This window comes from Halolamina rubra, from assembly GCF_000739555.1.
Lineage (GTDB): Archaea > Halobacteriota > Halobacteria > Halobacteriales > Haloferacaceae > Halolamina > Halolamina rubra.
This window is the reverse complement of the sequence record NZ_BBJN01000033.1, coordinates 1-53,522: the sequence shown is the minus strand read 5'-3', so window position 1 is coordinate 53,522 and position 53,522 is coordinate 1. Positions and strand designations below refer to the sequence as shown.

The following is a 53,522-nucleotide window of genomic DNA, read 5'->3' as shown; positions in this document are numbered from 1 at the left end:
AAGCGGTTTGTCGGCGCCTTCCGAGGGGCAGACTGATGTCCGCGTTCGAGACCGTGATGACCTACGTCGGCGGGGCCGTCTCGATCGGCGGCGTGGCGTTCGCCGCCGCCTTCCTCGGCTACCGAACCGCCGACCCGTTCGCTGCGTCGATAGTCGGCTCGCTGTCGCTCGTCAGTCGCGTCGCCGGCGTCGCCGTCGGCATCGTACTGGCGGTCGCAGGGTTCGTCGTGGCGGTCAGGCTCGGCGACGAGGAGCGCATCGCCGCGGCGCTCGCTGACGAGGGGGAGTGAGAAGGGCCTGCTGTCGGGAGGTAGAAGGTGAATCTTGGGAGGGAGATTCGAACCACGAGGGGTTCGCTCGCTGGCGCTCGCTCCCCCTCTGGGTACAAATCTACTCCGTCGCTACATCCCTGCCGGCCGGACTCACAGCTCACGATGTTCGTTGTTCGTCGTCGGCCGGCAGGAGAATATAGCGGGAGGTAGATTTGAACTACCGATCTCCGGGTTATGAGCCCGGCGGAATCTCCTGGCTATCCCATCCCGCTACCTGTACCAAATCGGGTACGACGGTTAAGCGTTCTGTTTCGGTCGCCCTCTGTCGGTTCTTCCCGGGGTCAGTCAGCGGTCACTCGCCACGTGAACAGGCTCTCGAGCACGTAGTTCAGCAGGAGCGAGCAGCCGATCGCGATCGGGAACGTCGCCAGCTCCCAGAGATCCACGCCGAACGCCGTCAGCGCGATCGGGAGCCGTGTCAGTGCCGCCACCACGCCGACTTGGACGGCGACGCCGCCGCTGCGCACCAGGTTCGACTTCAGGAACCGGCGCAGGATCGCCCAGCCGCCGTCGTCGCCGTGGGCCGCGAACGTCCAGCGCTCGTTGACGACGAACATGACGACGATCGCCACCTCGGCGCCGACCAGCTTCGCGATCTCGGGCGGGACGCCGACGCCGGCGCTCAGCACCGAGCTCGTCGTGAGGTCGAACACGGCGCCGACCGCGCCGACGGAGACGAACTGGCCGAACCGATCGACGGCGAGCAGTTCGTCCGGGATCCCGTTCACTGCCCACCCCGCTCGATCAGGAGTGGTCGGTCGAGCCGTGCGGCCAGCAGCTCGTGGAGTCGATCGCCCCGGACCGCCTTCGCGCGGTGGCGGGCGGCCAGCAGCCCGGTGAACAGCGAGAGCGTGTCGCGCACGGGGTCGACCGTCGACTCGGGCTGGTCCTCCCAGACCACCGGTACCTCGGCGATCTTCCCGCCGAGCGCGCCCGCGATCGCGAGCAGTTCGATGTCCCACGCGAACCCCGACTCGGTGAGGTGGCGCCGGAGCCGCGACCAGAAGTTCGCCGACACCGCCTTCGCGCCGCACTGGTAGTCGTACAGGTCCGGGGTGAGCAGCTGGCGGGCCAGCCACGCGAACCCGTCGCCGAGGAAGCGCCGCAGCGTCTTCTGGTGGGACTGGACGGTCGCCTCGGGGTGGCGTCGCGAGCCGGCCGCGAGGTCGAACTCGCCTGAGGCGACGGGGTCGATCACGTTCGCCACCGAGTCGGCGGGCGTCGAGCCGTCGGCGTCGGCGAACGCCAGCACGTCCGTCGAGAGCGCGTCGAACCCCTCGGTGATGGCGGCGCCCTTCCCGCGGCGGCGGTCCGCGACGTGCACCGTCGCCGGGAGGTCGGCGAGGGCGTCGGCGTCGCCGGGGGCGGGGTCGTCGAGTTCGATCCGGAGCTCGGCGGGGGCGAGTCGCTCGTCGAGCGCGCGGACGTAGCGCGAGAGCCGGGCCACGTCCGGCCGGTAGGCGGGGACCACCACGCCGACGGAGCGGGACATGTGGCGGCGTTCCGCGCGGGTGGGGAAAAAGCGTCCGAACTTCTGTGGCTCTCAGGGGGACGCCGGGCTCAGCCCCACTGCCCGAGGCCGGTCTGCTCCTGGCCGGACTTCACCTCGTCCCACGAGAGCCCCAGCGCCTCGATCACGCGCTCGATCGGCCCCTTGAGCGTCTTGTCGAGCATCTTCGGCCAGTCGATCTCGAACTCCTCGGGCACCTCCTCGGCGTACTCGAAGCAGATCACGTCGGGGTCGCGCTTGAACTCCCGATACAGCGGGTCGGTCTGGGGGTCGAACCCGTGCTCGTTCTCCATGCGCTGCCAGAACTCGGGGTGGACCTTCTTCAGGTAGAGCCGTTTCGGCTTGGAGCCGCGCTGGAAGTTTGTGCCCAGCAGCAGGTTCGCGTACTTCGCGCCCCGGACCTGCGCGGTGTCGGTGTCGTAGGCGTCGAGGCGCTTCCCGATGCCGCCGGGGATGCCGACCTCCTCCAGGTCCGCCTCCCCCTCCTCGAAGGTGGTGATCTCGTCGTGGAGGTACTCCTTCACGTCGTCCAGCTCGCCGCCGCGGACGATCATGTCGATCACCTCCTTCTGGACGCGCTTGGTGACGGGGGCGATGTCCGAGCGCTTGTACTCGAACCCGGTGATGTCGATGTCGTCGACGTCCTTCCCCTCCTTCCAGACGATGTGGCCGGCGTAGCGCTTCTTCTTGCCGGCCTGGAAGAACCGCCGGTAGAGCTTCTCGAACTCGATCTCGAACCGGTGGCTCTCGGCGTTGAGCTCGTCGCTCGCGAAGTCGTCGTAGCGCTCGTTGATGTGCTCCTCGATGCCGAAGGACTGCTCGATGGCGTCCTCCTTGGATACCTCTCCGCCAAGTGACAACATGACGCTGTCCGTGTCGCCGTACGCGACTTCGTGGCCGATCTCCTCGGCGGCGGTCTCGGTGAACTCGATGACCTCCCGGCCCGTCGCCGTCACGGCGGCGGCGCCCTCGGTGTCGTAGAGGCGGAAGCGGTCCCAGCCCGAGACGCCGTACAGCGAGTTCATGATCACCTTCACCCCGCCCTGCTGCCGGTCGTAGCGCTCGTACGCCTCCGAATCCGGCTCGTGCTGGTCGCGGAGCTCCTTCTTCTCCTCGCGCTCGGTGAGGAGCTCGTCGATCATCTCGCGCATGATCCCGTCCGGCTCCTTCCGGAAGTGGGTGCCGTCGGGGGCGCGGTACGTCTCGCCGTCGTACTCCTCGGGGTCGACTTTCGTCTCCGGCGAACTGTTGATCGTCGCCATCGACATCGGGTACAGCGACTTCAGGTCGAGCACGGTGACGTTCTCCATCACGCCGGAGATCGGTTCGAAGACGGCGCCGCCCTCGAACTCCTCGGCGGCCTCCTGCTGCCCCTTCGACGGCAGGCCGAACTCGCCGTACGCCTTGTGCAGCACGTACATGTCGACGGCGTCGCCCGCGGTGGGGGCGTCCTCCAGCTTGCAGCCGACGAACGAGCGCACCTCGTCCCAGAACGCGATCACGGACTGCTTGCGGTCGATCTCGACGCAGAGCTCCACGTCCCGGAGGTTGTACTCCAGCAGCTGCTCGGGGTCCTGCTCCCAGAGGTCGCCGATGTCGCCGGAGTAGTGCTCCTTCCCGACGTCGAGCTCGCGCTCGCCGATGGCGTCGAGGCGGAACGACTCGAGCTCCTTGATCACGATCTGCTTGTAGCCGTACAGCAGGTCGAACACGACCCGGCCCTTCACGTCCGGGCCGCCCCAGTCCGAGCGCCACACCTCGTCGACGCGGGAGAGCCGGTCGACGTCGAGGTCGTAGTCGGTCGAGGGGTCGACCAGCTCCAGCCGGTCGAGCACGTACGGCATGTCGAAGTCCTCGAAGTTCCAGCCCGTGAGCACGTCGGGGTTGGTGTCCTCGACGTACTCGACGAAGGCGTCGAGCATCGCCGGCTCCTCGTCGAACACGCGCACGTCGACGCTGCCCGAGTCGGCGATCTGCTCGTACTCGTCGAGCACCGCGGGGGCGTCGACCTCGGCGTCGGGGGCGTCGAACAGCCAGACGACGTACTCGTCGTCGTAGGAGTCGTGGGAGGTGAGACAGACGATGGGCTCCTCGCCGTCCTCGGGGAAGCCGGAGCGGTCGTCGACTTCGATGTCGAACGTGTTGACTCGCAGGTCGGCCTCGGTCGGGGCGTCGACGGCGACCAGCTCCTCGTCGTCGTAGCGCACCTGGATCCGGCCGTCGTCGAGGCGGCGCTCGGGCACCTGCAGGCCGGCGCTCACGTCCTTGTCGATCAGGAAGCGGTTCGGGAACAGGATGTCCGCCTCGTAGTGTTCGTCGAAGTCGTCACGCATCTGCCCCACGTCGCGGGGCGTTCGGCCGATCACCTTCGTCAGCGGCTCGCCACGGATCGACTCGAAGCGCTCACCGTTGGGGTCCTCCTCGCGGGTGTCGAGGATCGCGTCGTACTCCTCGGTCAGCGCGCGATCCGCGACGTTCTCCGTGGGGACGTAGAAGTACGGCTCCACGCCGAGCACGCGGACGTGTTCGTACTCGTTGTCGGCGGTGCGGCCGAACACGTGGACGACGGGGTACTCCTCGGCGCCGGAGCCCTCGACGGTGTAGTCGACCTGCGTGACCTTCATCCGGACGACTCCGTCGCTGTCGGGGAACTTCAGGTCCGCGGCGTCGACCACCTCGCTGACAGTCTGCCCGGCGTCCCCGGCGACGACGGCCGCCTCCTCGTCGGGCCGGCCCCCGTCGGGAGCCTCGAACTCGTCGAGCCCCCACTGCTCGCTCTCACTCATTGGCGGTGGTTTGCCGGGATGCGTTAAAACGACGGTGGTCCGCGGGCCGGGGTTTCGCACACCCCCGAAAGGCATTTACCCGACTGCTTGGTACTGATTACCATGCCCGACGAGAGCGGTCTGCCGAAGGCGGCATCGGAACGCCCGGGACCGACCGACGACGGCTTCGACACCGTCGAGACGTACGAGGTCGACGGCGGCGTCGTGTTCTACGACGCGGAGGCGCCGCTTGCGTGGCTCCGGAGCGACGCGACGGTGTCGCTCGCGGAGCGGCGCTGAGGCGGACTGGGAACCCTTTTCTCGCTCGCCCCGGGAGGTGACCCGTGAGCGACGACGACCCGGTCGAGGCGTTCGTCGAGGGGACCGTCGAGCCGTTCGACGACGCCGACGACGGCTACGACGGCCCGAAAGCCCGGGACATGGAGGCCGAACTCCGTGAGCGCACCGGTAGCGGTGGCGGCGACGACGTGGAGACCGAAGTCGGCTCGGAGACTGCGTCGGCGTTCTGGGCGGCGGTGATCTACGTCAACGCGGCCGTCCTCCTGATCGCGCTCGGCCCCGTCGTCTACGCGCTCCGGGGCCGCGCGGTCGTTTCCGCGGTACTGGTCGCAGCTGGGCTGGTGGCGTTCTGGCGGGCGTACGGCGTCTACCGCGAGTTCGACGCCGAAGACGCCGACGACGGGGACGACGCAACTGAGAGCGACGAACCCGCCGACGCCACCGACACGGACGACGACCGAGACGAGGACTGAGGCCGCCCCGGAACCGTTTTCCACGCCAACCTCCTGGTGACGAGCGATGCGAACGGTCGAGACTCCCGACGGCGAGCGCCACCTGTTGCTGTCGACGACCGACGGGACCGCACGGCTCCGCGACCCCGCGACGGGCGAGGAGTGGCGCGTCGACGCCGACGCGGTCGAGCCGGTCGCCGACGGGTCGATCGCGGTCGCCGCCGCGGGGATCCCTGAACCGGTCCGGCAGGTCGTGACGGCGGCCCACGACGAGCGAACGCTCGGGGTGCTGGTGCTGCTCGTCGACGACGGGCCGACCGCGGTGGTCGACCTGCTCTCGCAGTCCGGGCTGTGCGAGAGCGACTTCAACGGGCTGTTCGCCGAGCTCCGCGCGGCGGGGCTGGTGGCGGAGTGCCGCGTCGCTGGCGAGCGCGGCTACGCGGCGACCGAGCCGGCCGAAGAAGCGGTCGAACTGCTGCGCGCCGACGGGTCGGCGCCCGACGACGCCTAGTCGTCGCCCTCCAGGATCGCCTCCGCCCGGGCGAGCGTCGCGGCGTCCTCCCGGCGCGCTGTCGAGCGGTTCGTCGTCGTGTCCTTCTCGACGGTGACGAGCTCGTCGGCGGCGTCGACCAGCTCCTCGTCGTGGCTCACGATCAGGATCTGGCGCACGCCGAACCCGCGCATCTCCTCGACGAGGTGGACCAGCCGGGAGACGTGCCCCGAATCCAGGAACACCGTCGGCTCGTCGAGGATCAGCGGCGGCGTCGGCGCCGCGCCCTCGATCCCCTCCGACAGCAGGCGGTAGATCGCACACCGCAGCGAGAGGTTGAACAGCGCGCGCTCGCCGCCGGAGAGCTGCTCGGGTGACAGCGGCGTGCCGTCCTTCTGGTAGACGGTCAGGTCGTACTCGCCGTCGAGCTCGATGTGTGAGTAGGCGTCGTTGCCGTAGGCGAGGTCGAACGTCTCGTTCAGCATCCGTTCGAGCGTCTCGACGTTGCGCTGGCGCAGCTCCGCCCGGAGGTCGCCGTAGGTCCGCTCCAACTGCTCGGTCTCCTCGTGGAGCGACTCTAAGTCGGCGACGGTCTCGGCGAGTTCCTCGCGGTCGTCGCGGAGCTCCTCGAGCTCCCGGATCTCGTTCTCGACGCTGCCGATCTCGCCGGTCAACTCGTCGCGGCGCTCGGCGAGCGAGTCGAGCTTCGCCTCGACTTTCTCGAGGTAGTCGACGGCCTCGTCCCGGTTCTCTCGGGCTTTCTCGACGCGGTCGCGGTCGAACTGCTCGCGGAGCTCGTCGCGGCGCTCCCGGAGCGCCTCCAGTCGGTCGCGGCGCTCGTCGGCGAGTTCGGCCTTGCTCTCGCGCTGCTCCCGCAGCCGGTCGATCTCGTCCTCGTCGTCGTCGATAGCGACGAGGGTGTCGTCGACGGCGTCGAGTCGCTCGCGGCGCCCGTCGACGTCCTCGAGTTCGCCGTCGAGTTCGTCGACGCGCTCCCGGGCCTCCTCGGCGTCGGTTTCGGTTTCGTCGGCCGCGTTCTCGACCTCCTCGGCCTCCGCCGCCAGGTCGTCGGCCTCCTCACGGAGCTCCTCGGCCTCCGCGCGGTCGGCCTCGATCTCGTCCGCGAGCTCCTCGACGCGGGCCTCGAGTAGCTCCCGGCGCTCGTCGAGGGTCGCCGCGCGACTCTCGGCGTCGACGAGGGACTCGGCGTCCTCGATGTCGGCTTTGAGGTCGGCTTTCCGGCCGTTGAGCCGGCCGAGCTCGGCCGACAGCTCCTCGACGCGCTCGCGGTCCGCTTCGAGCGTGTCGACGTGAGGGGAGTCCTCGACTGGCTGGCCACACTCGGGACAGTGTCCTTCCTCGAGCAGTTCCTCGGCCTCCTCGACGCGGTCCCGCGCCGAGGCGAGCTGACCGACCGTCTCCTCTATCTCCGCCTGCACGTCGTCGAGTTCCTCGCGGAGCGCCGCTCGGTGGCTCTCGGCCTCGCCGATATCGACGGGCGCCTCGGCGAACCGGGCCTCGATCTCCTCGCGCTCCGCGACGACCTCCTCCAGGTCTGCACGTAGCTCCTCGAGGTCGGCCTCGTCGGTTTCGGCTTCGCTCTCCAGCTCGTCTGCGCGCTCGCGCTTCTCGCTCGCGTCCTCGCGCAGGCGCTCGGCCTCGTCCCGGCGGCTCTCGGCCTCGCTCTCGAGGCTGGTGACGCGGTCGCGCTGCTCCTGGCGCTGCTCGCGGACCGTCTCCTCCCGGTCGTCGAGCGCCTCGCGTGCGTCGGCGACCGCGTCCTCGGTCGCGTCGTCGATGCCGGCGGCGTCGGCGAGCTCGTCGATCTCGGCCTCACGCTCCTCGATCCTTTCGCGGATCTCGGTGATCTCGTCGAGCAGCGCCTCGCGCTCGCTCTCGGTCTCGCGGATCGACGCCTCGAGCTCCTCGATCTCCTCGCTCAGCTCCTCGAGCTCGCTCTCGCGCTCCTCGGCCTGCTCGATGATCGACTCCGCCTCCTCCTTCGTCTCGCGGGCGTCCTCGCGGTTCCCCTCGAAACGCTCGATCTCGTCGTCGAGCTCCCGAAGATCGCTCTCCAGATCGTTTAGCTGGTCGTGGAGATCCTTCGCCTGCTTCGCCTCGATCTGCTCGTCGAGCTTGTTCAGCCCGCCGCGCTTGTCCGAGAGCACGTCCTCGACCCCCAGCCGGGCGTCGCTGGCGCGCTCGCGGTACTCCTCCAGCTTCCCCAGCTGGAGCAGGTCGTCGATCATCTCCCGGCGCTCCCGCGGGGAGGCGTTGATCAGTCGGTTCACCTCGCCCTGCCGGATGTACGCGCAGTTGCGGAACGAGTCGCTGTCCATCCGGAGCAGCTCCTCGCCGACGAACTTCCGCACGTCGCGGGCGCCCTCGACGACGCCGTCGGGGGCGTCGAGCGTGCAGGTGCGCGTCGAGATCGAGTCGCCGGAGCGCCGGAGCTCCCGTGTGATCTTGAACTCCTCGCCCGCGTGGGTGAACCACAGCTCCACGTCGGTCTCGTCGGCGCCGGTCGTGACCGCGTCGTCGAGGGTGCCGTCGAGCGCTCGCGACCCGTACAGCGCAAAGAAGCAGGCCTCGAGCAGCGAGGATTTCCCGGAGCCGTTGAGCCCGTGGATCACGGTGACGCCGTCCTCGAAGCGCAGGTCCGTGTCGGCGTACGGTTTGAAGTTCCGCAGCCGCAGGCGGTCGAACTTCACAGGTACTCCTCCATGGTGCCCTGCGCCGCGTCGTCCTGTGGTGCCGGTTCCTCGTCGGCCTCGTCGCCACCGCTCTCGCTTTCTCCGGTCGCCCCGCCGTCGACGCCGTCGTCGTCCTCGGCGGCGTCATCGCCCGTCGGGCCGTCCTCGCCCCCGGCGCTCTCGAACGCGTCGGGCTCCTCGTCGAGGAGCTCCGAAACGCGGTTCTTCACCGCCTCGCGCACGTTCGAGTCGGCGACTTTGCTCTCCCGAACCGTCTCGTCGACGCCGCGGGCGGCCGTCGACAAACCCATCTCCGCGACGCGCTCGCTCACCGCGTCGTCGGGGTCGGCGAAGCTGACGCCGATCTCGGCCTCCTCCTCGATCTCCCGGCGGTCGGTGACACGCACGAGCAGCGCGCCCGCCTCCTCGCCGGCCTCCTCGATCGCGGCGGGGGTGACGGGCTCGCCCTCGCCGGTGATCTCGACGATGCAGACCGCGTCCTCCAAATCGTGCTGGCGCACCTGCTCGCGCACGCGATCGACCCCCTCACCGTCGGCGAGGTCGACGGAGACGAACGCGAACGGGCGTGTGTCGAGGCTGCGCCGACGGATGTCGACCTCCCCATCGTTGAACGTGACGAGGTTGTAGCCGCGGGCGTCCTCCTCGCTCGCACTCGCGCGCTCGGTCGACCCGCAGTACGTCACCCACGTCCCCGACACCTCGGCGGTGTCGGGTTTGTGGTTGTCGCCGAGCAGCATCGCGTCGAACTCGATCGACGATTCGGAGAGCACCGTTTCGGTGTCCCACTCGCCGAACTCGAAGGGAGTGAACAGGCCGTGGGAGACCAGCGCCGCGTGGTCGGCGTCGTGGTCGGCGAACTCGTACTCGAGGTCGTCTCGGCGCGACTCCGGAACCCAGTCGAGCCCGTAGAACGCGGTGTCGCCGACGATCTCGGGCGTGTCGTCGAGCCGCGTCGCGAGCCCGGTCCCCTCGAACAGGTCCAGCCACTCGCCGGACCGGGTGGCCTCGTGGTTCCCGACGACGGCGAGGAACGGGATGCCGGCGTCGTCCAGTCGCCGGAGCGCCGAGAGCACGGCCATCAGGTCCGGCAGTTCGGGCCGGCGGTCGTGGAACAGGTCGCCGGCGTGCACCACCGCGTCGACGCCCTCCTCGACGGCGTCGTCGACTACGGCGTCGAACGCCCGGCGGAAGTCCGCCCGGCGCTCGGGGGAGTGGTACTGCTGGTAGCCGACGTGGGTGTCGCCCGTGTGTATCACCCGAGTCATCTGCCCACGGCTACGACCCCTCCCGGGAAGAGCGTTGCGCGAGCGGGGTGGAAGTGGTCGGCCCCCCGACGAGGATCACTCACGCTCCTGGCCGGCCGCGTCGCGGAACGCCTCCAGCGTCGACAGCACTGCCCGACCCCGCGTCGCGAGCGCGTCGTCACCGCGACCGTCGGCGTCCTCGACGGCGCGGCGGAGCTCGGCCTCGCGGCCGGCGTCGACGAACGCCGCCGCCGTGCTCACGCGCTCCATCGCCGCCTCGGCGTCGGCGACGACGCTTCGGGAGTCCGTGTCGTCGGTGTCGCGCTCGCGGTGTCGGGCGGCGCCGCTGGCCAGTCGGGCCAGCGCCCGTGCGACTGCGTCCGGGTCGGTCACGGCGGGCTTGGTCGCCCAATCCCACTTGAGGATTCGGGTGGATACGGGGGACAGCGGCGCTGTGCTTGCGGTCCGTCCCGCGGTGGATTCCGACGGGACCCGAAGCCTCATAAGAGTCAGCCGCTTACGGTCCGCCAATGAGCGATACGGTTGACGACGTCGAACTCCCCTACGAGGAGACGGCGTCGCAACAGGAGAAGATCGAGTCCCTGCGCGAGCGTCTCGAGGATCTGGAGGACCAGAACGAGCAGATGCGTGACAGCCTGCTCGACGCGAACGCCGAGAACAACAAGTACCAGCAGAAGCTCGAACGGCTCTCCCACGAGAACGAGAAGCTCAAGCAGTCGCCGCTGTTCGTCGCGACGGTCCAGGAGATCAACGACGACGGCGTCGTCATCAAGCAGCACGGCAACAACCAGGAGGCGCTGACGGAGGTCACCGACGAGATGCGGGAGGAGATCGAGCCCGACGACCGCGTCGCGGTGAACAACTCGCTGTCGGTCGTCCAGAAGCTCACCCGCGAGACGGACGTGCGGGCCCGCGTGATGCAGATCGACCACTCGCCGGACGTGACCTACGGCGACATCGGCGGCCTGCAGGACCAGATGCGCGAGGTGCGCGAGACGGTCGAACTGCCGCTCCAGCAGCCCGAGACGTTCGACACGGTCGGCATCCAGCCCCCGAGCGGGATCCTGCTCCACGGCCCGCCCGGGACGGGGAAGACGATGCTCGCGAAGGCGGTCGCCAACGAGACCGACGCGAGCTTCATCAAGATGGCCGGCTCCGAGCTCGTCCACAAGTTCATCGGCGAGGGCGCCAAGCTCGTCCGCGACCTGTTCGAGGTCGCCCGCGAGAACGAGCCCGCGGTCATCTTCATCGACGAGATCGACGCGATCGCCTCGAAGCGGACCGACTCGAAGACTTCCGGCGACGCCGAGGTCCAGCGCACGATGATGCAGCTCCTCTCCGAGATGGACGGGTTCGACGAGCGCGGCGACATCCGAATCATCGCGGCGACGAACCGCTTCGACATGCTGGACGAGGCGATCCTCCGCCCCGGTCGCTTCGACCGCCTCATCGAGGTGCCCAAGCCCGACCCCGAGGGTCGCGAGCTCATCTTCCAGATCCACACCCGCGACATGAACGTCGCCGACGACGTGGACTTCGCCGAACTCGCGGAACTGACCGAGGACGCCTCCGGCGCCGACGTGAAAGCGATCTGCACCGAGGCCGGGATGTTCGCGATCCGCGACGACCGCACCGAGATCGAGCGCCGGGACTTCGAGGAGGCCTGGGCGAAGCTCCAGGGGACCGACGCCGTCGAGGCCGGCGAGTCGCCCGCGTTCGCCTGATCGGCGCGTCGCCGGCTTTTCCTTCCCGCCTTCCTGTCGGGTAGCTATGCCCGAGGATCTCTCCACGGCCCAGCAGCAGGTGGCCGCGTTCGTCGACGAGAACGGGATGCACGCCCCGCCCGCCTACCGCCTGCTCGACCTCGCCGCCGAAGTCGGTGAGGTGGCGGCCGACGCCGCCGAATCGAGCGAGTACGGCCACTCGCCGGCGTCGCTCTCCGTGCCGGAAGACGAACTCGGCGACGCGCTGTTCGCGCTGCTCGCGCTAGCGGACGAACTCGACGTCGACGCCGGCGACGCGCTCGAGACGTCGCTCTCGAAGTACGAGACGCGGATCGAGAACGGCGGCGACGCCGGCTCCGGCGCCTAGAGCAGGTAGAAGATCGCCGTCGGCACCGCGAACAGCAGCAGCGTCATCGCCACCAGGATCAGTCCGTAGCCACCGAGAGTGCCTGCGAGCGCGCGCCACGACGGGTGGTCGGTGTCCATACCGACACGGGGGCGCGCCCGAACTTAGTTCTCCCGGGTCGGTCGACGCCGCCGGTCAGCCGATGTACCGCAGTTCCTCGTCGCTGGGGCCGGCGCCGCCGCCCTCCTGCATCTGCTGGATCTTGCTCACGACCTCCTCCATCTCCTCGGCGCGCTTCTCGAGCGCAGCGAAGTCGACGCGGAACTCGAGCTGCTGCTCCAGCGTCTCCAGCACCGCCTGCGCGCTCTTGGGGTCGACGAGGTAGCCGCTCGTCTCGCCCATCAGGCAGGCCACGTCGAGATCGCGGCGGCCGCCGAGACCGAGCAGTAGCCCCGAGACGCCGACGATGCCGCCCGCCGGCTCGTCGCCGCGGAACTCGACGCCGGCGTCGGAGAGCGACTCGGTCAGTTCGGGGTCGCTGACGGCGCCGAGGACGTTGTGCTCCTCGATCAGTTCGCCCGTCGGGACGCCGCCGAGCGCGTACGCCTCCTCGACGCCGAACCCTTCGGCCACGTCCAGGAACGCCTCCGTCAGCTGGTAGTGACCCTTGTTGCTCCCGGCCTGGTGGTTGCCGGTGAGCACGAGCAGGTCGCGGTCGGTCGGGACGGTGCCGGGGTCCTCGTCCTCGGCGTCGTCGCCGTCCTCGGTCTCGGCTTCACCCTCGGCGTCGACCTCGCCGCCGTCGGCGAGCGCGTCGCCCTCGGGGTTCTCGTCGTCCGCGTCGGCTTCGCCGTCGTCGGCTTCCTCGTCGTCCTCGTCGTCGACGTCGGTCGGCGTCGGCGAGGAGAGGTCGACGGCGTGGAAGGAGGCGTGGGTCAGCGAGGCGACGCCGTCGTCGTCCACGTCGACCTGCGGGGGGAACTCGTCGGCGTACACCCGGCGGACGAGCGTGCTCTCGAACTCCTCCAGCAGGTGCTCGGCGGCGAGTTTGCCGACGTGGCCGACGCCGGGCAGCCCCTCGACCAGTACGGGCTCCCGGAGGTCGGGGTCCGCGACGGTCTCGATGTCGATGGGTTCCATACACTCGAATGGTCCACCGGCGGGTAAAGGTGCGTCGAAACCCTCAGTTCGTGTCAGGACCGGCGTCGCGGGCCCGGCGGCGGTACTCGCCGTACGGGTCCGCGGGGTCGAACGGCGCGGGCGCGGAGTTGATCGCCTCGGCGCCGCAGTCGGGACACGTCGGAGAAAGCGTGTAGACGGGTCGTTCGTGTTCGGACTCCCACGCCGAACAGACGCGGATGTCCGACTTCGTCATTCGTCGTCTTCCTTGCGCTCGCGGTGGTACTCGGCGGTGCCGCCGAGTTCCTCGATCGCGGTTTCGGCGCGTGCCGCGGCGGCCTCGAGTTCGGCCTCGGCGGTCTTGTAGTCGGGCGCCTGCACCTCGATGCGGTACTCCGGGGCGCCGACGTAGGAGACCTCGAGCTCGACCTCCTCGGGCACGTCGTGGTCGCCCTCGCCGGCGGCGGCTCGGAGCGCCTCCTTCACGTCGTCGACGCCGTCGGGACCGGGCGAGCGGATGTCGACGTAGCCGGTGACGTTGACGTACGGCACCGAGACGTTCTCGCGGGCGGTCTGGACGACCGCCTGGGCGTCCTCGTCCGCGAGGTCGACGCCCTCGAGCGCCTCCATCCCGTGGACGGCGGCCTCCTCGAACGCCTCGTACAGCGAGTCGTACTCGACCAGCAGTGACTCGACCACGTCGTCGCGGTCGTGGTCCTCGCCGAAGGCGAGCTCCATCCACTTGTCCGCTTTCTGCTGGTTCTTCCAGCGCTGGATCGTCTCCTTGCGCTGGTGCTCGTTCACGTCCTTCAGCGACAGGTCGACCTGCTGGGCCGACTCGTCGACTTCGAGCACCTTCGCGACGACCGTGCGACCGACGCTGACGTGGTCGCGGACGTTCTTGATCCAGCCGGAGGCGACCTCCGAGATGTGGACCAGCCCGCGGTGCTCGTAGCCCTCCATGTCGACGAACACGCCGAAGTCGGCGATCTCGTCGACGGTTCCGACTACGAGCTCACCCGGTTCGGGCCACTCGTTCCCCGCCATGTGGTGCTATCGCGCCTCGACGACGTCGGCGACTTCGCCGTTGATGTCGGCCTTCCCGCCGGTCGGCGTCGCCAGCGTGGTGCCACAGACGGCGCAGTTGACCGTCGTGGACGCGTTCTGGAAGACGATCTGCTCGTTCTCGCAGTCCGGACAGACGACGGTGACGAAGCTCCCCGTCATTCCTGGAACTCCAGGCGGCCGGTCCGCCACCCTTCTCGCATGTGGGCCTTGTTGCAGTCCGAGCAGATGTACTTCAGGTGGGTCTTCTTGGTCGGCTTGTTGCCGGCCGGCACCTTCGAGAACTTCCCGGAGTTCCCGATGACTTTCTTGCCGCGCTTCTGCTGGCGGGCGGCCCACTTCATCCCGGTCTGGCGGCCGGATCGAACCTTCTCGACCTCGTGTTCGTGGTGGGCGTCACAGTGCGGACAGTACGTGTTCATGCGGCGTGGCATCTCCATGGATATTCGCCTCTTGGCGGCGACTTCGGGAGGCGCAGTTAAAACCCGTTTGGTCTCGACCGGCGGGGGAGCGAAGCGGTTAAGGAACGTCTCGGCGAACCCAAGCGCATGAAGCAGCTCATCGTCCACGGCGACGCGGGGGTCCGACGCGACGACGTCATCGAGGTCGACGGGGAAGAGCTGATCTGTTTCGGCGTCAACCGACAGGGCGACTGGCACGGCCCCGACGAGCCCCAGCTGTGGTGTACGGTCGGCACCGAGGAGGACCGCGAGACGTACGACAAGCGGCAGTACGTCCCCCACTGGCTCGACACCGAGAGCGTCGACGCCGAGGACGTCGAGATCGTGAGCGAGAAGAACCCGCTGAACGTCTAACGCCGATCGCGGCTCGCGACCCGCCGCGGCCTCCGTGCCGCGGCGTCGGAGCGTGCTGCCGCGATCGTGTAAAACCGAAAACCGCGGCTCGCGATCCGCCGCGGCCTCTGTGCCGCGGCGTCGGAGCGTGCTGCCGCGATCGTGTAAAACCGAAAACGGCGGCTCGCGACCCGTCGCGACCTCCGTGCCGCGGCGCCGGAGCGTATGCCGTCGTCGTGAAAAACCGAAAACCGCGGCTCGAGGCCAGCCGCCAGAGTTCGCGGACGGTTTCAATAGCTCCGGTACACCTTTATTTTTGGCGTGGTTCGGTCAGATTATGGTTCCCGCGAGGCGTGGTTCCGACCCGCCACCGACCGACAGGCTCGTCACGTACTCGATCGATCGTGACGAGACGGCCGTCGAGGCCGTGACCGCGGCGTTCGACGCGCTCGAGACCGACGTTCGGGAGCGGGAGACGACGCTCTACGACCACGTCGCGACCGACGCCATGGACGAACTGTTCGCCGCGGAGATGCCGGTTCGCCTGGAGCTCTCGATCTGGCACCACCCGGTCGTCCTGACGCCCGAGACGGTCAGGGTCTACGAAGTCCCCGACGAGTGACCGAGGTGGCCACTCACTCGGGCAACTCCGACGCCGTCACCTCGTAGACGACGACGTCCCCTTCGACGAACACGGGCTCGTACCCCTCGCGATCGCTGAAGTTCACCAGTTCGTTGCCGTACCGCCCGCGCTCGGCGGCGCCGACCCAGACGTACTCCACCTCGTGCTCGCGGATCACCGACGCCGCCTCGGCGGGCGAGCCGGTGTACAGCGCGTCGACGGCCTCCGCCCGGGCGTAGTAGGCGTCCGGCCCGCGGTAGCCGACCTCGTGGGCCCAGCCGGCGACCGTGGGGACGCCCGTGAGGCTGGCGGCGATGGAGGCCTCCCAGCTGTACATGCCGGGCTCGCCGCCGGTGCCGGGCGCGGAGACGATCACCGTCTCGCCGTCGGCGTTCCGGTCGAGCCAGTCGACCGCCGCGAGCTCGCTCTCGTCGTACCAGCTCGGCATCGAGGTGGCGTCGAGCGTCGGCTCTTCGGCGCCCGCGAAGTGGCCCGAGAGCGCGAACCCGCCGTACAGCGAGGTGGTCACGACGAGCACCGCGACCAACACCGGCGCGGCGACCCCGCGGCCGAGGGCTGGGCGGTCCGCGGCTTGGACTGCCTGCCCCGCACGACCGAGCAGGCCCGCGACGGCGGCGCCGGCGGCGACGCCCCAGAACGCCCAGATCTGCATGTACGTCTTGAACACCGTGTTCATCCGGAGCGGCCCGGCCTGCTCGTTGACGAACACGAACTCGACGATCGTGACCAGCCCCGCGCCGGCGACGATCAGCACCGTCTCGTACCCCGCGTCGCGGAACCGGAGGACGGCCCAGCCCAGCACCAGCAGCGGGAGCGTGAAGGCCAGCACGTCCAGCGGGAGCGTGATCGTCACGGCGGCGACGGCGACGATCGCCAGCGCCAGCGACCAGCGCCGGTCGCGCTCGACTCGCCCGAGCAGGTAGAGCCCGAACACGACGAGGAAGGCGCCGTGGACGGCGAACAGTTCGAGCACCCCGCTTCGCGCCGCGGCGGGGAGGAACTCGATCGTCCGACTGCTCCCGCCGGTCATCGTCGCCGCGAGGAACGGCGCCGCGAGCACGGCCGCGACCGCGCCGAGGGCGCCGACGACGCCCAGCGGAACGAGCAGGCGTTCGAGTTCCTCGAGCGCACGGGCGGCCGGGTCGTCGCCCGATGCGGCCGGCGACTCCGCGCCCGATTCGCCCAGGGAGTCCGCTGCCCGCCGGCGGAGCGTCCGGACGCGCTCGGCGACGCCGGGCGGGAGCAGCGCGGTCGGGCTCGCGGGCGCGAGCGCCAGCGCGAGGTAGGTGATCCCGAACACCGAGGGGAAGCTCCAGGTGCTCGTGACGATCTGGAACAGCCCGAGCAGTGGAACCACGGCCAGCAGCCCCAGCCGGCGCCGGCGCTCGTCGGCGGGAGTCAGGTAGAGCGCGAACCCCAGCGCCGCCGCGAGCAGGAGGAACGGCGTCCCCATCATGTGGGCGTGCATGTCGCCGTTGAGCCACGCGAACAGCGGGAACTCGTTGATCGTCGGGAACGTGTCGCCGTCGACGCTGTCGGTGATCACGCGGCTGGCGTTCCAGTAGCTGAACCCCTCGCCCGACAGCGGGAGCACTTTGATCCCGGGCGCGATCGACTCGCGGAGGCCGGGGGGAAGGAGCCCGAGAAGGAGCCGACCGATCGTGGCGAGGTTGCTCGCGAAGCCGACGAAGAAGGCGGCGAACGCGCCGCCAAGCGTGGCGTCGACGCCGCGCTCGGCCGCGACGTTGCTCGCGAGGTCGTACGCCGCGGTCACGAGCATCGCGTAGAACCCAGCGAGCGCGAGGTTGTACGCCAGTTCCGGCGCCGTGCCGGTCAGGTAGGTGAGGATCGCCGCGACGAGGTGGCCGCCGTAGTAGTACTGCACCGGCTCGCCCGCGAACCAGAAGTCCTCCGGCGGGAGCGCCCCCGAACGCAGCAGCGTCCGGAGCATCCCGAAGTCGAGGTACTTCTCGCCGCCGCTGGCGTGGACCGCCGGGTCGGCGCTCCGGATCGCGACGAGGAACAGGAAGGCGGCGACGAACACGACCGCGGTCTCGGCGACGACGCGGCGATCGACGCCGAGGTCGTCGGCGAGTCGTGGCTCCCCATCCCGCAGCGCCTCGCGGTCCAGCCCCAGCGCGGCGGCGACGCCGACGAGGACGGCGACGCCCGCAGCCACCGTGAGCGGGCCGAAGGAGAGCTTGCCGAGCCAGTACACCGGGAGCCAGATCGTCACCAGCGCCGCCGGGAGCGCGAAGCCGACGCCGCGGCTCCGGAAGCGGGCGAACAGCCGGGCCGCGAGCGGGTAGCCGAGCACCGCCAGCCCCGCGAAAACCGACAGCCAGACGAGCACGGCGAGATACTGCATTGCCGGAACCCGTGGCCCGAACCGGGAAACCCCTTTCGGGTGTCGGCGCAAGCGGCCGTACTCACCGCCGGAACGGACCCGGAAAATCCGCGCTGTTGCGGCGAGCCTCCTGAAACGGCACGACCCGGACACCGTCGCAGATCTTCCCGATTCAGAAAATCATTTTTCCAGACTCGAAATTACTCGGGGGGTGATGCGTAACGTTCATGGGTGCGACACCCCCATGTAGACCCACGAGGCTACGAATGGCTACACTCGAAATCAACAACCTACACGCGGAAGTCGCCGAGAACGGAGAGCGAATCCTTCGCGGGGTCGATCTGGAGGTCAACTCCGGGGAGATCCACGCCCTGATGGGCCCGAACGGGTCGGGGAAGTCCACGACCGCCAAAGTCATCGCGGGCCACCCGGCCTACGAGGTGACCGATGGCGAGATCACGCTCCACCTCGACGACGAGGACCTCGCGGACGTCGACGAGGAGCTCGAGGAGGAGCACTACCACTGGGACCTGCTCGACCTCGAACCCAACGAGCGGGCCGCGCTGGGCATCTTCCTCGCCTTCCAGTACCCCGCCGAGATCGAGGGGGTCACCATGACCAACTTCCTCCGCCAGGCGCTCAACGCCAAGCTCGAGGAGCGCGAGGAGCTCTTCGAGGACGAGGACGAAGCCGAGGCCGAGAAGGAGGAGGACGAGGGGTACGAGACCTCCCCGATGGAGGGCCCCGCCGACGACGGCGAGATCGGCGTCGCCGAGTTCCAGCAGATCCTGAGCGAGAAGATGGAGCTGCTGGACATGGACGAGTCGTTCGCCCAGCGCTACCTCAACGCCGGCTTCTCCGGCGGCGAGAAGAAGCAGAACGAGGTGCTGCAGGCCGCGATCCTCGAGCCGTCGATCGCCGTGCTGGACGAGATCGACTCCGGGCTCGACATCGACCGCCTGAACGACGTTGCACAGGGTATCGAACGACTGCGCGACGAGCAGGGCACCGGCGTCCTGCAGATCACCCACTACCAGCGGATCCTCGACTACGTGGAGCCCGACCGGGTCCACGTGATGCTCGACGGCGAGGTCGTCATGGACGGCGACGCCGAACTCGCCGAGAAGCTCGAGGAGAAAGGGTACGACTGGGTGCGCGAGCAGGTGTACGAGACGGCCTAACATCATGAGCTCAGACCAGGACCACCTACAACAGACCGACACCGAGGAGCGCTTCGACTTCAAGAAGGACTCCGAGGCCGCCTACGCGGCGGAGAAAGGGCTGACCGAGGAGACGATCCACGCGATCTCCGACGACAAGGACGAGCCCGACTGGATGCGCGAGCGACGCCTCCGTGCGCTCAAGCAGTTCCAGGCGATGCCGATGCCGACCGACTGGCCGGGCCAGCCCGACCTGTCGGAGATGGACATCAACGAGATCGTCCCGTACATCCGCCCGGACATCGAGACCCGTGGCGGCGTCGACGACTGGACCGACCTCCCGGACGACATCAAGGACACGTTCGACAAGCTGGGCATCCCCGAGGCCGAGAAGAACGCGCTCTCGGGCGTCGGCGCCCAGTACGAGTCCGAAGTCGTCTACCAGAACATGCTGGAGCGATGGGAGGACAAGGGCGTCGTGTTCATGAACATGGACCAGGCCGTCGACGAGCACCCCGAGCTCGTCAAGGAGCACTTCATGACGGACTGTGTCCCCCCGAGCGACAACAAGTTCGCCGCGCTCCACGGCGCCATCTGGTCGGGCGGCTCGTTCGTCTACGTCCCCGAGGGCGTGACGGTCGACATGCCCGTCCAGGCGTACTTCCGGATGAACTCGGAAGGGATGGGCCAGTTCGAGCACACGCTGATCATCGCCGAGGAGGGCTCGGAGGTCCACTACATCGAGGGCTGTTCCGCCCCGAAGTACTCCGCGTTCAACCTCCACTCCGGCGGCGTCGAGGTGTACGTCGGCGAGGACGCCCACGTCCAGTACTCGACCGTGCAGAACTGGTCGAAGAACACGTACAACCTCAACACGAAGCGCGCCCTCGTCGAGCAGAACGGGCGCATGGAGTGGATCTCGGGCTCGATGGGCTCGAAAGCGACGATGCTCTACCCGTCGACGGTCCTCAAGGGTCGCGGCGCGAGCGACAACCACATCACCATCGCCTTCGCGGGCGAGGGCCAGGACATCGACACCGGCGCGAAGGTGTACCACAACGCGCCGAACACGAAGTCCACCATCGAGTCGAAGTCCATCAGCAAGGACGGTGGCCGCACGAACTACCGCGGCCTCGTCCACATCGCCGACGGCGCCGAGAACTCCTCGACGGCCGTCGAGTGTGACGCGCTGATGTTCGACAACGAGTCGACCTCCGACACGATGCCGTACATGGAGATCAACGAGTCGAAGGTCGACGTGGCCCACGAGGCGACGGTGGGGAAGATCGGCGACGAGGACATCTTCTACCTCCAGACCCGCGGGCTCGACGACGACGACGCCAAGCAGATGATCGTCTCGGGGTTCATCGAGCCGATCACGGAGGAGCTGCCGATCGAGTACGCCGTCGAGCTGAATCGACTGGTGGAGCTCGAGATGGAGGGGAGCCTCGGATAATGAGTGCGACGCTCAAACAGGGGCTCACCGAGGAGGTCGTCCGCGACCTCTCGGCGGCCCGCGACGAACCCGACTGGCTGCTCGAACGCCGTCTCGACGCGCTCGACGCGCTCGACGACCTGGACCTGCCGGACGTGATCCAGACGCCCGGCCGTCGGTGGACGAACCTCACCGACCTGCAGTTCGAGCAGCTCGTCGACCCGCTGAACCAGTCCGACGAGACCGAGCGTGTCACCGCCGAGGGCGTCGAAGTGCTCGACTTCGAGACCGCCCTCGACGAGACGAGGAGCTCGTCCGCGAGGAGCTCGGCGCGACGCTCGACCCGGAGACGAACTACCTCACCGCGCTGTCGGCGGCGCTGTTCACCACCGGCACGCTGATCTACGTCCCCGAGGGCGTCGACGCCGAGGACGTGAAGATCCGGACCGAGATGCGCTCGGACTCCCTGTTCAGCCACACGCTGGTGGTGACCGAGGAGAGCGCCTCCGTCACGATCCTCGAAGCGATCGACGACGAGGGGCCGACCGCCGACGACGAGGGTCGCTACTTCAGCAACCTCGTCGAGGTCGCCGCCGGCGCGAACTCGAACGTCCAGTTCGGCTCGCTGCAGGACCTCTCGGAGGACGCCTACTGCTACACGCTCAAGCACGGGATCGCGGGCGACGACGCCACGATCAACTGGATCGAGGGCAACTTCGGCACCCAGATCACGCGCTCCGACGTGGAGACGGAACTCGACGGCGAGGGGAGCGAGTCCCAGATCGTGGGCTCGTTCTTCGGCCACGAGGACCAGCACTTCGACGTGAACGCGCGTGTCTGGCACAACGCCGAGCACACCACCGCGGACCTCGTGACCCGCGGCGTGCTCGACGACACCGCGCGCTCGGTGTACGAGGGCGTCCAGGACGTCGGCCGTGACGCCTGGGACACCTCCTCCTACCAGCGTGAGAACACCCTGATGCTCAGCGACGACAGCGAGGCCGACGCCTCGCCGAAGCTGATCATCAAGAACCACGACACCGAGGCCAGCCACTCCGCGACGGTCGGGCAGGTCGACCAGCAGGACCTGTTCTACATGACCTCACGTGGCATCTCCCCGGAGCAGGCACGCAACATGCTCGTCGAGGGGTTCTTCGTGCCCGTGCTCGAGGAGATCGCCGTCGAGGAGTTCCGCGACGACGTCGAGGAGCTCGTCCGCGAACGCCTCGCCTGAGGCGACCGCCGCTTTCCGTTCTTTCCGACTAGCTGAACAGCTTCTCGCGACTGATCTGCAGCCGCAGGAACGCCGGGATCGCGACCAGCGCCAGCAGGATCTCGGCGCCGCCGGCGAAGCCGAACGCGGCGGGGTAGCCCAGGTCGTCGGCGATCAGCCCGCCGCCGACGACGCCCGCGAGGAAGCCGAGGCTGCCGGCGATGTTGAACCCGCCCAGCGCGACGCCGCGCTCGCCCGCCGGCGCCAGATCGACCACTAGCGCCATCGTCGCCGGTGCCATCAGCGCGCCGAGCACGCCGACGGCGACCATCCCGAACTGCACGGCCAGCAGTGCGTCACCCTGTGCGGCGAACGTCGACTCCGCGGCGCCGATCCCGAGCACGACGATCCCGTAGAACGCCGAGCCGGCGACGATCGGCGCCGTGCGACCGAACCGGTCGGAGAGCCGGCCGAAGGGGTACTGGAGCAGCCCGAACGGGGCGAAGAACAGCGCGAGCGTGATCCCGGTCTCCGCTGGCGAGAGAGAGAACGCGGTCCGGAAGTAGACGGTCCCGACGAGCGCGAAGAAGCCAGCCGTCATGCGGTCGGCGAAGCCGAACGCGAACGGCACCGCCAGCGTCGGCGTCCGGCGGAGCGCGCCGAGCGCCTCGCGCACGCCCTCGTGGTCGCCCTCGGGGGCGCGGTCGGCGACGAGCAGCGTCGCGGCGCCGACGATCGTCAGCAGCACCGCCCCGGTCCACAGCGGCACGAACGGGCCGATCGCGTAGAGCTGGCCGCCGAGCGGCGCGCCGAGGGCGGTACCGAACCCGATCGCGATGCCGGCGGCGCCCATGTTCCGGCCGGCCCCCTCGCCGAGGTCGGCGAGCATCGACATCGCCAGTGAGAACGCGCCGACCGTGGCAGCGCCTTGCAGGAACCGGACGACCAGCACGAGCGAGAACGCCGGGTCGGTGGGCCCGAGCAGTCCGAGGACGCCGTAGCCGACGGCGCCCAGCACGGCCCCGGCGGCGACGAACGGGATGCGGCGGCCGACCGTGTCGCTGGCGGCGCCCCAGACCCCGGCGGCGAGCGCGAACGCGGCGAACTCGGCGGCGAGGAACCACGTGCTGGCGTCGAGGTAGTTGCCGCTGCCGAACCCCATCGCCGCCACGAGCCGGTCCACGCCCGGGTACAGCAGCGTCTGGGAGAGCATCACCGCCCAGACGACGAGCGCGAGCGCGGTCCGGTCGCGGGAAGACACGCGGGGGCGTTCACGTTCGGGATGCTTCGGACTTCCGGGTTCAGTCGGCGCCGCCGGACCCGCTGAAGGGCCGGGCTTAAGTCCCTGCCTCCCGGAGTCGGCACTGATGAGGACGGTATCGGACGCCGACTGGCGGTGGTCACGGTGAGCGTCGACCAGCAGGTCGACTCCGACCACCAGCTCGCCCGCCTGCTCCAGATCGGGGTGGTGCTCGAGGAGGTCGTCGAGGCTCGCGCCTACCGGCACTACCAGAGCCTCGCCGAGGAGGACCGCGACCTCGAGGCCGACGTGGAGGCGCTGCTGGAGGAGGCCGCCGCCGAGTCGGCCAACCACCGCGAACGGCTGGAGGAGCTGGTCGACGAGCTCGACGCCGAGTCGATCCCGTTCGAGAGCGTCGAGTCGCTCGTCGAGGCCCGCTACGGCCGCACGAAGCCCGAGGACTTCGACGGCGTGCTGTACGACCAGCTCTGCAACGAGGAGACGGCCTACAAGTTCTACGACGACCTGATCGACGCGATCGAGGCCAGCGACGCGACGTTCTCGCTCGAACGGGATCGCGTGCTCGGCGTGCTGACCGAGATCCGCGACGAGGAGGCGGCGGGGGTCGAGGAGGTCACCCGGATCATGGAGGCTCGCGAATGAACACGGCCAATCAGTACCTGAAAGCGATCTATCTGGTCCAGCGCATGGACGACGGCCCGGCGGCGACGGGGCGTGTCGCCGACTCGCTCGACGTGAGTCCCGCGAGCGCGAACGAGATGATCGGGAAGCTCGAGGAGCGGGGGCTCGCCGAGCACGAGAAGTACAAGGGCGTGTCGCTCACCGACGAGGGGATCAGCCGCGCGGAGAACGCGCTTCAGACGTACTGCATCCTCGAGCGCTTCCTCGCGAACGTGCTCGGCGTCGAGGAGTTCCGCGACGAGGCCCAGCAGCTCGAGCCGGTGATCGACGAGACCGTCGCGGAGCGACTCGACACGATCATCGACCGCGCCGAGGAGTGCCCCGACTGCTTCGACGCCGACGCCGACGCCTGCTGCTACCTCGCGGGAACGTGCGAGGGGGCGGACTGAGACGGTAATACTCTTGTACGGCGCGCCGCTTGCTTCGAGTACAGTCCCGTGGTGTAGTGGCCAATCATGAGGGCCTTTGGACCCGTTCGGAGACTCCGGACGGGGGGGACAGCCTTCGACGGCGGTTCGAATCCGCCCGGGACTATTCTGTCCGAACGTAGTGAGGACGAGTAGCTCGTTGCGGATTCGACGCCAGAGGACGAGCGAAGCGAAGTCCTCGTGGTTCGAATCCGCCCGGGACTACTTCTCTTCCGCCGGGCGTCGACGCCCCCAGGTGACACGCACGTCAGCGCGGACTCAAGTCCATCCGGCGACTACGACGGGTATGGCTGACCCAACGCCCACGCCGGGCATCCACCACGTCACCTGCGTCGCCGGCGATCCGCAGCGGAACCTCGACTTCTGGGCCGAGACGCTCGGGCTCCGGTTCGTGAAGCGCTCGATCAACCAGGACGACCCGAGCACCTACCACTTCTTCTTCGCCGACGCGGAGGGGACGCCCGGCACGAGCATGACGTTCTTCCCGTGGGAGGAGATGCCCCAGGGGACGGTCGGCTCCGGGCAGGTCTCCCGGGTCGCGTTCCGGGTCCCCGAGGGGAGCCTCGACTACTGGGAGGAGCGCTTCGACGAGTACGGCGTCGACTACGACGAGCGCGTCGACCGCTTCGGTGAGACCGTCCTCCCGTTCCGGGACCCCGACGGCCTCCCGGTCGAACTGGTCGCGACCGAGATCGGCGACGACGACCCCACGGTGCCGTGGACGGCGTTCGTCCCCGAGTCGGCGGCGATCCGCGGGTTCCACTCGGTGACGCTCTGGCTCGCCGACCCCGACCCGACCGAGGAGCTGCTGGAGACGATGGGGCTCGACCGCGTCGGCACCGAACAGGCCCAGGGCGACACGCCGGGCGACGAGCGCACGCGCTTCGCCGCCGACGGGCCCGTCGGGTCGTACGTCGACGTGCTGCCGACGATCCAGGGCGGCCGCAACGGCCACGGCACCGTCCACCACGTCGCGTTCCAGACGCCGACCGACGCGGACCAGGAGTCGATGCGGACGGCCGTCCGCTCGCGCGGGCTCGACCCCACCCAGCAGATCGACCGCCACTGGTTCCGCTCGGTGTACTTCCGTGAACACGCCGGCGTGCTGTTCGAACTCGCGACGAACGGGCCGGGCTACGACAGCGACGAACCGCTCGACGACCTCGGCGGGCGACTCGTGCTCCCCGGCCCGTTCGGGGAGCGACGCGAGGAGATCGAGGCGAACCTCCCGGACGTGACGATCCCCCGCGCCGATCGCGCCGAAGCGGACGACTGAGGCGCCGCGCCCGTTCTCGCACGCTTTCGAACCGACAGCGGCAGCGACGCGCAGTACCAGCGACGGCGACGCCCGTGAGCGGTGACGACGCCGACCGCGACGCCCGAGCGCGCCGACGACGCCGAACGCGACGCCCGCGGACCGCGACACCCGCAGACCGACGACGCCGACTGCGACGCCCGCGGACCGCGATCCCATCGACCGCGACGCGCACCGACAGCCGTCCCGCGTTTTTGGTGGCTCTCTTCCACTGGCGCCGTTCGTTGAAGGAGAATTTTCTTCAAGACCGGTTGGTGTTCGCTATTCCGGTACTATTTTCACAACTAGATGAGAATTCCGCTCCACAATGCCGACTCGTACTGCGTCGCTGGCGTGGGGCGCCGCGTTCCTCCTGCTGGCGGCCCTGGCGATCCCGTGGTTCCTCTGGAACGACTCGACCGTCGTCGCCGGCCTCCCGGTGTGGCTCTGGTGGCACGTCGGCTGGATGGTGCTGGCGTCGATCACCTTCGCCGTGTTCACCCAGCACGGCTGGGGCGTCTGGATGGGGGGGTGGTCGGCGTGACCCTCGCGGCCGCTGGCCCGCTCCAGTCCGCGGTGACGATCCAGCTCGGCATCATCGTCGCCTACCTCCTGCTCGCGCTGGGCGTGGGGCTGGTCGCCTACCGCCTGACCGACCGCACGGCCGAGGACTACTACCTCGCCTCGCGGACGCTGGGGACGGTCGTCCTGCTGTTCACGACGTTCGCGACGCTGCTGTCGGCGTTCACGTTCTTCGCCGGCCCGAACATCGCCTACGGGCTCGGGCCCGAATGGATCCTCGTGATGGGGCTGATGGACGGGATCATCTTCGGCGTGCTCTGGTACGTCGTCGGCTACAAGCAGTGGCTCGTCGGCCGCGAGTACGGCTACGTGACGCTGGGCGAGATGCTGGGCGACCGGTTCGGCTCGCCGACGCTCCGGGCGACGGTCGCGCTCGTCTCGCTGTTCTGGCTGTTCCCGTACGTGATGCTCCAGCAGGTCGGCGCCGGCGGCGCGCTCTCGGCGCTGACCAACGGCGCCGTCCCCTACTGGGCCGGCGCGGGGCTGATCACGGTGTTCATGATCGTCTACGTCGTGCTCTCGGGGATGCGCGGCGTCGCCTGGACCGACACGCTGCAGGGCCTGTTCATGCTCACGATGGTCTGGGCGGCGTTCGTCTGGGTGCTCTCGGCGGTCGGCGGCATCGGCGCCGCGACCGACGCGGTGGCGTCGACGAACCCCGAGTTCCTCGCGCTGGGCGACGGCTCGTCGTCGCCGTCGCTGCTGGGCGGCGGCGCCTACTCGCTGCCGTGGATGCTCTCGCAGGCCATCGGCATCGCCTTCGGCGTCGCGATGTTCCCGCAGGTGAACCAGCGCTTCTTCGTCGCGAACTCCGAGAAAGTGCTGAAGCGGACGATGGCGCTGTGGCCCGTCGTCGTCCTCCTGCTGTTCGTCCCGGCGTTCATGCTCGGCGCGTGGGCGGCCGGCCTCGGCGTGCCGATGCCCGAGAGCGGCAACATCCTCCCGGGCCTGCTCGCCGAGTACACGCCGACGTGGTTCGCGGCGCTCGTCGTCGCGGGCGCGATGGCGGCGATGATGTCCTCCTCGGACTCGATGCTGCTGTCGGGCTCGTCGTACTTCACCCGCGACCTCTACCGCCCGTTCGTCAACGCCGACGCCAGCGAGCGCCGCGAGGATCTGATCGCCCGCGTCGGCGTCGCCGTCTTCGCGACGCTCGCGTTCGTCGCGAGCCTGTTCAACCCGCCGTCGCTGTTCGTGATCGGCGACACCGCCTTCGGCGGGTTCGCCCAGTTGGCTCCGCCCGTGATCGTCGCGCTCTACTGGTCCAGAACGACGCTGTCGGGGATGCTCGCGGCGATCCTGGGCAGCCAGCTGTTCTACATGGTGACGACGTTCACGCCGCCGGCCGGCGAGACGACGACCGTCTTGGGCGTCGTCGTCCCCGGCGTGATCGAGAGCTTCGCGGGCTGGTCGTCGTCGGTCGTCGGGATGCTCGTCGGCCTCGCGCTGGTCGTCGGCGTCTCGGCGGTCACCTCCGCGTCGGTCGCCGAGCGACCGTCGGTGCTGCAGGGGCCGGCGGACGACTGACGCCGGCAGAGAACTTTCGCGATCGACCCGTTTCTCAGTCCCGACGCCACGCCTCCCGCAGGAACACGAGCACGCCGCCGAGCATCGCGAGGTTGCCGAAGAAGGCGAGCCGGTCGCCGCTGCCGCCGTCCTCGGCGTTCCAGAAGTCGTGCATCGTCGGCGTCACCACCGCGAGGAAGCCCGCGGCGGCGCCGGTCGCGAGCCGGGGGAGCCGCCAGAGCGCGATCCCCAGCCCCGCGGCGACCATCGACCCCGACGCCAGCGGCGCGAGCGTCTCGGGCATCGGCACGCCCGCGGACTCGGCGTACTCGACGGTGTCCTCCATGTCCCGGAAGTCCTCGGTCGCCTGCAGCGCGAGCCCGAGGCCGAGCGCGATCCGTCCGAGCGACGAGAGCGAGCGGTCGTCATCTGTCATGCGTCGTGGGTTTCGGCGGGACGGGCAAAAGCGTGACTGCCGCGGCGCCGTTCGCGCTCGTCGCCGTGGTCTCAGGGGGACCAGAACGCGTCGCCGTGGTCGTCCTGCCACGCGAACGCGAACAGCCACTGCGCCGGGAGCCGCTCGAGCGGGTCGCGTCCCGAGCCGTCGAGGGGCTCGCCGGTGGCGGCGTCCCACAGCGTGCCGTCGCCGCGGAGTCCGTCCTCGGCGGCGCGCCAGTCGAACCCCGGGTCGCGGTAGGCCGCCATCTCCCCGCCGTCTGCGACGACCACCACGTCCTCGCCGCCGACGGTGGCGGTGGCGACACTTCCGGCCGCCTCGACTCGGCCGCTCGGGAACGCCAGCGCGTCGCCGCCGATCTCCAAGCCCAGCACGCGCTCCTTCGCGGCGAGGTCCTCGCGGTCCCACTCCCGGCCGCCGCCGTCGCCGCGGTGGGCGTCGAGCCCGAACCCCTCGGCCTCGAAGTAGTCGCGGTACGGGTCGTCGTCGTAGTCGACCGGCTCCGGCTCGGCGCCGTCGCCCGCGGCCTCGCTCTCGCCGCCCGGTTCGGCCATGACGACGGCGTCGGGGTGGCCATCGCGGAACCGCGCCCACGTAGTCGTCGTCGCGGGGCGGATCCGGAGGCGCGCCCCCGCGAGCGGGCCGGCGATCGCCTCGCCCAGCGACTGCTTCCACTCCGACCCCGTCTCGCGGTCGTACATCACCAGGTCGTCGTCGGCCAGTTTCCCGCTCACGCCGAACTCGAGCGTTCCGGGGTCGTCGATTTCGGCGGGGAGCTCCCCCGCGGTCGGTCGCCGGTCGTAGACGACGACGCTGCCACAGAGCGGACACCAGGTCGCCGCGATCGGGACCCCGCCGACGCGGTCGTTGACGATCTCGTGGTAGTTCAGGTAGCGGATGGGGTACGCCCTGGCCTCGCCGTCGATCTCGACGCCGACGACCTCGTCGCCCGGCTCGGGGTGGGTGTCGCGAAACTCGGGGTCGTCGACGCTCGGGATCGCGTCCTTCGGGACGACCTGGCGGACGTTCATGCGAGTTCGAACGTGATCCGCTCCTCCTCGCTCCCCTTCGTCTCCCGACCCGTCACGGTCACCGCACCGATCTCCTCGGTGTTGGAGACGTGCGTGCCGGCGCAGGCGGTTCGGTCGAACGGCTCGTCGTCGCCCCCGGGGTCGGCGCCTTCCTCTTCGGCGCCGCGCGCGGAGCGCCCGCCGATCTCGACGATCCGGATCTCCGTGATCGAGTCCGGCAGCAGCGAGAGCCGCGTGCGCTCGGGGTCGAGCTCCGCCTCGGCCGTCTCGCGGTCGAGCACGTACCACTCCACGGGGCGGGCCTGCTCGACCAGCTCGTTCATCCGCTGCTCGATCCGCCGGAGCTCGTCATCGTCGAAGCGCTCGTAGGCGCAGTCCAGCGTCGCCTTGTGGGCGCGGACCTGGTTCCCGGTCGTCTCGGCGTCGAACTCGTTCAGCAGCAGCGCCGACAGCAGGTGCTGGGCGGTGTGGTAGCGCATGTGGCTGTACCGGCGCTCCCAGTCGAGTTCGCCCGTCACGGTCGAGCCGGCCTCGGGGAGCTCGTCGCCGTCGACGCCCGGGCCGGGTTCGAGGTAGTGGTGGATCCCGTCGTGTTTCTGCACGTCGACGACGTTCCAGACGCGGCCGTCGGCGTCGGTGATCGTGCCGTGGTCGGCGGGCTGGCCGCCGCCCTCGGGGTAGAAGTGGGTGCGATCGAGCACGACGCGGTCGTCGCTCACCGTGCGTTCGACGGTCGCCTCGAACTCCCGCACCGTCGCGTCCTCGAGGTAGCGCTGGTCGGTCATACGGCTCGGCAGCACCCGAACGCACCTAACGGTTCTGTCCCCAGCAAGGCCGCGGGGCGACCCCGGATCCCGATTCGACCGACGGCCACGTGACGGGCCGAGATCGCCCGTCTCCCGGTCCCGCAACGACTAAGAGCGAAACGGCCCTCCTCTCCAGTAATGAACTACGCACGCTGTCAGAACGCACGCGGAGGGGGACCATGGGCGTCGAGATAAGGGACGCACCGGTCTCCGCCGAGGAGTTTGCCGAGATGGAGGAGTTCGTCCACGACTACCTCGCCGCCAGCGTCGAGAGCGAGGACGACGGCGGGCGGATGCGCTGGTACCCGTGGCACTCCGCGGACTACCGGTTCAACCACATCCGGAACGTCGTCGAGATCGCGACCCACATCGCCGAGAAGGAGGGCGCCAACGTCCACGTCGTCCGCGTCGCCGCCGTGTTCCACGACGTGGCGAAACTCGAGGCCGAGCAGGACCGCCACGCCGACGCCGGCGCGCGCGTCGCCCGGGAGTACCTCCAGAGCCGGGGCGAGTTCCCGGACTCGTTCGTCGACGAGGTGTGCAGCGTCGTCGCCGACCACTCCTACCAGGGGCCGCTCTCGGACGTGTCCCTCGAGACCCAGTGCATGATCGAGGGCGACGTGCTGGACAAGGTCGGCGCCAACGGGACGGTGCTGATGCTGCTCCGGATGGGGTACGAGGCCCGCACCCACATGGACGCCGCGGAGATGGTCGACCGCGTGCTCGAGCGCGGGAAGGAGCACTGCGAGCGCGTCGAGAGCGACACCGCCGAGTCGATCGGTCACCAGCGGCTGAAGCGCGTGAAGTGGTTCCGCGAGTGGCTGGAGGAGGAGGTCGCCGGCATCAGCGAGGAGAGCCGGGAGACGGAGTTCTGAGCGGTCGCGCGTCCGTTTTCAGAGCGTATCGAGCACCGACAGCACCGCCTCCTCGTTCTCGCGGCCGGGGTCGTACTCCGCGCCGTCGCGGTCCGACTCACGGTGCTCTTCGACGGTCCGGGCCATCGCCGCCTCGAGCGGCGTCGACGACCAGCCGAGGTCGGCGAGCTTGTTCGTGTCGAGCAGGTGCGGGTACTCCCGGTAGAGGACGAAGTCGTCCGGTTCGAGTCCGGCCGCGTCGAGCTCGCGCTCGCCCGCGTGGACGACCTCGATCTCGGTGTCCATCGCGTCGGCCATCAGGTCGAGCATCTCGTCGAGCGTGACCGCCGTCCGGTCGCCGACGTTGTAGAACTCGCCCGGCTCCCCCTCCTCGGCGACGACCCGGAGCGCGCTGGCCACGTCCTCGACGTACGCGCGGTGCCAGAGGTTCTGTCCGTCGCCGGGGACGACCACGCGGTCGTAGCTGTCGACGCGGTCGAGCCAGTAGTCCATCCGCTCGGTGTAGTCGTACGGGCCGTAGACGATACAGGGGCGGACCGACATCGCGTTGACGCCCTCCTCGGCCGCGGCGACGACCTCCCGGTCGCCCTCGGCCTTCCGGTTGCCGTACGTCTCGCCGGACTCGTCGACGGCCTGTTCCTCTGTGCAGTCCCGCATCGGCGTCTCGTCCTCGCGCTTGGGGATCTCCTCGGCGCCGTAGGCGTCGCCGGAGGAGATGTACACGTACCCGTCCACGTCGCTGAAGATGTCGGTCGCGATCGCCACGTCCGCGGGGTAGTAGGCGACGCAGTCGATGACGACGTCGGGCTCGACCGACAGTTTGGCGGCCTTCAGGTCGGTCTCGTCACGGCGGTCGCCCTCGACGTGGTCGACGCCCTCGCGGTCGGCGAAGGGGTTGTCGTGGTTCCCGCGGTTGAAGATCGTGACGTGGTAGCCGTGATCGAGCAGTTCCTCGACGGTGTGGCGGCCGACGAACCGGGTGCCGCCGACGACGAGCGCGCTGTCGGACATGGTCGACCGTTCGTGGGCAACGGGGAAAGCGTCCCGGAAGCCGGCCATCCGCTCGGGCGGGGAGGACCAGCGAAACGACGCGTCCCGCCGTTGATTTCTTGGTTCGTGCCATCTATGCACACAGTTATGACCACGTACACGCTCGTCGTCCGGGAGACGAGCAGCCACGACGGCGTCGACGCGACGTGCTCGACGAGGACGGGTTCATCGAGACGACCACACAGTTCAGCTATCGCGACTACGGCGTCACCCCCGACCGCGAGGACGACCGGCCGGACCGGATCGAGGAAGAGTTCACGGTCGAGGCGGGGAGCATCGACGTTCGACTCGAGCGGCACGGCCACACGTTCGCGTTCCGCGCGCTCGCCGACGACGAGGAGGCCGCCCGCGTCGAGGTGTCCGACGCCGACTGGGACCTCGACGCCTGAGACGGCTCCCGTTCAGACGCCCTGGCCCATCAGGTGGCTCCGGAGCACGTCCGGCGCCTTCGTCGCCGCCTCGGTGTTCACGACCACCGCCTCGTCGTCGCTCCCGAGCGTGCCGTCAGCCGCGAGCGCCCAGAGCCCGGCCGCCGCGACGCCGCCGGCCAGCCCCACCTCCACCGTCTCCGTCGACGCCACCGCGACCGCGCTCTCCAGCGCGTCGGCGTCCTCGACGGTCAGCGCCTCGCCGCCGGTCTCCGCGATCGCCGACAGCGCCAGCGCGCCGCCCGGCGGGTCCGCGACCTCGAGTTCGCCGACGATCGTGTCCGGGGTCTCCCACTGCTCGGTGTCGTCCCGGCCCGCCTGCCAGGCGGCCGCGATGGGCGCACAGCCCTCGGCCTGCACGGCGTACACCGGCGGGAGCTCGTCGATCAGCCCAAGTTCCACGCACTCCCGGAGGCCGTCGACGACGCCGACGACGAGTTCGCCCGTGCCCGCGGGGAGCACGACGGCGTCGGGGGCGTCCCAGTCCCGGTCCGCGAGGAGCTCGTAGGCGACGGTTTTCAGCCCGTCGTGGCGGAACGGCGAGGCGAACGCGCCGAGGTCGACGTACTCCGACTGGAGCTCCTCGGCGAGCGCGTCGACGGCGTCGCCCAGCCGCCCCGGGACGACCTTCATCTCGCCGCCGTGGACGTTCACCATCGCCTTGTTCGAGAACGGCGAGCGCGTCGGCACGAACGCGTAGGAGCGCAGGTCGACCTGGCCGGCGTAGGCCGCCATCGACTGGCCGGCGTTGCCCGGCGACGCGCAGGCGATCAGCTCCGCGCCGGCGGCGTCGGCCGCGGTCACCGCGACCGAGAGCCCGCGATCCAGCACCGAGCCGGTGGGGTTGCGCGCCTCGTCCTTGATCTCGACGCCCGCCAGGTCGAGTTCCTCGGCGACCCGGGGGGCGTCGACGCTCGGGGTGCCGCCCTCGGCGGCCGAGAGCGCGGCGTCGGCGTCGAACGGGAGGACGGCGTCGCGATCCCACGCGCGGGGTCCCGCCCGGACCGCGTCGGCGTCGACGGCGTCGAGGTCGTACTCCGGAACTCGGGGCGCCCCGCAGTCGGGGCACCGGCCGGCGCCGGCGATGGCTTCTGGGTCGGCGTCGTCGACGGTGAGGCTGGCGCCGCAGTCGGTGCAGGTGAGTCCGACGAACGCGTCGCTGAACATGCGTGGACCCTGGAACCGGTGCGGGAAGGGCCTGCCGGAACGCAGCCGGGGGGCCGCGCTCGACGACTCCGGCAGGCCTTTAGCCGAACGCCGTCAATTCCGATGCATGACTGGCGTGCGCGTGGCCGGCGTGGGGCTCACCCACTTCGGCTCGCACCCCGAACGGACCGGCCGCGACCTGTTCGCCGAGGCGGCGCTGAACGCGCGGGAGGACGCCGGCGTCCCGCTCGAGGACGTCGAGCAGTTGAACGTCGGCAACTTCGCGGGCTCGCTGCTGGAGGGCCAGGGCCACACGGCGCCGCTATTGGCCGAGGCCGCGGGGCTCGACTGCCCGGCGACGCGCTACGAGGAGGCCTGCGCGTCGGCCGGCGTCGCCGTCCGCGAGGCGGTCCGGACGGTCCGCTCGGGCGAGGCCGACGTGGTGCTCGCCGGCGGGATGGAGCGGATGACCAACAACGACACCCCGGAGACGACCGAGGCCCTCGCCATCGCCGCCGACGAGCTGTACGAGATCCGGGCCGGGGTCACGTTCCCCGGGGCGTACGCCCTGATGGCGACGGCGTACGCCGAGGCGTTCGGCGTCGACGAGGACACCCTCAAAACCGACCTCGCGAACGTCGCGTCGAAGAACCACGACAACGCGCTCCCCAACGAGTACGCGCAGTACCAGCGCGAGATCTCCGTCGAGCAGGCGCTCGACGCGCCACCCGTCGCCGAGCCGCTGGGGCTGTTCGACTGCTGTCCGGTCACCGACGGCGCCTCGGCGGTCGTGCTCGTGAGCGAGGAGTACGCGGCGGCGAACGAGCTCTCGGCCGACGTGGCGGTCGTCGGCACCGGCCAGGGCACCGACCGGATGGCGCTGCAGGATCGAGAGTACCTCGCCCGCACGCCCGCGGCCGACGACGCCGCGGCGATGGCGTACGACGACGCGGGTATCGACGCCGCCGACGTGGATCTCGCGGAGGTCCACGACTGCTTCACGATCGCGGAGGTGCTCGCGATCGAGTCCCTCGGCTTCTACGAGCCCGGCGAGGGGCTCGGCGCCGCCCGGCGCGGCGAGACCCGCGCGGACGGCGACTTGCCGATCAACCTCTCGGGCGGCCTGAAGGCGAAAGGTCACCCCGTCGGCGCGACCGGCGGCTCGCAGATCGCGGAGATGACGCGACTGCTCCGGGGTGACCACCCCAACAGCGACGCGGTCGCCGACGCCGAGGTCGGCGTCACGCACAACGCGGGTGGGACCGTCGCCTCCGCGGTGGTTCACGTGCTGGAGGTGGCGGAATGAGCGACGCCGGCTTCGACGAGTGGCTGCACGCGTTCGCCGCCGACGAGGGGTACTACGTCGAGTGCGAGAACGGCCACGGTCACCTGCCGCCGCGGCGGGTCTGCCCGGACTGTGGCTCGACCGAGTTCGCCGAGGAGCCCCTCCCGGAGACGGGCACCGTCGCGGCGGTCACGACCGTCCACGTTCCGGCGCCGTCGTTCCAGGCCGACGCGCCGTACGACACCGTCGTCGCCGAGTTCGGCGCCGTCCGGCTGACGGGCGTCGTCGACGCCGAGCCCGGAGCGGTCGAGATCGGCGACGCGGTCGAGCCCGACGTGGGCGCGAGCGAGACCACCGGCGACGACGTGCTGGTGCTGCGCCCGCTGTAGGCGGGGATCCAGGCGGTGGGTAGCCACCGGCGTCTCCCTGGATCGCTCCCGTCACCGACGAACGTCGACAGCTCGACGAGCTGCTCTCCGGCGCCACACGCCTTCCTCTTGGCTCGCCGACAGCTACCCGATTTAAGTACCGAGAGCGCGTAGATGTAGGTATGCAAAAGAACGTCGGTGGCGCGGACCGCATCGCCCGGCTCGTCCTCGGCCCCCTCCTGATACTGGCAGGCGTGGCCGGCTACGCCGGCCTACTCGTGCTCGCGGTCGGGCCCTTCCCACAGGCACTCACCTCCGTGGTCGTGTTCCTCGTCGGCGCGATACTGCTGGTCACTGGGCTCGTGCAGAAGTGCCCGATGAACCGGCTCCTCGGGTTCGACACGCGCGGGGAACGGGAGTCGGCCGGACCGACGAAGGGACGACCCTGAAGCGGAGATAATCGCCTCCGTCCCTCGTACCGCTGCGCTGGCCAGCCGCGGCGTGCGTACGAACGTCGCTCGAAAGCTGTACCGCCCTCAGTCCGCGTTCGCGTCCTGCGTCTCGGATCCGGCAGCCTCGGCCTCGACGTCCGACGAGTCGGGGTCGCTCGGGTCGTACTCACGGATCACCGAGTGATCCGCCGGCAGTTCGCCCTCCAGCACGTAGTCGAGGAAGGCGTCGGCGCGCTCGACGTGGGGCAGGAGCTTCGCGCGGTCGAACACGAGCAGTTCCGCGCCCGCGGCGCGGGCGAGCTCCTCGCCGTCGGCGACCGGGCTCATCTCCGTCTCGCGCCCCCAGACGATCGTCGTCGGGGCGTCGAGGTCGGCGAGCGTCGCGCCGAGGTCGAGCTCGCTGTCGAGATCGCCGGCCAGGAACCCCGCCGGCGCGAACCGGGCGTTCTCCTGGTGGGCGGTGCGCCACTCGTACTCCGCCCACTCCTCGTCGGGCCCCTCCGGGTCGGCGTAGCGTGGTCGGCGTTGAAGTAGTCGATCGCGGGTCTGGAGGTGACCGCGTTGAACAGCGCTTCGCCGACAAGCGGCGACCGGACGAGTTCGCGCACCCACGTCCCGCCGCCCGGGCCGGTTGTGGTGGTCGGACAGACGAGCACGAACCGCGAGACGGGGACGGTTCGCGCCGCCGCGGCCGCGTACGACGCCGAGAGCGAGGAGGCGATCACGGCGGGCCCGTCGTCGTCGCCGAACTCGCCGAGGAACGACTCGACGAACGCCTCGTACAGCGGCGCGGAGTAGCGAACCGGCGGGCGGTCCGAGCGCCCGTACCCCGGAAGGTCCGGCGCGATCACGTGGTACTCCTCGGCGAGGGCGTCGAACACCGCGCGCCACTCGCCCGACGAGCCGGCGGCGTTGACGCCGTGCAGGAGGACGAGGTCCGGATCCGTCGGCTCCCCGGCCTCGGTGTAGGCGACGTTCATGCCGCGCCAGCGGTACGTTCGCTGCATCCCGTCGAGCGCGGGCGGCAGGTCGCCGGCGTCGCGCCGGAGGAGGGCGTTCGTGGCCGCGGCGGCGCCGATCCCGAGGGTCGCGTAGCTGAGGGCGCGTCGGAGTTTCATTCGATTGGAGATACGTGTTCCGGGGGCTTAACTTCACAGTTCCCGGCCGCGGCCCGGCGGTTCGACCGTGGTTCTTTTGACGCGGTGAAACGTAGCGTTCGACATGCTGAGTGACGCGATGGAGGACTATCTGAAGGCGATCTACGTGCTCCAGCGCCAGGACGGCGCGCCCGTCTCCACCTCCGCCGTCGCGGAGTATCTCGACAAGACCCCGCCCACGGTGACGAGCATGATGGAGAAGCTCGACGACCGGGGGCTGATCGACCGCGAGAAGTACAGCGGCGTCGAACTCACCGAGGAGGGCCAGACGGTGGCGCTCGAGGTGGTGCGCCACCACCGCCTGCTCGAGGCGTACCTCGCCGAGCATCTCGACTTCGACTGGACGGAGGTCCACGACGAGGCGGACACGCTCGAACACCACATCAGCGAAGACCTCGAGCGACGGATGGCGGAGGCGCTCGACGATCCGGCGGTCGACCCCCACGGCGACCCGATCCCGACGGAGACGCTCGAACCCGTCGACGAGATGGCGGGCGAACGGCTGAGCAGCTTCGCCGTCGGCGACAGCGTCGTCGTCTCCCGGGTCCACCACCGGGAGCAGGACGAGCTCGACTACCTCGCCGACGCGGGGCTCACGCCGGAGACGACGGTCGAGATCGTCGACGTGGCGCCGTTCGGGATGGTGACGGTCCGCCTCGACGGCGGCGAGGAGCAGAGCCTCCCCGAGGAGATCGCCGACGCGATCCGCGTCAGGGCGGCGACGGAGGCGGACGCCTGAGCGTGCCCGGAGTGATCGCGCTGCCCCTGCAGTCGGGGCTCGACGCCGTCGTCGGTCGCTACGCCGAACACGGCCCGCTGGCGGCCGCGTTCCTGGCGAACCTGCTCGCGACGTTCGGCGACAAGGGCCAGCTGGTCGTCATCACCCTCGCCACCCGGTACGACGCCAAGGCCGTCTTCCTCGGCGCCATGGGCGCGTTCACGCTCTGGTCGGCGCTCGAGGTCGCGTTCGGCCAGTACGTCGTCTCGGTGCTCCCCGCCGGCGTGGTGACGCTGCTCACCGGCGGGCTGTTCGTCCTCTTCGGCCTCTGGACCGCGCGGTCGTCGGTCCGGGGGTTCCGCGACGGCGAGGAGTCGCTGTCGCTGACCTCGGGCACCGGGCTCGACGTTGGGCTCACGGGGATGCTCGTGCCCGACGTGCTGCTCGCGCGGGTCGGGAGCTACGGCGGCCTGCTGACGGGCTTTCTGTTCGTGCTGTTCGCGGAGTTCGGCGACAAGACCCAGCTGCTGACGATCAACCTCGCGGCGACGTTCCCCGACGCCCCCGTGTCGGTGTTCGTCGGCGTGATCGCCGCGCTGGCGCTCCGAACCGGCGTCGACGCCGTCATCGGCGAGAAGGTCGAGGCGGTGCTGCCGACCCACTACATCGAGGCGGGCGCCGCCCTCGTGTTCCTCGCGTTCGGCGTCGTGGTGCTCGGCGCGCCGACGGTGGTGCTCTACGCCGCGATCGGGGCCCTGATCGTCGCGGCGACGGTCGGCGTCCTGCGGCGCCGGTGAACCGGGCGGTTTTTTCGCAGTTCCGGCCCCTGCTCTGACCGTGTTCGAGGTCGTTCCGTCGCTCGTCGCCGGTGCCGCGTTCGGGCTCGCCCTCGCGGCGCCGCCGGGGCCGATGAACGCGGTGATCGCCGAGGAGAGCGTGCTCCGCGGCTGGGTAGCGGGCGTGAAAGCCGGGCTCGGCGCGGGGCTGGCGGACTTCGTGTTCTTCCTGCTCGCGCTGGCCGGGGTCGTCAGTGTCGTCCAGCAGTACCCGACGCTTCAGGGCGTGCTGTTCGGCGTCGGGGGGCTGCTGATGCTGTACTTCGCCTACGGCGCCGCCAACAGCGTCCGGGCGACGTTCGCGCCGTCGTCGATGGAGGGCGGGGGCGGTGCGAGCGACGCCGACCAGTCCGAGATCGACGCGGCGGCCGAGGCGAGCACCGACACGGGCGGGGCGCCCGAACTCGACCTGGAGGAGTCGACGGGGTTCCGTCGCGCGTTCGTGCTCGCGCTCACGAACCCCTACCAGATCCTGTTCTGGCTGACCGTCGGTGTCGGCCTGCTCGATCCCGGGCGGCTCGACGTGCTGGCGGTGCTCCCGTACGTCGGCGAGGCGCTGACGGGCGTGTTCGTCGTCGAGACGGGCAGCCCCGCGCTGATCGTCGGGCTGTTCGGCGGGATCGCGCTCTGGCTGGCGTGTTTCCCGGCGGCGCTGGTGCAAGCCGGCCGCCGCGTCGACTCGTTCGCGCCAGCGGTCGCCGCGCTAAGCGCGCTGGTGCTCGGCGGGTTCGGCGTCAGCTTCCTGCTCGAGGCGTGGCGCGTGCTGGGCTGAGGGCGTCGACTGACGAACCGCTTTTCACGACCGCACCCGACCACCGGTGCATGTTCGACAAATCGACGTGGATCCGGCTCCCCCGGAACGTCGTCGTCGGCCACGGGGTGCTCGACGAGCTCGGCGACGCCGTGGGCGAGCTCTACCTCTCCGGTACGCCGCTGATCGTCACCAGCCCCTCGCCGAACCGGATCGTCGGCGACCGCGTGCGCGACCAGCTCCCGGCGTCGGAGACCGTCGTCGTCGAGGAGGCGAGCTTCGACCAGGTGCGGAAAGTCATCGACGCCGCCGAGCGCGCGGAGGCCGGCTACCTCGTCGGCCTCGGCGGCGGGAAACCCATCGACACCGCGAAGATGGCCAGCGACGAGCTCGACGTGGGGTTCGTCTCCGTCCCGACCGCGGCGAGCCACGACGGGATCGTCTCCGGCCGCGGCTCGATCCCGGAGGGGGACACCCGCCACTCCGTCGCCGCCGAGCCGCCGCTGGCGGTCGTCGCCGACACCGAGGTGATCGCCGACGCGCCGTGGGAGCTCACGACCGCGGGCTGTGCGGACATCATCTCGAACTACACCGCCGTCGCGGACTGGACGCTGGCCCAGCGCCTGAAAGGGGTGGAGTACTCGGAGTACGGCGGCGCGCTCTCCCGGATGACCGCGGAGATGCTCGTCGACAACGCCGACCTGATCCGGCCGGGGCTGGAGGAGTCCGCCTGGATCGTCGTGAAGGCGCTCGTCTCTTCGGGCGTGGCGATGTCCATCGCCGGCTCCTCGCGCCCCGCCTCGGGCGCCGAGCACCTGATCTCCCACCAACTGGACCGCATCGCGCCGGGGCGCGCGCTCCACGGCCACCAGGTCGGCGTCGCGTCGATCATGACCGCCTACCTCCACGACGGGCCGGACGGGCTCTGGCGGGACATCCGCGACGCGCTCGCGAGCCTCGACGCGCCGACGACGGCGGCGGATCTGGACGTGAGCGAGGACGAACTGCTGGAGGCGATGACCAGCGCCCACGAGATCCGCGACCGCTACACGGTGCTGGGCGACGGGATCACCGAGAAGGCGGCGCGGGACGTGGCCGAGACGACCGGCGTCATCTAGACCGACCGTTCGCTGCGCTCGGTCGTCGGAAACCAGCGACGTCACTAATCGCCGTGAGAACGCCCCCGAGCGGGGAGCGGTCGCTCGGGAGCTGAGAACCGCCGCGTGACCTGTCCTTGGGGCACGCGGCGAGAGTGGTCGGTCGAGCCGGTGGCGCCAGTCCGCCGCGCCGTGGGGGCCACCCCGTCGCGGCGGGAGTCGGCCCGTCCGACCGGAGACGGGTGCGTCGCCATCACCCGTGGGAGTGGATTGCTCGTTATCGGTGATAAACCCCCGGACTTCGCCCCGGGCCGGAACCCGAACCGCCTTGTCGCTCCGGACCCTGCGCCCGACCATGCTTGACTCCCTCCGGTCGCGGGCCCGTGACCGGCCGCTGGCGACCGTCGCCGTGCTCTCGGTGGTCGGGTACGCGCTGGTGATCGGGACGTTCGCCGGCGCGATCCCCGAGTCGGTGTTCCCCGACCTGACGAACGCGCAGGTGAACCTGTTCTCCCACGCCATCGCCGCGATCAACACGACGGCGACGCTGCTGCTGCTCCTCGGCTGGAAGTGGATCCGCGAGGACGAGGTGGAGAAACACCGGAAGGCGATGGGGAGCGCGTTCGGGCTGATCATGGTCTTTCTCGTGCTCTACCTCTGGAAGATCGGCGGCGGCGGGACGAAGGAGCTCGTCGGCGCGCCCGACCCGATCTACTACGCCTACCTGCTGATGCTCGCGGTCCACATCATCCTCTCCGTCGTCGCCGTCCCCGTCGTGCTGTACGCGCTGGTGCTCGGGCTGACCCACAGCCCGCGGGAGCTCCGACTGGAGACGCCGCACAGGAAGGTCGGCCGCATCGCCGCCGGCTCGTGGATCCTCTCGCTCTCGATGGGCGTGCTGACGTACCTGATCCTCAACTGGATCTACAGCTACGAGTTCACGACCGGCACCGGGATGTAGCCGCGGCGTCGTCCGCCGCGCGCGGCGTCGACGCCAGCGGGCCGCGACCGAACCGTTCAACCCCCGGGGAGCGGAACGCGGGGTATGGGCGAGCCACTCGAGCCACGCGGCGAGCAGGCGGCCGAGGTGATCGACCGCCTCGAAGCCGAGTACCCCGACTCAACTATCTCGCTGAACTTCGAGACGCGACTCGAACTCCTGGTCGCGGTCGTGCTCTCGGCGCAGTGTACCGACGAGCGCGTCAACGAGGTGACCGAGGAGCTGTTCGAGAAGTACGAGTCCGCCGCCGACTACGCCGCGGCCGACGAGGAGCAGCTGGCCGACGACATCTACGGTATCACGTTCCACAACTCCAAGGCGGGCTACCTCAAGAGCATCGGCGAGACGCTCGTCGAGGAGCACGACGGCGAGGTGCCGGACACGATGGACGAGCTCACCGAGCTCTCCGGCGTCGGCCGGAAGACCGCCAACGTCGTGCTCCAGCACGCCCACGACGTGGTCGAGGGGATCGTCGTCGACACGCACGTCCAGCGGATCAGCCGCCGACTCGGGCTGACCGAGGCGGAGCGGCCCGAGGCGATCGAGCGGGACCTGCTCGACGTGGTGCCGGAGACCCACTGGCAGCAGTTCACCCACCTGCTGATCGACCACGGGCGCGCGGTCTGTACCGCTCGCAACCCCGACTGCGGCGACTGCGTGCTCGCGGAACTCTGTCCCTCGGAGCAGGGCGACGGGGGGGTCGACCTCGCCAGCGGCGAGGCGTGGTGATCGGCCGTCAGAGGACGTGCAGCAGCAGGTAGCGGTAGATCCCGAGGAGGTACGCCAGGATCCAGAGGATCAGGTAGCCGAACACGCCGACCCGGAGCCGGCGGCGCCAGGCGCCCATGTTCTCGTGGAGGTCGCCGATGTCGGCGTCCGGGTCGGGGTTCCGGTACAGCTCCGCCTCGCGTTTGGCCTGGAAGATCCGCACGATCCCCGTGAGCGCCACCAGCAGCAGGGCGTACGCCTGCAGCCCGAGGAAGGCGTGCAGCGCCGCGAGCCCGCTGAACTGGTCGACGAACCGCGGGATCATCCACAGCAGCATCGGCGCCGTCGTCAGCACGAGCCCGGTGACGACGAACTTCAGGTGGTGGAGCAGGCGGTCCCACGTCATCACCTCCGTCTCGATCGCGTACCACGCGCCGTAGAGGAAGAAGGGGAGGCTGAGCGTGACAGACGCCGCCGCGAGCGTCGCGGCCGTCGACTCCGAGACCATTCACCGACGGTTGGCGCCCGGCCCGCCTAAAGGGTGCGACTCCGGCGCGCCGCCCGCGGGCCGCTCGCGAAGCGCTTAACGGCGCGCCAGTCCAACCCCCGCTATGGCCGACCCCTCCGACGACGACGCCGCTCCGGGGCGGACCCCCGCGGACGCCGACGGGGCATCGGACGACCCCGACGACGCCGAGCGCGAGTCCACCGACCTCGACGCGCTGCGCGAGGCGGTCGAGGCGGAGTACGACTTCGACGACTTCGGCCCGGCGGACATGGCGGAGATGGAGCGCGAGGAGTGGGAGGCGGTGTTCGACCCGGACACGTGGATCACGGGCTCGGAGCTGATCGACCGGGTCGAGCAGGACCTGCAGACCCGGATCGCGACTCGGGAGGTGTTCGCGCGGCTCGAGCGCCACCCCGGGCCCGAGGGCGACCGACTGCTCGCCTACTCCGACGAGGGGTACGCCATCGTCAACCCCGACGGGAGCGTCGAGGGCGAGGGCACCGTGCTCAGGGACGTGGAGCCGACGGTGGCGCTGTGCTCGATGGAGCAGTACGAGGTCCAGACCCCCCCGGAGGACCCGAGCCTCCCGGACCCCGACGAGGTGGAGTCCGGCTCCGGTGAGCTCGGCAACACGATGCTCCAGCTCGTCGCCGCCGCCCAGATCGTCGCCGGGGTCGGACTGGTGATCGGCTCGCTGATCTGGGACCTCCAGCCCGACGTCCCGCAGGGCGGCGTGATCGGTCCCGTGCTCGGACTGCTGTTCGTCGCCGTCGGCGTGTTCCTGTTCGCGGTCGTCGCGAACGCGCGGCTCTCGGACCGGTTCCGCGCCGCTGAGTACCGCGACCGGCTGCGCGCCGTCGAGGAGGCGGGCGAGCGCCCGGAGTTCGTGCCGCAGCTGGGCGACGACGGCGACGAAGACGGTACCGACTGATCGAACGGGCTCCCCGCCGCCGTCTGCCGGTGTGGCCGGCCGCGCCGGGTGGCGTGAAACGGTGGGTTTAAGCGCCGGCCGTCCCACCTTTTGGCCGTATGAAGAGGCGGGATTTTCTCCGAGCGACAGGCGGCTCCGGCGGGGCCGTCGCCCTCGGCTCGGGGGTCGCAGCCGGGCAGGAAGGCACCGGCACGGCCACTGGCACCGAGGGCGGCGGTGGTGGCGGGACGACACACACTGTCGACATGACCGACGGCCTCGTTTTCGACCCCGAGGACATCACGGTCGCGGTCGGCGACACCGTGGTCTGGGAGAACGTCGGCTCGGTCGGGCACAGTGTGACGGCCTACGAGGAGGACATCCCGGACGGCGCCGACTACTGGGCGTCGGGCGGGTTCGACAACGAACAGGCCGCGCGGGACAACTACCCCGACCAGGGCGACGTCCCCGGCGGGGAGAGCTACGAGCACACGTTCGAGACGCTCGGCACCCACGAGTACTTCTGTATTCCCCACGAGGGCGTCGGGATGGTGGGCACCGTCGAGGTCGTCGAGGAGCTCGAACAGACCGCAGCCGGCGGCGGCGAACGGGAGCTCCACGAGATCGGCGCGCCGATCCACCCTCACTGGGTGGGCGCGGCGACGATCCTGATGATGTTCGTCAGCCTCGTGTTCACGTTCTACGTCCTCAAGTACGGCGAATCGCCCAACACCGGCAACACCGGTGGAGGTGGTGACTGATGTCCACGTCGGGCTCCACCTACGGCGACATCCACCGCTACGAGCCGGCGCGTGAGAGCACGGCCGCGGCGATCGCGATCGTGCTCCTGACGCTGCTGGAGATCGTCTTCGTGTTCATGTTCACCTGGGGGCTGGTCTCCGGCTGGGGGCTGACCGCCGACGGGAACATGTTCCTCGGCGGCCTGCTCGCGATCGTGTTCATCGATCTGGCGTTCATCCTCGCGATCTACCGCAAGGAGTTCCTGCCGGACGTGATGGTGGTCAAGAAGCGCCGACGCAAGTGGGAGGACCTCTACGTGCGCGGCGACCAGGTCGACGGCGAACAGTTCGAGGGCGCCGGCGTCTGGGACCAGCTCAAGCGTGCCGTCTACCCGTACTACAAACGATAACCAATGAGCCTCAAAGAGAAAGACGAACACGACCATCTCGGCTGGATGGAGGAGAAGCAGCTCTCCCCCATCGAGAAGGGGTACCTGTTCACCCTCATCTGGCTCGACAAGCGGTTCCGGGTCGTCGACTACCTGGAGCTCCTGGAGACGATGTACTACCGCGTCAACCTCCAGATGCCGAAGAGCCACACCGAGCAGTACAACCTCGACAACAAGTTCTGGTACTGGTACCCGCTGTACGCGCTGGGGTCGTTCTCCACGCTCGCGTACGTCGTCGCCGCGCTCTCGGGCGCCTTACTGGGGTTCTACTACACCCCGTCGGCGGCCGCCGCGGAGACCGGCACCGTCGCCTACTCCCAGATCGCGATGATCATGCAGGACCTCCAGTTCGGCTTCATGCTGCGCTCGATCCACCGCTGGTCGGCGCAGGTGATGACCGCGGCGGTGTTCCTGCACATGCTCCGCGTCTACTTCACCGGCGCGTACAAGGAGCCCCGCGAGCTCAACTGGCTGCTCGGGATCGTCCTGATCAGCCTCACGATGGGCTTCGGGTACACGGGCTACCTGCTGCCGTGGGACCAGCTCGCCTACTGGGCGGGACAGATCGGCGTCGAGATGGCGCTGTCGATCCCAGTGATCGGCGAGTGGGTCGCCCAGCTGGTGTTCGGCGGCTTCTCGCTCGGCGCACCGACGCTCCAGCGAATGTACATCCTCCACGTGTTCCTGCTCCCGTTCGTGGTGACATCGCTGATCGCGATCCACATCGCGATCGTCTGGATGCAGGGCATCGCGGAACCCCACTGATACAATGAGCGACGACAACCAACCCGACGCACGAACCGACGGCGGAACCGGCATCGTCCCCCCGGACGACGAGACGCCGACGTGGAGCGAGCGCAAGAAGCGCCGGGCGGGGCTCCCCCGTCTCACGTACGAGTACTTCGAGCGGGCCCGCCGCGAGGACCAGGACCTGCGCGAGCAGTCCACCTACGTTGAGCGCGACGTGCTGGGGTTCCCGACGTGGCCCCACGAGCTGATCCGCAACCTCGCGCTGACCAGCTTCTTCGTCGGCATGCTGCTGCTGCTGTCGGCGACGCTGCCGCCCCACATCGGCAACCCGGCGAACCCGAGCTCGACGCCGGCGATCATCCTGCCGGACTGGTACCTCTACTGGTCGTTCGGCCTGCTGAAGCTGGGTGACCTCAACCCCGCGATCTCGCTGCTGAACGGGCAGAAGCTGATGGCCGACCGGACGTACGGCGTGCTCGCCAACGTCGTCATCGTCGGCGCCATCGCGATCGTCCCGTTCCTCAACAAGGGGAGCGCGCGACGCCCGGTCGAGCAGCCGTTCTGGGCCGCGATCGGGATGGGCGGCGTGACGTTCGCGTTCACCATGTCGATGCTGTCGATCCAGAACATCATGCCGATGAACGTCAGCCTGCTGTTCGACCTGACGTTCCTGGCCCCGATCGTCGTGGGCGCCATCACCTACGCGGTGCTGAAGACGATGCGGGAGGGGTACATGTACGACCTCAACCGACGCTACTACCGGCTGCGGCCGCCGAAGTAGGCCGTGGCCGACGACGACCGCCGCACCGACGGCCGCGAGGGGCGCGACGTGGAGGTCCCCCTGCGGCTGTACAAGACGGTGACCGTGTTCTCGACGCTGATCGCGGTGTTCGCGGTCGTGTTCGGCTTCCTGTTGCTCGACGCCGCCGCGCTCGGGACGGGGCTGCTCCGCCAACTCGCCCGATCGATACTCGGCGCGCTGTCGCTCTCGCCCTCGGACTCGCTTCTCTCGGCGCTGTTCGCCGTCGCCGGGCTGCTGTCGATCGCGCTCGGCGCCGCCGTGTACGTGCTTGGCACGCGGTTCAAGGCGGCGGAGATGAGTGCCGGTGACGACTAACCCGCCTCGACGGAGATGAGCGCCGGTGACGACTAACCGGCCTCGGCGGAGATGAGTGCCGGTGACGACTAACCGGCCCCGACGGAGATGAGTGCCGACGGGGAGTGGCAGCACACTCCAGCGATGATTCTCGCTGCGGACGACACCGATCACGAACCGATCCCCCGGCGGCCGGGATGGGAAACGCTGAAGAGGGCTGGCGGCCCAAATTCAGGTAATGGCTGACGAGTTCATGAAGGGGTTCGGGCTGTTCAGCGTGGCCGCCCTCGTCTGGATGATCTCCGCGAGCTGGTACCGCACGCCCAGTTTCGAGAGCACCCGACAGCTGGTTGCGGCGCCGCCGGAGGAGCCCGGGACGGTGTTCGACACGCTGGGGATCTTCCTCGGCGACCTGATGTTCTGGACCGCGCTGCTGGGCGCGTTCACGTTCTGGGTGATCATCCCCGCCACCCGACAGGCCCGCGAGGCGCTGGTCGTCGACGAGTAGCTCCACGGACGGCTTCTCCGGTTCTTCCTACCCGCTGCGCCCGCAGCGACGGGTTCGCCGCGCCCGCGCCGCCGACGTGCGGGATCGGTCTCCATTAACTCCCCGTCGCCGGGCGAGTCGAACGACGCCTCTGCGGTGTCGGCGCGCCGCCGTCGTCGTCGACGCCACGCGTGCGCTCCCCCCCGCGGGCAACCAGTAAGGGCTCGAGAGCAGTTCGACCAACGAGCGCCGCCGGCACGGCGGCTACCACTGATTGCGTGGCGGAGAACGCAGCTGCTAAATGGCGTCTGAAACCGTCGAAGGAGGTCGGCGCCGATCAGATGACCGCTTCCCAGGGCCCCTGGATGACCCAGAACAGCGCCAGGTACATCGCGTACAGGAGGGCGACGACGGAGGCGGTGATAGCGCCCTTGGGCTTCTCGATCTCCAGGTTGTTCCGGGCCTCCACCTGCCGGGCCTCGAACTCGAAGATGTCCGCGACGAACGTCCCGACGACCAGCGTGGAGATCACCATGCCGGAGTGCGGTTCGATCACGAGATACAGCAGCGAGGCGAGGATCGCCAGCGCGGAGATGGTCATGTGCGGCGTGTAGCGATCCAGCGCGTCGGCGCCGTTCTCGGCGGCTCGCTTGTAGCTCCGGTAGGCGAGATGCCGAGTGAGGAGGTTGGCGACGACGAGTGCTAGAATCACGTAGGGGAACGCCCCGGAGAACGATTCGAGCGCCCCGATCGGGACGGCGAACTGCAGTGGGGTCATACCCGCATATCGGCACAGGACGGTTTAGTGCTTTTCCAATTCCGGCGACCCCGCGACCGGCGGTCGGAGGCAGGTGAACTCGTCCACGACGCCGATCTCGACGGGGTCGTCCGGGTGGACCTGTCCGCGCTCCTCGCCGTCGAGGAACAGCGAGACTGCGCCCTCGTCGCGTTCGACCCGGAGCTCGAACGGCCCGGGGACGACCCACGGGCTCGCCCGCGTCGAGAACGGCGACACCGGGACCACCGAGAGCCCGCCGCCGGGGGCGACCACCGGCCCGCCGGCCGCGCGGCCGTACCCCCCCGACCCCAGCGGCGTCGACGCGACGACGCCGTCGGCGCGCACGTCGAACAGGCGCTCGCCGTCGGCGACCAGCGCGTACTCCGAGATCCGCGCGGGCTCGCTGGTCATCAGCGTCACGTCGAGGACCGCCCGGCCGACCTGCTCGCCGTCGGCGTCGACGCCGAGCACGGGGTGGGTGACGCGGCGATACTGGCCCTCCGCCAGCGCGGCCGCGGCGGCATCCAGGTTGTCCCGCGTGGTGCCCTGCCGGCCGTCGCCCAAGCCGACTGCGAGAACCGGTGTGCCGTCCGACGAGCGCCCGGCGTCGGCGACCGCCTCGGCGCCGACCGCGACGACGGCCTCGGCGTCGTCGTCGACGACCGAGAGCGGGGAGAGGTCGGCGTCGGCGGCCGCGCCGTGCAGGCTGACCCGACTGATCGGCGACGACTGCGTCATGGTCCCCCGCTCGGCGGGCGTGGGTAAAACGACGGTGGTCTGGGTGCGGAACCCCCCGCAGGGAGCCTACTCGAACTCGTAGGGCCAGCCGTTCGTCTTCTTCATCCCGATCGCCTGGTCCTCGTCTTTGAGGTAGCCGGCCATCGTCTCGGGCTCCTCGTGGGGGATCTCGACCGACGCGTCGGCGACTTCGACGACCAGTTCGGTCAGCAGGATCGCCTGCTCGCGGAGGGTCCGGCCCTCCAGCTTGTCGAGCGTGTCGGCCGAGGTGTGGCCCCAGCCACGCCCCGCGGACTCGGACTTGCTCGAGACCATGTAGCCCGGGACGCCCCAGCGCACGAACGGCCAGTGGTCGGAGTGGGGGACCATCCGCGGCACCGTCGCGATCGGGTGGTCGAACCGCTCGCTCACCCGGCTCGCGGCGGCGTCGAGCTCGTCGAATCGGTGGGTCGTGAGCTCGAGCGTCCGCTCGCCCATGTTCGAGTCGACGTTGACGATCCCCTTGATCGCGTCGAGGTCGGCGTTCTCGGCTTCCAGTTCGGAGCCGACGAGCCCGACTTCCTCGGCGCCGTAGGCGATGCACTTCACGCGCGTATCGAGGTCGTCCTCGCGGGCCGCGAGCGCCTTCGCGACCTCGACGATCGTCGCCGTCCCGGCGCCGTTGTCCCGCGCGCCCTCCGCGATGTCGTGGGCGTCGACGTGGCTCGAGAGGAGCACCACCTCCTCGGTGTCGGGGCCGAGTTCGGCGACCGCGTTGCCCGACTGGGTCTCGGGGGTCTCACAGTCGACGGAGACGGTGACTTCCTCGCCGTCGAACCGTCGGGCGAGCCGTGCGCCGGTCTCCGAGGAGACGCCGACGGCCGGGATGTCGCCGTACGGGCCGCCGTCGCTGCCGTTGACACTCCCCGTCGGCGGGAGTTGGCCGGGCACGTGGTTGGCGTAGACGAACGCGGCGGCGCCGCCCTCGACGGCGTACTGGTACTTCTCGGTCCGGTGGATGTAGCGGTCGAAGTAGTCCGGCACGTCCGAGGTGGCGAGCACGATCTTCCCCTCGACGTCCGTCGACTCGAAGTCCGCCGGGAGGCCGGCGCCGAGGTCGACCAGCTCCGCGGTCACCTCACCCGCGGGGCCCCGCGGGAGCGCGATGCACTCCTCGACGGTCTCGGGGGTGGCGATCGAGCTACTCCCGCGCTCCCACCCCGCGAGATCGAACGTCTCGACGCGGGCGTCGCGGGCGCCGACGGCGTCGAACGCGTCGCGGGTCGCCTCCAGCCCCGCCATCTCGCCGGGCTGGCCAGCCATGCGGTTGCCGATGTCGACCAGCGTCTCGAGGTGGTCCCAGCCGGCGTCGCTCCTGAACGTCTCCGCGATCCAGTCTGCCATACGGGTCGCTGGCGTGGCAGCGGCTATCACCTGTCGACTCCGGCCGGCTTCGCCGCTTCTCCGGCGGCACCGGAGCTTTGGGGCCGCCGCTCGAACGACCGGTATGCACACCATCGCCGTCGCCGGCGGCGGACTCTCGGGGCTGGTCGCGGCCCGCCGGCTCGCCGAGTCGGGCAACGACGTGACGCTGTTCGAAGAGCGCGCGGCGCTCGGGGGCCGGGTCCGCAGCCGGCAGGTCGACGGGTTCACCTGCGACCGCGGGTTCCAGGTGCTGTTCGACGCCTACCCCGCGGTCCGCCGGGAGCTCGATCTCGAGGCGCTCTCGCTCCGGTCGTTCGCGCCGGGGGGCGTGATCTGTCGCCCCGGGAAGCGCTCGACCCTCTCGGACCCGCTGCGCGATCCGGGGGCGCTCCTCCCGTCGGCGCTCTCCCGCGAGGTCAGCCTCGCCGACAAGCTCCGGACGCTCCGGCTCCGGCGTCGACTGACGAGCGGCGACTGGCCCGAGTTCGACGCGCCGGACCGCTCGATCCGCGAGTACCTGCGCGAGGCCGGCTTCTCAGAACGGTTCGTCGAGAACTTCGCCGCGCCGCTGTACGGCGGGATCACGCTCGACCGCTCGCTCTCGACCTCCGCGAACGTGTTCGAGTACACGTTCCGCGCGATGTCGCTCGGGAACATCGTCGTCCCCGCCGCGGGGATGGGCGCCATCCCCGCACAGTTGGCCGATCGCGCCCGGGAGGCGGGCGTCGACGAGCGGACCGGCGCCGCCGTCGACGACGTGGACGCGGCCGGCGACGGTGTGCGCCTCGCCGTCGAGGGCGCGGACCGCGAGTTCGACGCCGCCGTCGTCGCCACGGACCCGCCGACGGCCCACGAGCTCACCGGCGTCGAGTCGATCCCGACCGAGGGCGCCGGCGTCGTCACCCAACAGTACCGCCTGCCGGGCCCGGAACTCGACGCCGGCACGCGCATCATGCTCAACGCCGGGAGCGAGGCGCCCAACACCGTCGCCCAGCTCTCGGCGGTCGCGCCGGAGTACGGCGACGGCAGCGACGACGCGCTGCTCGCGGCGTCGTTCGTCGACGACGGCGTACAGGACCGCGCCGCCGACGAACTCGCGGCTCAGACGCGCGAGGCGCTCTCGTCGTGGTACCCCGAGCGCGACGTGTCGGGGCTGGAGCCGATCGCGACCGACCGGATCCCGTTCGCGCAGTTCGCCCAGCCGCCGGGGACTCACGCGCGGCTGCCGGCCGTCGACGATCCGCCGGGCTCGGTGTATCTCGCGGGCGACTACACGCGCTGGTCGTCGATCCAGGGCGCCCTGGAGAGCGGACGGCGCGCGGCGGCAGCGGTCACCGCCGATCTCGACGGCTGAGCCTGCGGGTCGGGCGGTTTATGTGCGGGCCAGCCCACACCCCGGCCATGAGCGACGCGCTGGCGGACAAACGCACCGCGAGCCGGTTCCGGATCCTCGCGGAGATCGCCGACCGCCAGCCGGCGGTGAGTCAGGGGGAGATCGCCGACGCCGTCGGCGTCACGAGCCAGGCGGTCAGCGAGTACATCCGGGAGCTGGTCGACGACGGGCTCGTCGAGAAGGAGGGGCGCTCGCGCTACCGCGTCACCAAGGAGGGCGTCGACTGGCTGTTCCGCGAGGCCAAGTCGCTGCGCCGGTACGTCGACCACGTCACCGACGACGTGCTCGAGAGCCTCCAGGAGGACGCCGCGATCGCCGTCGACGACGTGGCGGCCGGTGACACCGTCTCCCTGTCGATCCGGAACGGGCTGCTCCACGCGACTCCCGGCGACGAGGGCGCGGCGACCGGCGTCGCGACCACCGACGCCGAGGCCGGCACCGACGTGGGCGTCACGGGGTTCGAGGGCGTCATCGACATGGCGCCGGGCACCGTGACGGTGTACCAGATCCCACCCGTCAGGGCCGGCGGGAGCCGCGGCATCGACGACGCGGCGCTCGCCGCGGCCTGCGAGGCGGCGGACCTGGTGCTCGCGAGCGGCGTCGAGGCCGTCGTCGCGCTCCGCGAGATCGACCACGCGCCCGCGGTCAGCGCCGCGGCTGGCGAGGTCGCGGCGGCTGCGGCAGGACGGGGCCAGGAGGTCGTCGTCGCCGTCACGCGCGACGAGGTCGGCCGGGTGACCGACGCGCTCCGGGACGGCGACACCGAGTACGTCGTCGAGGGGAGCTAGTCGATCCGGAGCTCGCCGTTCCCCTCGCCGCCGGACTCGCCCTCCGTCCACTCGATCTCGAACTCGACGCTCTTCTCGGGGCTGTCGGCCGGCCCCTCGCGCTCGACTTTCACCTCGAACGTCGACCGCTCCGAGGGGTCGACCGTCACCGACTCCGCGCCGGCCTCGAGGGTGATCTCGCCGCCCTGTTCGAGGGAGTCGGCCACGCGGCGGAGGTAGTCGGCGATCTCGCTTCGGCTCAGACCGTTCTCGGACTTGAAGAGCACTTCTTCGGGCATACGTCTCCTACGAGTGAGACGGGGATAAACGTACGTGTGGTCGGCGGCTCAGCCGGCGTACTCCTTCGCGGTGTTGTACGCCTCCTGCAGCCGCTTGAACTCCGCCTCGCTGCCGCCCTGATCCGGGTGGAGCTCCTTCACTCGTTCGCGGTACGCCGACTGCACCGCGTCGGCGTCGGCGTCGCGGCTCAGCCCGAGGAACTCGAACGCGTCGCCGACCGGGTCACGGCGGCCGCGCCCGTCTCCCTGCCCGCCCCGGGCGCCGGTGAACCTGCCGCCCGGACCGGCGCGGCGACCGCGGGCGCCGGCGCGCCCCCCACGCGGCCCCGTACGGGCGTCTCGCGGGCCGGCGCCCGTGGCCCGCCGGCCGGCGCCGACGCCGAGGTCGAACGGGAGCCGGCGGGCGATCGTGGCGGCCGGCACCCCGTGTTCACAGAGCACCACGTGGGTCGGGCCGTCCGTGAGCCGGAGGTAGGCTCGCGGGTCGAACGTGATCGCCACGTCCCGGTCCGGGAGGTAGAACGCGACCGTGGTGGTGCCGAGCTGGTAGTTCTCGAGGAACGGCTCGTCGGCCGCGTCGAAGATCTCCCGGAGCCCGGCCCGCTGCTGGCCCGGGCCGCCGACGCGCCGGCCGCTCCGGTCGGGCGCGGGGATGTAGCGCTCGCCGAGGACGAACACGACGGCGACGACGACGGAGGCGGCGACGCCGAGCAGCAGGCCGGAGACCAGCCACGAGGGGAGCCCAGTCTGAACGGCGGGAAGCACGCTGTCCCGTACGGTCGGCAGCCTCTTCAACGACTCGCCGCCGGCGCCCCGAACCGAGCCGCCGCGGGGGTTCACCGGGACCCGAACTACCTTTGTGTCCCACCGCGAACAGGTGAGCCGTGACAACGTACGACATTGAGCGGTACCTCAACGTCCGGAGCGCGTACGGCGGCTCGTTCGCCCCCGACAGCGAGCGGCTGGCGTTCCTGATGGACACCACCGGCACTGCACAGGTCTGGACCGTCGACGGCCCCGGCGAGTGGCCCGTCCAGCGCACGTTCTACGACGACCGCGTGACGTTCGTCGACTACTCGCCCGAGCGCGCGGAGCTCGCCTTCGGGAAGGACCAAGGCGGCGACGAGCGCGCTCAGCTGTTCACGCTCGACACCGACACCGGCGAGATCACCAACCGGACCCGCCACCCCGACGCGAAGCACCGCTGGGGCGGCTGGGACGGCGACGGCGAGCGCTTCGCGTTCGCCTCGAACCGCCGGGACCACACGGTGTTCGACATCTACGTCCAGGACCGCGACGCCGTCGGCAACGACGCCGAGCTCGTGTACGAGGGCGACGGCTGGCTCAGCCTCGCGGGCTGGTCGCCCGCGGACGACCGCCTGCTCGTCCACGAGGCCCACTCGAGCTTCGACCACGACGTGCACGTGCTCGACGTGAGCGACGGCGGCATCAGCCACGTCACGCCCCACGAGGGCCGCGCCCGCTACAGCAGCGTCGAGTGGGGCCCCGAGGGCGACTCGCTGTACATGGTCACCGACCACGACTCGGACACCCTCCGACTCGAACGGCTCGACCTCTCGGAAGGCGAGTTCTCGGTCGTCGAGGACGGCGG

60 protein-coding genes, 2 tRNA genes and 3 pseudogenes are annotated in these 53,522 nt (G+C 70.1%); 38 read left to right on the top strand and 27 right to left on the bottom strand.

The features are described 5' to 3' along the window. The first annotated feature begins 35 nt into the window (after window positions 1-35). Complete coding sequence (locus tag ACP95_RS09485) at window positions 36-290, top strand: hypothetical protein (RefSeq protein WP_049980972.1); 255 nt, start codon at window positions 36-38, stop codon at window positions 288-290. 179 nt (window positions 291-469) lie between these two features. On the opposite strand, the gene ACP95_RS09480 is transcribed toward ACP95_RS09485, so the two are convergent. The 4 genes from ACP95_RS09480 to ACP95_RS09465 all read right to left on the bottom strand — a co-directional run bounded on the left by ACP95_RS09480 (window position 470) and on the right by ACP95_RS09465 (window position 4,628). After that, a tRNA-Met gene (locus tag ACP95_RS09480) sits at window positions 470-544 on the bottom strand. A gap of 69 nt (window positions 545-613) precedes the next feature. After that, the gene (locus ACP95_RS09475; protein ID WP_049980971.1) at window positions 614-1,060 is read right to left on the bottom strand and encodes a GtrA family protein; all 447 of its coding nucleotides are present in this window, start codon (window positions 1,058-1,060) and stop codon (window positions 614-616) included. Beyond that, on the bottom strand, window positions 1,057-1,824 hold the full coding sequence (locus ACP95_RS09470; RefSeq protein WP_049980970.1) for a glycosyltransferase: 768 nt from the start codon (window positions 1,822-1,824) through the stop codon (window positions 1,057-1,059). Before ACP95_RS09470 ends, ACP95_RS09475 begins: the two co-directional genes overlap by 4 nt. 68 nt (window positions 1,825-1,892) lie before the next feature. Beyond that, complete coding sequence (locus ACP95_RS09465) at window positions 1,893-4,628, bottom strand: DNA-directed DNA polymerase (protein WP_049980969.1); 2,736 nt, start codon at window positions 4,626-4,628, stop codon at window positions 1,893-1,895. 102 nt (window positions 4,629-4,730) lie between these two features. Between ACP95_RS09465 and ACP95_RS16115 the strand changes: the two genes are divergently transcribed. The 3 genes from ACP95_RS16115 to ACP95_RS09455 are packed head-to-tail and all read left to right on the top strand — an operon-like array spanning window position 4,731 to window position 5,870. Then, complete coding sequence (locus tag ACP95_RS16115) at window positions 4,731-4,907, top strand: DUF7331 family protein (RefSeq protein WP_202593814.1); 177 nt, start codon at window positions 4,731-4,733, stop codon at window positions 4,905-4,907. A 44-nt stretch (window positions 4,908-4,951) separates the two neighbouring features. Next, on the top strand, window positions 4,952-5,380 hold the full coding sequence (locus ACP95_RS09460; protein ID WP_049980968.1) for a DUF7322 domain-containing protein: 429 nt from the start codon (window positions 4,952-4,954) through the stop codon (window positions 5,378-5,380). Window positions 5,381-5,426: 46 nt separating this feature from the next. Next, window positions 5,427-5,870 (top strand): DUF7346 family protein, encoded by a 444-nt coding sequence (locus ACP95_RS09455; protein WP_049980967.1) that lies wholly within the window; start codon window positions 5,427-5,429, stop codon window positions 5,868-5,870. Here ACP95_RS09455 and rad50 read toward each other — a convergent pair. The 3 genes from rad50 to ACP95_RS09440 all read right to left on the bottom strand — a co-directional run bounded on the left by rad50 (window position 5,867) and on the right by ACP95_RS09440 (window position 10,200). Then, the gene (rad50, locus tag ACP95_RS09450) at window positions 5,867-8,560 is read right to left on the bottom strand and encodes a DNA double-strand break repair ATPase Rad50 (RefSeq protein WP_049980966.1); all 2,694 of its coding nucleotides are present in this window, start codon (window positions 8,558-8,560) and stop codon (window positions 5,867-5,869) included. The two genes, ACP95_RS09455 and rad50, sit on opposite strands and share 4 nt — an antisense overlap. Continuing rightward, window positions 8,557-9,828, bottom strand: a complete 1,272-nt coding sequence (gene mre11 / locus ACP95_RS09445) for a DNA double-strand break repair protein Mre11 (protein ID WP_049980965.1) — start codon at window positions 9,826-9,828, stop codon at window positions 8,557-8,559. The genes rad50 and mre11 overlap by 4 nt, the downstream gene beginning before the upstream one ends. Window positions 9,829-9,903: 75 nt before the next feature. Beyond that, window positions 9,904-10,200: a hypothetical protein gene (locus tag ACP95_RS09440; protein ID WP_049980964.1), complete on the bottom strand. Its 297-nt coding sequence runs from the start codon at window positions 10,198-10,200 to the stop codon at window positions 9,904-9,906. 137 nt (window positions 10,201-10,337) lie between these two features. On the opposite strand from ACP95_RS09440, the gene pan1 reads away from it, so the two are divergent. Further along, entirely contained in the window at window positions 10,338-11,552 is a 1,215-nt protein-coding gene (gene pan1, locus ACP95_RS09435; protein WP_049980963.1) for a proteasome-activating nucleotidase Pan1, read from the top strand. Between the two features lie 46 nt (window positions 11,553-11,598). Next, window positions 11,599-11,919: a MazG nucleotide pyrophosphohydrolase domain-containing protein gene (locus ACP95_RS09430; protein ID WP_049980962.1), complete on the top strand. Its 321-nt coding sequence runs from the start codon at window positions 11,599-11,601 to the stop codon at window positions 11,917-11,919. On the opposite strand, the gene ACP95_RS16470 is transcribed toward ACP95_RS09430, so the two are convergent. From ACP95_RS16470 to ACP95_RS09405, 6 genes are read right to left on the bottom strand one after another with little or no spacing between them, the layout of a single operon-like run. Then, entirely contained in the window at window positions 11,916-12,038 is a 123-nt protein-coding gene (locus ACP95_RS16470) for a hypothetical protein (RefSeq protein WP_272913170.1), read from the bottom strand. The genes ACP95_RS09430 and ACP95_RS16470 overlap by 4 nt on opposite strands. A 55-nt stretch (window positions 12,039-12,093) precedes the next feature. Beyond that, window positions 12,094-13,038: a PAC2 family protein gene (locus tag ACP95_RS09425; RefSeq protein ID WP_049980961.1), complete on the bottom strand. Its 945-nt coding sequence runs from the start codon at window positions 13,036-13,038 to the stop codon at window positions 12,094-12,096. Between the two features lie 43 nt (window positions 13,039-13,081). Beyond that, window positions 13,082-13,273 (bottom strand): RNA-protein complex protein Nop10, encoded by a 192-nt coding sequence (locus tag ACP95_RS09420; RefSeq protein WP_049980960.1) that lies wholly within the window; start codon window positions 13,271-13,273, stop codon window positions 13,082-13,084. After that, the gene (locus ACP95_RS09415; RefSeq protein WP_049980959.1) at window positions 13,270-14,064 is read right to left on the bottom strand and encodes a translation initiation factor IF-2 subunit alpha; all 795 of its coding nucleotides are present in this window, start codon (window positions 14,062-14,064) and stop codon (window positions 13,270-13,272) included. Before ACP95_RS09415 ends, ACP95_RS09420 begins: the two co-directional genes overlap by 4 nt. A 6-nt stretch (window positions 14,065-14,070) precedes the next feature. Continuing rightward, the gene (locus ACP95_RS09410) at window positions 14,071-14,244 is read right to left on the bottom strand and encodes a 30S ribosomal protein S27e (protein WP_049980958.1); all 174 of its coding nucleotides are present in this window, start codon (window positions 14,242-14,244) and stop codon (window positions 14,071-14,073) included. Then, window positions 14,241-14,522: a 50S ribosomal protein L44e gene (locus ACP95_RS09405; RefSeq protein ID WP_049980957.1), complete on the bottom strand. Its 282-nt coding sequence runs from the start codon at window positions 14,520-14,522 to the stop codon at window positions 14,241-14,243. Before ACP95_RS09405 ends, ACP95_RS09410 begins: the two co-directional genes overlap by 4 nt. A gap of 108 nt (window positions 14,523-14,630) precedes the next feature. Here ACP95_RS09405 and ACP95_RS09400 point away from each other — a divergent pair, with 108 nt between their 5' ends. Then, complete coding sequence (locus ACP95_RS09400; protein WP_049980956.1) at window positions 14,631-14,897, top strand: HAH_0734 family protein; 267 nt, start codon at window positions 14,631-14,633, stop codon at window positions 14,895-14,897. Window positions 14,898-15,213: 316 nt separating this feature from the next. After that, a complete protein-coding gene (locus ACP95_RS09395; RefSeq protein ID WP_049980955.1) occupies window positions 15,214-15,498 on the top strand; it encodes a hypothetical protein in 285 nt (94 codons plus the stop codon). Window positions 15,499-15,511: 13 nt separating this feature from the next. On the opposite strand, the gene ACP95_RS09390 is transcribed toward ACP95_RS09395, so the two are convergent. Next, the gene (locus ACP95_RS09390) at window positions 15,512-17,887 is read right to left on the bottom strand and encodes a DUF2298 domain-containing protein (RefSeq protein ID WP_049980954.1); all 2,376 of its coding nucleotides are present in this window, start codon (window positions 17,885-17,887) and stop codon (window positions 15,512-15,514) included. 245 nt (window positions 17,888-18,132) lie between these two features. Here ACP95_RS09390 and ACP95_RS09385 point away from each other — a divergent pair, with 245 nt between their 5' ends. The 3 genes and pseudogenes from ACP95_RS09385 to sufD all read left to right on the top strand — a co-directional run bounded on the left by ACP95_RS09385 (window position 18,133) and on the right by sufD (window position 21,695). Beyond that, on the top strand, window positions 18,133-19,047 hold the full coding sequence (locus ACP95_RS09385) for an ABC transporter ATP-binding protein (RefSeq protein WP_049980953.1): 915 nt from the start codon (window positions 18,133-18,135) through the stop codon (window positions 19,045-19,047). A 4-nt stretch (window positions 19,048-19,051) separates the two neighbouring features. Then, entirely contained in the window at window positions 19,052-20,482 is a 1,431-nt protein-coding gene (sufB, locus tag ACP95_RS09380) for a Fe-S cluster assembly protein SufB (protein WP_049980952.1), read from the top strand. Beyond that, window positions 20,482-21,695, top strand: a pseudogene (gene sufD, locus ACP95_RS09375) (Fe-S cluster assembly protein SufD). The gene sufB and the pseudogene sufD overlap by 1 nt, the downstream one beginning before the upstream one ends. Before the next feature lie 28 nt (window positions 21,696-21,723). On the opposite strand, the gene ACP95_RS09370 reads toward sufD, so the two are convergent. Then, a complete protein-coding gene (locus ACP95_RS09370) occupies window positions 21,724-22,935 on the bottom strand; it encodes an MFS transporter (protein ID WP_343122595.1) in 1,212 nt (403 codons plus the stop codon). A gap of 144 nt (window positions 22,936-23,079) precedes the next feature. On the opposite strand from ACP95_RS09370, the gene ACP95_RS09365 reads away from it, so the two are divergent. From ACP95_RS09365 to ACP95_RS09340, 6 genes are all read left to right on the top strand, one after another. Next, complete coding sequence (locus ACP95_RS09365) at window positions 23,080-23,577, top strand: ferritin family protein (RefSeq protein ID WP_049980999.1); 498 nt, start codon at window positions 23,080-23,082, stop codon at window positions 23,575-23,577. Further along, complete coding sequence (locus ACP95_RS09360; RefSeq protein WP_049980951.1) at window positions 23,574-24,005, top strand: metal-dependent transcriptional regulator; 432 nt, start codon at window positions 23,574-23,576, stop codon at window positions 24,003-24,005. Before ACP95_RS09365 ends, ACP95_RS09360 begins: the two co-directional genes overlap by 4 nt. Window positions 24,006-24,047: 42 nt before the next feature. Further along, window positions 24,048-24,150 (top strand) — tRNA-Gln (locus tag ACP95_RS09355). Window positions 24,151-24,330: 180 nt separating this feature from the next. Further along, window positions 24,331-25,320: a VOC family protein gene (locus tag ACP95_RS09350; RefSeq protein WP_049980950.1), complete on the top strand. Its 990-nt coding sequence runs from the start codon at window positions 24,331-24,333 to the stop codon at window positions 25,318-25,320. Window positions 25,321-25,666: 346 nt separating this feature from the next. Continuing rightward, window positions 25,667-25,882 (top strand): DUF3311 domain-containing protein, encoded by a 216-nt coding sequence (locus tag ACP95_RS09345; protein ID WP_049980949.1) that lies wholly within the window; start codon window positions 25,667-25,669, stop codon window positions 25,880-25,882. Beyond that, window positions 25,879-27,447, top strand: coding sequence for a sodium:solute symporter family protein (locus ACP95_RS09340; protein WP_049980998.1), 1,569 nt, complete (start codon window positions 25,879-25,881; stop codon window positions 27,445-27,447). The genes ACP95_RS09345 and ACP95_RS09340 overlap by 4 nt, the downstream gene beginning before the upstream one ends. A gap of 34 nt (window positions 27,448-27,481) precedes the next feature. Here the strand turns inward: ACP95_RS09340 and ACP95_RS09335 are convergent, their stop codons facing one another. The 3 genes from ACP95_RS09335 to ACP95_RS09325 form a co-directional block, all read right to left on the bottom strand. Beyond that, window positions 27,482-27,862, bottom strand: coding sequence for a DoxX family protein (locus ACP95_RS09335; protein WP_049980948.1), 381 nt, complete (start codon window positions 27,860-27,862; stop codon window positions 27,482-27,484). 71 nt (window positions 27,863-27,933) lie between these two features. Beyond that, a complete protein-coding gene (locus tag ACP95_RS09330; protein WP_049980947.1) occupies window positions 27,934-28,914 on the bottom strand; it encodes a DUF3179 domain-containing protein in 981 nt (326 codons plus the stop codon). Continuing rightward, entirely contained in the window at window positions 28,911-29,699 is a 789-nt protein-coding gene (locus ACP95_RS09325) for an alanyl-tRNA editing protein (protein WP_049980946.1), read from the bottom strand. The genes ACP95_RS09330 and ACP95_RS09325 overlap by 4 nt, the downstream gene beginning before the upstream one ends. Before the next feature lie 200 nt (window positions 29,700-29,899). Between ACP95_RS09325 and ACP95_RS09320 the strand changes: the two genes are divergently transcribed. Continuing rightward, window positions 29,900-30,595, top strand: coding sequence for an HD domain-containing protein (locus ACP95_RS09320; protein ID WP_049980945.1), 696 nt, complete (start codon window positions 29,900-29,902; stop codon window positions 30,593-30,595). Window positions 30,596-30,613: 18 nt separating this feature from the next. Here the strand turns inward: ACP95_RS09320 and ACP95_RS09315 are convergent, their stop codons facing one another. Next, window positions 30,614-31,606, bottom strand: a complete 993-nt coding sequence (locus ACP95_RS09315) for an NAD-dependent epimerase/dehydratase family protein (RefSeq protein ID WP_049980997.1) — start codon at window positions 31,604-31,606, stop codon at window positions 30,614-30,616. 185 nt (window positions 31,607-31,791) lie between these two features. On the opposite strand from ACP95_RS09315, the gene ACP95_RS09310 reads away from it, so the two are divergent. Next, window positions 31,792-32,034 (top strand): hypothetical protein, encoded by a 243-nt coding sequence (locus tag ACP95_RS09310; protein WP_049980944.1) that lies wholly within the window; start codon window positions 31,792-31,794, stop codon window positions 32,032-32,034. Window positions 32,035-32,046: 12 nt separating this feature from the next. Here the strand turns inward: ACP95_RS09310 and ACP95_RS09305 are convergent, their stop codons facing one another. Next, window positions 32,047-33,240, bottom strand: a complete 1,194-nt coding sequence (locus ACP95_RS09305; RefSeq protein WP_049980943.1) for a pyridoxal-phosphate dependent enzyme — start codon at window positions 33,238-33,240, stop codon at window positions 32,047-32,049. A gap of 106 nt (window positions 33,241-33,346) precedes the next feature. On the opposite strand from ACP95_RS09305, the gene ACP95_RS09300 reads away from it, so the two are divergent. From ACP95_RS09300 to ACP95_RS09290, 3 genes are all read left to right on the top strand, one after another. After that, the gene (locus ACP95_RS09300) at window positions 33,347-34,525 is read left to right on the top strand and encodes a thiolase domain-containing protein (protein ID WP_049980942.1); all 1,179 of its coding nucleotides are present in this window, start codon (window positions 33,347-33,349) and stop codon (window positions 34,523-34,525) included. Next, window positions 34,522-34,893: a Zn-ribbon domain-containing OB-fold protein gene (locus ACP95_RS09295; protein ID WP_049980941.1), complete on the top strand. Its 372-nt coding sequence runs from the start codon at window positions 34,522-34,524 to the stop codon at window positions 34,891-34,893. Before ACP95_RS09300 ends, ACP95_RS09295 begins: the two co-directional genes overlap by 4 nt. A 161-nt stretch (window positions 34,894-35,054) precedes the next feature. Next, window positions 35,055-35,321: a YgaP family membrane protein gene (locus ACP95_RS09290; protein ID WP_049980940.1), complete on the top strand. Its 267-nt coding sequence runs from the start codon at window positions 35,055-35,057 to the stop codon at window positions 35,319-35,321. Between the two features lie 87 nt (window positions 35,322-35,408). Here ACP95_RS09290 and ACP95_RS09285 read toward each other — a convergent pair. After that, a pseudogene (locus tag ACP95_RS09285) lies at window positions 35,409-36,442 on the bottom strand (alpha/beta fold hydrolase). 103 nt (window positions 36,443-36,545) lie between these two features. Here ACP95_RS09285 and ACP95_RS09280 point away from each other — a divergent pair. From ACP95_RS09280 to nth, 6 genes are all read left to right on the top strand, one after another. Then, complete coding sequence (locus tag ACP95_RS09280) at window positions 36,546-37,220, top strand: metal-dependent transcriptional regulator (protein ID WP_049980939.1); 675 nt, start codon at window positions 36,546-36,548, stop codon at window positions 37,218-37,220. Window positions 37,221-37,222: 2 nt separating this feature from the next. Continuing rightward, window positions 37,223-37,996, top strand: a complete 774-nt coding sequence (locus ACP95_RS09275) for a TMEM165/GDT1 family protein (protein WP_082224638.1) — start codon at window positions 37,223-37,225, stop codon at window positions 37,994-37,996. 112 nt (window positions 37,997-38,108) lie between these two features. Beyond that, window positions 38,109-38,807 (top strand): LysE family translocator, encoded by a 699-nt coding sequence (locus ACP95_RS09270; protein WP_394324973.1) that lies wholly within the window; start codon window positions 38,109-38,111, stop codon window positions 38,805-38,807. A 50-nt stretch (window positions 38,808-38,857) separates the two neighbouring features. Further along, window positions 38,858-39,904, top strand: a complete 1,047-nt coding sequence (locus tag ACP95_RS09265; protein ID WP_049980937.1) for an NAD(P)-dependent glycerol-1-phosphate dehydrogenase — start codon at window positions 38,858-38,860, stop codon at window positions 39,902-39,904. A 334-nt stretch (window positions 39,905-40,238) separates the two neighbouring features. Next, window positions 40,239-40,844: a DUF420 domain-containing protein gene (locus tag ACP95_RS09260; protein WP_049980936.1), complete on the top strand. Its 606-nt coding sequence runs from the start codon at window positions 40,239-40,241 to the stop codon at window positions 40,842-40,844. A gap of 84 nt (window positions 40,845-40,928) precedes the next feature. Then, complete coding sequence (gene nth / locus ACP95_RS09255) at window positions 40,929-41,612, top strand: endonuclease III (protein WP_049980935.1); 684 nt, start codon at window positions 40,929-40,931, stop codon at window positions 41,610-41,612. Between the two features lie 7 nt (window positions 41,613-41,619). Here nth and ACP95_RS09250 read toward each other — a convergent pair whose 3' ends face one another. After that, entirely contained in the window at window positions 41,620-42,099 is a 480-nt protein-coding gene (locus tag ACP95_RS09250; protein ID WP_049980934.1) for a DUF7321 family protein, read from the bottom strand. Between the two features lie 103 nt (window positions 42,100-42,202). On the opposite strand from ACP95_RS09250, the gene ACP95_RS09245 reads away from it, so the two are divergent. The 7 genes from ACP95_RS09245 (at window position 42,203) to ACP95_RS09215 (ending at window position 46,552) form a co-directional block, all read left to right on the top strand. Beyond that, complete coding sequence (locus tag ACP95_RS09245; RefSeq protein ID WP_049980933.1) at window positions 42,203-43,030, top strand: DUF7319 domain-containing protein; 828 nt, start codon at window positions 42,203-42,205, stop codon at window positions 43,028-43,030. Between the two features lie 98 nt (window positions 43,031-43,128). Further along, window positions 43,129-43,770 carry a plastocyanin/azurin family copper-binding protein gene (locus ACP95_RS09240; protein ID WP_049980932.1) on the top strand — a complete coding sequence of 214 codons (642 nt, stop codon included), beginning with the start codon at window positions 43,129-43,131 and terminating at the stop codon, window positions 43,768-43,770. After that, complete coding sequence (locus tag ACP95_RS09235) at window positions 43,770-44,159, top strand: DUF7318 family protein (protein WP_049980931.1); 390 nt, start codon at window positions 43,770-43,772, stop codon at window positions 44,157-44,159. The genes ACP95_RS09240 and ACP95_RS09235 overlap by 1 nt, the downstream gene beginning before the upstream one ends. A gap of 3 nt (window positions 44,160-44,162) precedes the next feature. Beyond that, window positions 44,163-44,963 (top strand): cytochrome b, encoded by an 801-nt coding sequence (locus ACP95_RS09230; RefSeq protein ID WP_049980930.1) that lies wholly within the window; start codon window positions 44,163-44,165, stop codon window positions 44,961-44,963. Window positions 44,964-44,967: 4 nt separating this feature from the next. Continuing rightward, complete coding sequence (locus ACP95_RS09225) at window positions 44,968-45,729, top strand: cytochrome b (protein WP_049980929.1); 762 nt, start codon at window positions 44,968-44,970, stop codon at window positions 45,727-45,729. A 3-nt stretch (window positions 45,730-45,732) separates the two neighbouring features. Then, on the top strand, window positions 45,733-46,065 hold the full coding sequence (locus ACP95_RS09220) for a DUF7315 family membrane protein (RefSeq protein ID WP_049980928.1): 333 nt from the start codon (window positions 45,733-45,735) through the stop codon (window positions 46,063-46,065). A 217-nt stretch (window positions 46,066-46,282) separates the two neighbouring features. Then, window positions 46,283-46,552 (top strand): DUF7314 family protein, encoded by a 270-nt coding sequence (locus ACP95_RS09215; protein ID WP_049980927.1) that lies wholly within the window; start codon window positions 46,283-46,285, stop codon window positions 46,550-46,552. Window positions 46,553-46,868: 316 nt separating this feature from the next. Here the strand turns inward: ACP95_RS09215 and ACP95_RS09210 are convergent, their stop codons facing one another. From ACP95_RS09210 to ACP95_RS09200, 3 genes are all read right to left on the bottom strand, one after another. After that, on the bottom strand, window positions 46,869-47,309 hold the full coding sequence (locus ACP95_RS09210; protein WP_049980926.1) for a DUF7313 family protein: 441 nt from the start codon (window positions 47,307-47,309) through the stop codon (window positions 46,869-46,871). A 24-nt stretch (window positions 47,310-47,333) separates the two neighbouring features. Beyond that, window positions 47,334-48,047: an NAD(+)/NADH kinase gene (locus ACP95_RS09205; RefSeq protein ID WP_049980925.1), complete on the bottom strand. Its 714-nt coding sequence runs from the start codon at window positions 48,045-48,047 to the stop codon at window positions 47,334-47,336. A 66-nt stretch (window positions 48,048-48,113) separates the two neighbouring features. Then, a complete protein-coding gene (locus ACP95_RS09200) occupies window positions 48,114-49,430 on the bottom strand; it encodes a M28 family peptidase (protein ID WP_049980923.1) in 1,317 nt (438 codons plus the stop codon). A 103-nt stretch (window positions 49,431-49,533) separates the two neighbouring features. On the opposite strand from ACP95_RS09200, the gene ACP95_RS09195 reads away from it, so the two are divergent. Then, entirely contained in the window at window positions 49,534-50,805 is a 1,272-nt protein-coding gene (locus ACP95_RS09195; protein ID WP_049980922.1) for an NAD(P)/FAD-dependent oxidoreductase, read from the top strand. Window positions 50,806-50,852: 47 nt separating this feature from the next. After that, complete coding sequence (locus tag ACP95_RS09190) at window positions 50,853-51,632, top strand: DUF7839 domain-containing protein (protein ID WP_049980921.1); 780 nt, start codon at window positions 50,853-50,855, stop codon at window positions 51,630-51,632. Here the strand turns inward: ACP95_RS09190 and ACP95_RS09185 are convergent. Both ACP95_RS09185 and ACP95_RS09180 read right to left on the bottom strand, forming a co-directional pair. Beyond that, complete coding sequence (locus ACP95_RS09185) at window positions 51,629-51,910, bottom strand: amphi-Trp domain-containing protein (protein ID WP_049980920.1); 282 nt, start codon at window positions 51,908-51,910, stop codon at window positions 51,629-51,631. The two genes, ACP95_RS09190 and ACP95_RS09185, sit on opposite strands and share 4 nt — an antisense overlap. Before the next feature lie 48 nt (window positions 51,911-51,958). Beyond that, the gene (locus tag ACP95_RS09180; RefSeq protein WP_049980996.1) at window positions 51,959-52,675 is read right to left on the bottom strand and encodes a J domain-containing protein; all 717 of its coding nucleotides are present in this window, start codon (window positions 52,673-52,675) and stop codon (window positions 51,959-51,961) included. Between the two features lie 119 nt (window positions 52,676-52,794). Here ACP95_RS09180 and ACP95_RS09175 point away from each other — a divergent pair. Next, window positions 52,795-53,522, top strand: a pseudogene (locus ACP95_RS09175) (PD40 domain-containing protein); the annotation flags it as partial.

What these genes read in the sequence shown, in the direction of transcription:
- ACP95_RS09485 (WP_049980972.1), top strand. Translation starts at nt 36, where the DNA reads ATGTCCGCGTTCGAGACCGTGATGACCTACGTCGGCGGGGCCGTCTCG.
- ACP95_RS09470 (WP_049980970.1), bottom strand. Translation starts at nt 1,824, where the DNA reads ATGTCCCGCTCCGTCGGCGTGGTGGTCCCCGCCTACCGGCCGGACGTG.
- ACP95_RS09465 (WP_049980969.1), bottom strand. Translation starts at nt 4,628, where the DNA reads ATGAGTGAGAGCGAGCAGTGGGGGCTCGACGAGTTCGAGGCTCCCGAC.
- ACP95_RS16115 (WP_202593814.1), top strand. Translation starts at nt 4,731, where the DNA reads ATGCCCGACGAGAGCGGTCTGCCGAAGGCGGCATCGGAACGCCCGGGA.
- ACP95_RS09455 (WP_049980967.1), top strand. Translation starts at nt 5,427, where the DNA reads ATGCGAACGGTCGAGACTCCCGACGGCGAGCGCCACCTGTTGCTGTCG.
- mre11 (WP_049980965.1), bottom strand. Translation starts at nt 9,828, where the DNA reads ATGACTCGGGTGATACACACGGGCGACACCCACGTCGGCTACCAGCAG.
- pan1 (WP_049980963.1), top strand. Translation starts at nt 10,338, where the DNA reads ATGAGCGATACGGTTGACGACGTCGAACTCCCCTACGAGGAGACGGCG.
- ACP95_RS09430 (WP_049980962.1), top strand. Translation starts at nt 11,599, where the DNA reads ATGCCCGAGGATCTCTCCACGGCCCAGCAGCAGGTGGCCGCGTTCGTC.
- ACP95_RS16470 (WP_272913170.1), bottom strand. Translation starts at nt 12,038, where the DNA reads ATGGACACCGACCACCCGTCGTGGCGCGCGCTCGCAGGCACTCTCGGT.
- ACP95_RS09425 (WP_049980961.1), bottom strand. Translation starts at nt 13,038, where the DNA reads ATGGAACCCATCGACATCGAGACCGTCGCGGACCCCGACCTCCGGGAG.
- ACP95_RS09420 (WP_049980960.1), bottom strand. Translation starts at nt 13,273, where the DNA reads ATGACGAAGTCGGACATCCGCGTCTGTTCGGCGTGGGAGTCCGAACAC.
- ACP95_RS09415 (WP_049980959.1), bottom strand. Translation starts at nt 14,064, where the DNA reads ATGGCGGGGAACGAGTGGCCCGAACCGGGTGAGCTCGTAGTCGGAACC.
- ACP95_RS09410 (WP_049980958.1), bottom strand. Translation starts at nt 14,244, where the DNA reads ATGACGGGGAGCTTCGTCACCGTCGTCTGTCCGGACTGCGAGAACGAG.
- ACP95_RS09405 (WP_049980957.1), bottom strand. Translation starts at nt 14,522, where the DNA reads ATGGAGATGCCACGCCGCATGAACACGTACTGTCCGCACTGTGACGCC.
- ACP95_RS09400 (WP_049980956.1), top strand. Translation starts at nt 14,631, where the DNA reads ATGAAGCAGCTCATCGTCCACGGCGACGCGGGGGTCCGACGCGACGAC.
- ACP95_RS09395 (WP_049980955.1), top strand. Translation starts at nt 15,214, where the DNA reads ATGGTTCCCGCGAGGCGTGGTTCCGACCCGCCACCGACCGACAGGCTC.
- ACP95_RS09390 (WP_049980954.1), bottom strand. Translation starts at nt 17,887, where the DNA reads ATGCAGTATCTCGCCGTGCTCGTCTGGCTGTCGGTTTTCGCGGGGCTG.
- ACP95_RS09385 (WP_049980953.1), top strand. Translation starts at nt 18,133, where the DNA reads ATGGCTACACTCGAAATCAACAACCTACACGCGGAAGTCGCCGAGAAC.
- sufB (WP_049980952.1), top strand. Translation starts at nt 19,052, where the DNA reads ATGAGCTCAGACCAGGACCACCTACAACAGACCGACACCGAGGAGCGC.
- ACP95_RS09360 (WP_049980951.1), top strand. Translation starts at nt 23,574, where the DNA reads ATGAACACGGCCAATCAGTACCTGAAAGCGATCTATCTGGTCCAGCGC.
- ACP95_RS09350 (WP_049980950.1), top strand. Translation starts at nt 24,331, where the DNA reads ATGGCTGACCCAACGCCCACGCCGGGCATCCACCACGTCACCTGCGTC.
- ACP95_RS09345 (WP_049980949.1), top strand. Translation starts at nt 25,667, where the DNA reads ATGCCGACTCGTACTGCGTCGCTGGCGTGGGGCGCCGCGTTCCTCCTG.
- ACP95_RS09335 (WP_049980948.1), bottom strand. Translation starts at nt 27,862, where the DNA reads ATGACAGATGACGACCGCTCGCTCTCGTCGCTCGGACGGATCGCGCTC.
- ACP95_RS09330 (WP_049980947.1), bottom strand. Translation starts at nt 28,914, where the DNA reads ATGAACGTCCGCCAGGTCGTCCCGAAGGACGCGATCCCGAGCGTCGAC.
- ACP95_RS09325 (WP_049980946.1), bottom strand. Translation starts at nt 29,699, where the DNA reads ATGACCGACCAGCGCTACCTCGAGGACGCGACGGTGCGGGAGTTCGAG.
- ACP95_RS09320 (WP_049980945.1), top strand. Translation starts at nt 29,900, where the DNA reads ATGGGCGTCGAGATAAGGGACGCACCGGTCTCCGCCGAGGAGTTTGCC.
- ACP95_RS09315 (WP_049980997.1), bottom strand. Translation starts at nt 31,606, where the DNA reads ATGTCCGACAGCGCGCTCGTCGTCGGCGGCACCCGGTTCGTCGGCCGC.
- ACP95_RS09305 (WP_049980943.1), bottom strand. Translation starts at nt 33,240, where the DNA reads ATGTTCAGCGACGCGTTCGTCGGACTCACCTGCACCGACTGCGGCGCC.
- ACP95_RS09300 (WP_049980942.1), top strand. Translation starts at nt 33,347, where the DNA reads ATGACTGGCGTGCGCGTGGCCGGCGTGGGGCTCACCCACTTCGGCTCG.
- ACP95_RS09295 (WP_049980941.1), top strand. Translation starts at nt 34,522, where the DNA reads ATGAGCGACGCCGGCTTCGACGAGTGGCTGCACGCGTTCGCCGCCGAC.
- ACP95_RS09290 (WP_049980940.1), top strand. Translation starts at nt 35,055, where the DNA reads ATGCAAAAGAACGTCGGTGGCGCGGACCGCATCGCCCGGCTCGTCCTC.
- ACP95_RS09280 (WP_049980939.1), top strand. Translation starts at nt 36,546, where the DNA reads ATGCTGAGTGACGCGATGGAGGACTATCTGAAGGCGATCTACGTGCTC.
- ACP95_RS09270 (WP_394324973.1), top strand. Translation starts at nt 38,109, where the DNA reads ATGAACGCGGTGATCGCCGAGGAGAGCGTGCTCCGCGGCTGGGTAGCG.
- ACP95_RS09265 (WP_049980937.1), top strand. Translation starts at nt 38,858, where the DNA reads ATGTTCGACAAATCGACGTGGATCCGGCTCCCCCGGAACGTCGTCGTC.
- ACP95_RS09260 (WP_049980936.1), top strand. Translation starts at nt 40,239, where the DNA reads ATGCTTGACTCCCTCCGGTCGCGGGCCCGTGACCGGCCGCTGGCGACC.
- nth (WP_049980935.1), top strand. Translation starts at nt 40,929, where the DNA reads ATGGGCGAGCCACTCGAGCCACGCGGCGAGCAGGCGGCCGAGGTGATC.
- ACP95_RS09250 (WP_049980934.1), bottom strand. Translation starts at nt 42,099, where the DNA reads ATGGTCTCGGAGTCGACGGCCGCGACGCTCGCGGCGGCGTCTGTCACG.
- ACP95_RS09245 (WP_049980933.1), top strand. Translation starts at nt 42,203, where the DNA reads ATGGCCGACCCCTCCGACGACGACGCCGCTCCGGGGCGGACCCCCGCG.
- ACP95_RS09240 (WP_049980932.1), top strand. Translation starts at nt 43,129, where the DNA reads ATGAAGAGGCGGGATTTTCTCCGAGCGACAGGCGGCTCCGGCGGGGCC.
- ACP95_RS09235 (WP_049980931.1), top strand. Translation starts at nt 43,770, where the DNA reads ATGTCCACGTCGGGCTCCACCTACGGCGACATCCACCGCTACGAGCCG.
- ACP95_RS09230 (WP_049980930.1), top strand. Translation starts at nt 44,163, where the DNA reads ATGAGCCTCAAAGAGAAAGACGAACACGACCATCTCGGCTGGATGGAG.
- ACP95_RS09225 (WP_049980929.1), top strand. Translation starts at nt 44,968, where the DNA reads ATGAGCGACGACAACCAACCCGACGCACGAACCGACGGCGGAACCGGC.
- ACP95_RS09215 (WP_049980927.1), top strand. Translation starts at nt 46,283, where the DNA reads ATGGCTGACGAGTTCATGAAGGGGTTCGGGCTGTTCAGCGTGGCCGCC.
- ACP95_RS09210 (WP_049980926.1), bottom strand. Translation starts at nt 47,309, where the DNA reads ATGACCCCACTGCAGTTCGCCGTCCCGATCGGGGCGCTCGAATCGTTC.
- ACP95_RS09205 (WP_049980925.1), bottom strand. Translation starts at nt 48,047, where the DNA reads ATGACGCAGTCGTCGCCGATCAGTCGGGTCAGCCTGCACGGCGCGGCC.
- ACP95_RS09200 (WP_049980923.1), bottom strand. Translation starts at nt 49,430, where the DNA reads ATGGCAGACTGGATCGCGGAGACGTTCAGGAGCGACGCCGGCTGGGAC.
- ACP95_RS09195 (WP_049980922.1), top strand. Translation starts at nt 49,534, where the DNA reads ATGCACACCATCGCCGTCGCCGGCGGCGGACTCTCGGGGCTGGTCGCG.
- ACP95_RS09190 (WP_049980921.1), top strand. Translation starts at nt 50,853, where the DNA reads ATGAGCGACGCGCTGGCGGACAAACGCACCGCGAGCCGGTTCCGGATC.
- ACP95_RS09185 (WP_049980920.1), bottom strand. Translation starts at nt 51,910, where the DNA reads ATGCCCGAAGAAGTGCTCTTCAAGTCCGAGAACGGTCTGAGCCGAAGC.